Origin of the sequence: Paenibacillus sp. DS2015 (assembly GCF_050433705.1) — a bacterium.
Taxonomy (GTDB): Bacteria; Bacillota; Bacilli; order Paenibacillales; family Paenibacillaceae; genus Paenibacillus_AQ.
The window spans coordinates 173,015-230,685 of the sequence record NZ_JBNPWS010000001.1; the positions used below are offsets into that span (position 1 = coordinate 173,015).

The window sequence follows — 57,671 nt, forward strand, 5'->3', positions numbered from 1 at the left end:
AAATCCACGCCACCTTTATCGTCGTTAGTCGCGATAGATAACTCCATTCCTCCGTACCCGTCATCGTCAATATTACGCGTCTCAACTATTCGCATACTTCCGCCTCCTCTTCGTTATCATCGCACGAGCATCCACAACATCGGCAACAACCGCAATCTAACGTATCAGTACCGTAATCCTCTTCGTCATCCTCCGTTTCGTCATACGGTTCCCATCCGCATTTAGGACACGGATGATCTCCGTATTCGTCCGCTAGTACGCGGATTGTTTTATGACAATTGGGACATGTGTAACTTGCGGTATCGTGCGTCATTATTTCACCGTCCTATACGGAAGGACTACGACGTCAATTCCGTTCTCTTCATCGCGTAGAACAATCGGCGACATCGCGCCAGTTAATCCGATAATCACACGCTGGCTTCCGGCATCCTTAAATACGTTGAGTGCAGATAACATGTATTCCGCGTTAAACGATACCGTTTCGTCGGGTCCGGATACATCCGCGTTAATATTACAAGCGAGCGTTACCGACTGTTCCTCGTTATTTACGGAGAGCGTTACGGATGAATCTACGTATGCTAACTTCGTGATATACGATTTATCTCCGGCTACTTTCGAAGCTTCAACCGCTAGTTTAACGCGGGCAATCGCCGCCTTTATGTCATCGCGTTTATAATCCGTAATTAACGTAATCTGCGTAGGCAAGTTATCCGGAATGATCCGCGATGTATCCGGAAATACTCCGTCAATTGGAACGCCGGTTACCGCATGAGACGTAAATGGCGTGGTGTAATTATGCGCGTCCTTAATCCGTAACATGCGATGGCGATCCGTAGCTACGATTGATCCGTCTGCAGCGTAATGGATACCTTCGAGTATCGGTGAGCCTCCGCCATTCTTCGCGCTAAACTTGCGTCCGTGCTTCGTGATAACTTCGAGTTTCTTCGCTTGGCTAATTTGCATATTCCGCCTCCTTATTTTTAAACCATTCGTCAGCAGGAACCCCTTCGCCCCACACTCGCATAACCTCGATATCGGTCCCGTTCTTAACGTCGCCCCATCCGTACGATTCCGTCATGAGTCTGCGGATTTGTTCGATATCATCGCGGGTAAAGTCTTCGGGAATCTCGAATAGCAACTCGTCATGTACCGATCCCCACATGTTCCAATCCTCGCGCGTTTTACAATAGTGGTCCGCCTCGATCATCGTAACCTTCGTTTGTATCGACGAGGATCCTTGTACGCGAGCATTCGTACCTTGGCGCATGGCCCGGTTAATCTTAGCGTTGTGCCTACGGTACTCTTCGTATTTAGGGTCGTTCCATTTGCCGTACGGGATTTCTTTACGCTTAAGTTTACCGTCAGGCAGGCGCCGTTTACGTTGTTGCTTATCCGCCCATACGAAGCCGTCTCGTGCAACGTCTGCCTCATTCGCTTTCAGCCACGCGGACAGCTTCGGCATCCCACCGAACAACTCTTCTTTAAACGCGGCCGCCTCCGGTTTCTTAAGCTTAAGCATATCCGCAAGTGAGAAATCGCTCATTCCGTATAATGTCGCGAGCCATACGACTTTCATCGCTTTTCGTTCCGGCGTGTCATCGCCGTTTGGAAGCTTGTTAACTTCTTGGTATGGGCGCTTGTAGTACATACTCGCCATATTTGCATAGGGATCGATTCCCTTTTCGAAAGCTTCGATTAGGACGGGTTCTCCGGATAAATACGCGGTGCACCGGATCTCCTGCGCCTTGAAATCCGCGCCTATCAATACTTTACCAGGCGGAGCTACGAACATTCGGCGCGCTTCCTTCGGCTGATTTTGGACATTAAATTGATTTGTGTTATCCTCTTCCTTGCCGGAACTGAATCGTCCCGTAACGGTTCCCATCGGATTAAACCGCGAGTGCCAGCGTCCAGTTGTCGGATTTTGCTTTAACGGAAGCGCATCGATGTACGTTCCGCTTAGTTTCGTAATCTTCCGATATTCAAGTAGATTACGGATAACTTCGAACTGCGTAGCTAACGGTTTTAACGTCTTCTTCGCGTCCATATTCGGAAGTTCCTTACCGATAGCTTTCGATAATACCAACTTCATCTGCGGAGTAGAGTTAAGGTTTAAGTCCTCGTCACCTTCGTGATATTCCGATAATGTTGCGATGAGATATTCGTGTAACTCCTTCGCTCGGGCGCCTAACGTCTCCCCGTATTCCTTCGCGAAATCCAAGTCGAGGATATATCCGTTAGCTTCTAAATCGACGATTACGTAGAGTAACGGGACCTCGACCGTCCGGTAATATTCGAGTAATGTCGGAAGCTTATCGAAGTATCTCCGCTGGAACTGGTACAACTTCCACGTTAAGTCCGTATCCTTTGCTGCGTATACTAACGCGATATCAATCGGAACCTCACGGAACTGCGCGTTCTTTCCGAATAGTTCCGCGAATGTATCTGATTCGACTCGTAGATACTTCGGCGCGAGGTCCTTTAACCGGAATGAATCTTCGTTTTCGTTTAACATGTGCATCGCGGTCATCGTATCCCATATAACGCCGCGTAAGTCCGAGTTGTGGCGCCGGAACATCGCGATATCGAATATGGCGTTATGCAGAACCTTGCCGATACTCTCCGACGCTAATACTGGCGCCAATTCGGTGAGCACGTAATCCCTCGAAAGTTGCTCAATTCCTACGTGATCGACCGGAATGTATACGTGTATGTCCGCTTTCGGTAATGTGAACGACATGCCTACGATTACGTCCGTGTACACGTCAACTCCGGTTGTCTCCGTATCGACCGCTATAGTATCCTCCGCGAGTAGCTGCTGTTTTAACGTTGCCAGCCGATCCTTCCCCGTAATCAATTCGTAATTTACGGGCATCTCATCGACCATTCTCCGCAGAGTATCGGCGCGCGTCATCTCTTTCAAATCCGCCCACATCCGCAGTGCTTCCGCTTTACTAAACCGCTTGCCAACGCCGGACGGATGTCTGCCTATTGCACCCGTCGCCATAGCGCCTTTTACGGCAAGTAATCGTTCGTGGTCGATATCGCTGTTCTTCATCGCGATTATACGTAACCATGCGTCCTCAACCGTTTCTGTAGCGTCTTTCTTCCGTTGTATCGCGTCCTTCACACGTTCCTTAACGTTGTTGTCCTCAACGGGAGGTGTGCGTATATTAAGCGTTAGTTTAACGTCTATTTGCGTTCACCTCCTGCGGTTATAACGTTGAATAGCGACTCTACTGGCGCGATTAATTCGAGACTCTCTGCGCGTGTCCACGTATCTACGCCGTCTTTACCTGTACCGCTTGGCTTGGCGAGGTGGTACGGAAGAGTTGACCCATCAGTCTCGCGATCGATCACCGTTATGATCCCAACGTTATCGCGAAGCCCGTGCGCGCTAGTTGTGCCGATATATTTAACGACATCGCCCGCCTTATACTCGCCGACCTTACGTCCGATTGCGTTCCAGCGCGCTTCCTCTGCGCTGACTTTTTCGAGTTGTTCCGGATCGGCGTAACCAATGTGTCCATCTGATTGACGTTCAATACGGTAATCCCCGTCTCTATCCGGCGACTCTTTTACTGTGCATGTATCCCCACTACTGAATCCGCTGAGTGGGTAATTTCCGCCTCCGCTAATCAACCGGACATTCTCGCCAACTTCGAATTTAGGCGCCGGCTTAGTCGCAGCTTCGTATTCTTCCTTCGTAATCTTACGGAGTGCGTCCGCGTCACAATAGCCGCCGAGTTTACCATCAGGATTCGTTAATTTCAATGTGCACATTCCGCCGCTTGGTGCAATCGCTACTGTAACGTAATTCCCGTTAATACCACTACGCGTGGAGTTATCGTCATTAGCGTCCACAACGACCGCATATCCGCCTTCCGCAAACTCTCCGATAGCTTTCGTACGTTCAGCGGCTTGTTTAGCGGAGGCGACTTCTGCGTCAGTTGCGCGGACTAACGCTTCCTCACGGAACCAATCGAAATCCCTTCCGTCGAGTTTATCGGCTTTATACGGAGACATAGTTCCGTCATCCACCGCTATTTTACGGATATCTCCGAGTTTAATAAATCCGCGAGTACCATTACTTATAACCTTCGCATACTCTCCGACTTTCAACCGTTCAGGCTTCGTAGGCTTCTGTGCGTTAAACTCCGCCTCAGTTGCCGGAACGCATTCGCTCGGTGTGAACCAATCACACCCTACGTATAAACCGTTATGCGCTGTACCAGCGTACGGAAGCTTTGATCTGTCGTCTTTGCGAATTCTCACGATTTCACCGAGTTTGAATCTGTGTCCGTGTACATTATCCGTAATCTTCGCGTAATCTCCAACAGTTAATCGTGACTCTGTACTCGGTTCGAGTACGACGTATTCGCGAAGGAACACACATTTACCGTTGTAACCTTCCAAGTCAACGTATACATCTCCGTCAGAATCGTTGTCTACAACGGTAATCTCCGCGCCTTTTTCGTAATCGTCTTCCAGCGCTACTCTAGCTACGATCTTAATACGCTCGCCTACGTTGGCCTTCCGTTTAACCTCGCGATACTTAGTAGGTGCAGATGGTACTTCCGTTACCTTCTCGTAGACTTCGTAACGATAGTCGGATAAATCGTACTCATCCCCGTCATCATCGGTAATTTGCGGATCACCACAAATATCTACTTCATCCACCTTATAGAACGCGCCATGTGTTACGTATAGTGAGTCGTTTCCGTCCTCGTCCAAAACCTTAACGATATCGCCCGCCTTCACATCGCGTTCCACCTTACGGTACTTAATGGTTACGCCATCTTCACCACGCACCTCTACGTCCACACTCGGAATTACCGCGTTCAATTTCGCCATTTATAAAAGACCTCCTCGTTTATCTATCGTCCCTTTACCGTCGTATTGGCGCACGTAAGCGTAGTTAAGCGCGCAGTCATCGGTATTCCCGCCATGTACGTAATCGCCGTCAAACGTGCGTCTAACCTCGTCACCTACGTAGATTTCCCCGCCACACTCGGCGCAATTTACGAATACTGGCGGACCATCATCCGGATATCTAAAACGGTCGAATTGCGTGTCCATTACGATACTGCCTCGGATGTTACTTCGCCTACCACTGCGTCGAGAACGTGTAGCTGACGATTAAGTCCGATGCTTAATTCCACCCAACGCTCCGACGCCTTCGCCTCGCTGCACCAGTACTCCGTTATCATGCGATTCTCGAACATGTAAACGCGAGGTACTTCGCCGTCCTTCGCCCAAACGCCGATTATTGTATCCGCCTCGGATCGATCATAAACGGTTCCATTACCTTTTGTTGCGTAAACTACGAGGTCGCCGCTGCGGTCATTACGTTGCCTAATCGTTTTGACCTGTATCTTCGTATACTCTCCGCTTATCGGATCCGTCGCGAGTATATCGTATGTTTCCGCCGTCCGCGCTTCGTGTACCGTCCATCCGTTCGCCAGTAGCGCTAATTGCGCCACGAGCTCCGAATACTTACCGGTTGTTTCCGTTATGTGTGCGATGCTACCACGTCTCCTCTTCGTTATATTTACGTCCCTAATGCGATTAATACGGTTACGGGCGGTTTATTACCGTTGCCGCCCGTTTGTGTCTGCGGTCGTTCTAACGTTGCTACGCTCATTTCAACACCTCCGTTATATTTCCGTTCCGTTAACGCGTCTCCGCGGTTAGAACGGAAGATCGTCGTCGCTAATATCGATTGGTGCGTCATCGTCCGTGATTGGAACGGAGTCGTCCGTTTGTTGCGTTGAGTTAGCGTTGTTACCGCTATTGGCTCCGATTGATAATCCGAGTCGTCCGATATCAAATCCGGCGATTACGAGATTTGTTTTCTGCTCCGCCTCGTCTGCTACGAATAAGCATGTTTCGAACGAGGATAGCTCAAACGGAGCCTCGGTTAGCTTAGCAAAGTTGGTGCGTTCTTCATCCGTTAAATCACGTTCCATTTTGATAATCGCGGACAGTGATACTACTGCGTTTTTACCTTCGCCTTTCTTAGCGAGTTTGAACGCGACTACATCGAGGTCGTCAATATTTTCCTCAATTACCGCTTTCAACGTAGCTTCCTGCGTCGGGGATACGTCTACTACGATGTCCTTGCCGGTCGTTAAGTCGAAGAAAGCGCGTAGATATCGTTTCTTTCCACGGAATAATCCGGCCTCATCCTTAATCGCTTTAACGTCCGCCTCACTAGCGCCACCTTCTTCCGCTTTCTTAGCGTCCGCATACAGTACGTCCGATGCACGATCCCACGCAGACGGGGATGAGTCGATATAACCGCGTGCATTACGTACGGCAGGATTCTTAGGTACAAACGTATTTACCTTCTTGTAAATTCCGTAACCGTAGTATTCCGCGACATCATTAACAGACTTTACTCCGACCTTAAGCGTTGTACCGGACTTAAACGATGTGATAGGGCTTTCCTTACCACCTCCATCGTTATTCGTTGCTTGCGCGGCTGCTTCGCCCATCTTCGTGAACATTGACAATTCGCAACACTCCTCGTTCATATTTCGGTACATAGTTTCCTACGTCCGCGGCGCGGCACTAACGTTTACTTCCCGTTTTTCGAGAGCATACACAGTCTACTTCACGGCGACCGGGAATCCCGATCCTTCAACGTTAGCACCGCGCAGCCGACGTAGGATGTACGAAGGCTTACATAATAGAAGCGTAACTCTCCGCGAATAACGTTAAATCGCGTTTCCAGCTCGTCAATTCTGCGTTTATATAACGAAGCTGTGTTTCAAGTTCGGCGATGCGCTTCGTAAAGAAGTTTATACGCGATTCCTTTTTAGCACGTACTAACGATAGGCGCATTGTTATAATTTCGGATTCGATTGGCGATCGCCTTTCAATAGCTAACTGTTCGCGTTTTAATAGATCAATCTCCATCTTACGTATTTCTTTTGCGAGAGTAAGCGCCACTGCTGGCGCAATTGGACGTTTAATTTCAGCTTCATATACTGTGATTATTACGTCATTTATAATGTCCGCGTGAAATATCTTTTTATCTACTGTGAAAACGCGGCTTGGATTTCCGTCCTCGCCTATACCATTGCATACATAATTTGCGCGTTCCATAAGTTGATTAACCCAATTCGTAGCGGACTTCACCTCTATACCGAAGCGCTCATTAACACGTCGTAGCGTATGCGCAGACACCCGCCATTTCAGATTGCTCATGCGATGCGCACCGCCTTTACTAGCGTATGTGAATCGTGATAACAGTCCGCAGAGTCCTCGTTTTCGTCGGGAGCTCCGTTGTAAATTGTGTCCATTTCGTGAATTAACGTTGAATTGCGTTGAAAATGCGGAACCTTTGCGTTAGACTTGCGTATAGGGTTATATGACATCGCGATTAACCTCCGGTTATTGGTTATTGTAAAAAATAATTGACAACGGTGAAACGTATGACATATAATGTAAATGGATAAGATTCCCTTACATGCGAGTCACCATTGACATATTTTAGCGTAATGCCTATTCGCTAAAATGAGTATAAAAATGTAATCAACGTGGTATACTATAAGTTAGACTGCGATTATATTTGGTACATTATCAACTATATCGTGGATGTCTCCAAATCGGGCGCCATCATATCGGCGACGTAAAGCAAGTAACTTGCGTTTAGCAGTTTTGTGACATATCCCTAAAGCATCAGATGTCGCTCTTAAGGAATCATGTCGCGGGAATTCCTCTACGATTAACCTCGTAGTATTACCGACCTTGACCGGGTCACTTACAAGGGATTCAATCAGCTCGAACTGATTGGGTCCCGCCATTCTATTAATTACAATATCTTCAATACATATATCAGATATAATATCGAACGTTTGCTCATCGTCTTCTGACTCAGACGACCTTTCTATTGAGTGGGTAACACTTCGTCTGTAACTACCTTCTCGTTCGCGTATAACATCAATTGCCCTACGCGTTAAGCATCCATTAATCCAAGTCATTAACTGCGCGTTCTTGCCCTCATCATAATCACGGTATGCAAACCACAACTCCTCATTTAACTGGCTCGTGAACTCATCTACTGGAACGCCACTTCGTTTGTGATACTTAATACTCATGTTGTGTATTCTCCGCTTGGTGTCCTCATATATTTTATTAAATTGTTGTTCATCTTCCATTTGGCTGCTCCTCTTCGTCTTATATTGTATTATTCGGATTCAATCCAACCGTTGGGGCATATTCGCATAAATATATTTCAAAAATGTTTAACTATGCGATTATACAATCTCTGTAACCGTTCCGCCGCCGCGTAGCCCTCTCGTATCTCGCCGTAATTCCGCCATTCATTTACGTCCTTATACGCTTCCGGCACGCTCGCCCTGCGTAACTCTAGTCCGCGCCCTAACTCGCTAATCAGACGCGATTCCCACGCAATTCCGGCGCTATCATTATCGCGGAACAACGTTAACTCCTCGATTGGTGATCGCAGTATTAAATCTCGCTTGGCTTCGTTAAACGCCGTCCCTCCGGTTGCTATCGCCGGTATCCCCGCAGACATTAATGTCATCGCGTCAACTTCCGCCTCTACGATCGCTGCTCGCGTAATCCTCTTCGAATATATAACGTTGATTCCGTAGATCATCTCGCGGATCGGACGCGCACCCTTTTCGTACCAGAACGCTTTACTATCGGTGCGGCGGTATTTAACGTTGCCGAGCGTGCCGTCCGGATTCATCCAAGGAATTGTAACTGCGCGGCGCTGGCGGTCGTATCCTACGTCGAGTAATCGCTGTACTCCTTCGCTGATACCACGCGTCCCAAGATACGGGGAACGGAATTTATAACCGTCGAGTATCGCGTTATCTATCGTAGTAATCCGCGGCTTGTCCGCTTTGAGTAGCTTCGGTAGTTTTAACGTAAACTCAGCGTTGCCGTCCGTTATAATACTGTACACGTGCGCCAGGTAATCGCATGTTTCTTCATACGTTTCGTCGCGGAGGAAGCTCAGTAACTTTACGAATCCGCCACGTTGATACTCCGGATCATCTGCGCCACTATCGCCCCAACATCCGTATGCGTCGTTGTCTTCGTCGAGGATGACATAGAATGCCGGATTCCTATCGTAGTAGAACGGTGATGATGCGATTAGTCGCGTAGTTGTCCATACCGCGTTAATCCACGGGAAGTCTTCGAGTTCAGCGCGTACATCGATATATAGCGGTTCTCCCCTTACATTAATCATAGACGTCACCTCACGGATTAAAGTTACCAGCGAATTGTGCCGATATATCAACGCTGTTTGGTTCGCGGACAATTCCGTAGTTAGGAAGATATATGATTTCGATACGCGTATCTTCTCCGCCCGATCTTGCTTTATTCACTCCAATTACCCCACGCCCTTCATTCGCCAATGTATCTACCGCAATTAAAACAGCTCCATCTTCAAGCAATGAGGAAGTTTTTTTAACTTCGGATCGACGAGGTAACGTTAACTCCCTCGTACCTGCTTCGTCTTTCTCACTGTCCACTTCGTCAGCCTGCGTTATAGCAATAGTAACAACGCCAAGGGATCCGGTCATTAATCGTAATTTCATCGAAGTATTTGACGCGTCACCTCCGGTAGTTTTCGAAGTGTTCTTCTCATAATCGAGGTAATAGAACGGGTCAACGATAACTACGTCCGCGCTATGCTCAACTATATTGTGTCTTAATGCGCCGATATTACGCTCCGTGAATCCTTCTTCGTCAGTGGCGCGAATAATAATGCGACCAGGAAGCGTCTCGTTTAAGTCTGCGATAAACTGGCGGAATGCTGGCATATACTCGTCCTGTAATTTAGCGGCTAGTATCGCGCGGTTATCGAATCCTGCATCGTAATTTATTCCGTCTATAACCGCGTTTACTACGCCCGTGCGAGCGCTAATGGAAGAGTAGGCACGCGCGAATAACTCAAACCATCCCATTTCTAACGCCCATATGAGAACTACCGCTCCCTGATAGGCGAACTCAATTGCCTCTTCTAACGCGATTATAGACTTGCCGCGACCCGATCTCGCGTATACGATATACATATTAGATGAGAAATAACCCCCGCCGATTGCTACGTTTAAAGAGTTGAACTTCGACTTCCACATCCGATGTGATTTACCTGCAGCTCGCGCCACATATTCTGCTATAAACCTGTCTCCACTCTTCGCGATGTCAATACCTGTAGATGTACGAACAATTGTTCTCATTGTAATATCTTCCATACGTTTTGTATATAGCGAAATGAAGTCGTCGATGCTTGTTCCCTTGCCGATATCCTCGTAAGCTGCGGCGATCTTGCCCGTTCCGTCGCTCAGAAATTCGCCTAACATCCGCTTACCGTAACTTTCCTTTAGTTTGCGCGATAGGTATTCGTAGCTATCGGAAATTTCCGGCATATAAGTAAAACTTGGACAATTCGTGACCATCGTCACATAACTCGGAGCGTTCCCTTTATTCTCCTCCGCATACTTACGAACATAGTCGTTGAATCCGCGTTCCGTCTCCGTCAGAAAGAGTTCGCGTGTAACGCCGTGTATGTCTAGCGCGGCTACGTTGTTGTCATCGATCACCTTCGATATTAGCTGTTCTACAACGGACATTATCGCATCCCCCTTTTCGATTCTCCTCGGAACTCTAACTCTTTACATTGTTCGCGTATACGGTCGGCTAATCTGCGGTCGAACAACGTTCCTACGTCTTTTAGCGCGATATTACTCGTATACACCGTCGGCAACTCCGCGCTCACACGTTTGTTAATAATCGTATGCAGATCGTCGCGGAACGGTTGCGTTGCGTCACGCGTTCCGATATCGTCCATTACGAGGAATGGTACGCTCATTGCGATACGTTGCGCCGTGTAATATCGGACACTGGCGGGCGCTGCGATTTCTTCCGGTACTCGGCTACGGTTGAACGCGTTGTAATCGCCTTGCCACGCGTTGACATCGAGGAAATACGCCGGACGTTCCTGCGGTTGTATACCGCGTTTCATGGATCCGATGTAATTCGTAGATATCCATTCCGCTAATATCGCGGCGGCTGTCGTAGTCTTACCGGTACCAGGCTCCGCGGAGTACAAGTATAACGATTTCACCTGCGTATCACCGTCAAATTGGCGCGCAAACGTTTTAACGTAAGTATCAATCGCGCGGTATACATCCGCTTGTCCTTCGCGTGCTGGCGAGGTTAATACCGTGAGTAGCCGATATGCGTCGGGAACGTTAGCCGCCGCCATACGTCCGCCTGTTCCGGTCATTCCGTGGATTGCGAGATATGCCGGACAAATCTTCGTACATTGTGCGCCGCCTGCTAGCGAACATGGTCCGCGGAGTATACATTTGTCTGCGTGATTTCCGTTAGCCAATCGCGTCACCTCCTTTGGGTTTATTGCATAGCATTTTCGTATTGCGAATTAATAAGGCAATCCTATATTTACAGTAATGACTTTCTCCCACTCAATTTCAGCCATTGCTTCTTTTGCCTTTTCTTCCGAATAGGAATCAGACCAAGCAGGGTTCTCGGATTCTAAACGAAAGTAAATTTTTTCTTCTAATTCTTCCTCATCATCAGAACGAAAATAAATTCTTTCATCTTCATGATAAACTTCATCAATTTCTGCTTTTCCCCATTTGCCCATATAGTACCCGAAATCATCTCCACCAAGGTCTCCATCTACCATTGGGACAATTGGTAAATCAGGATTTTCTTGAATCAGTTTAAGCAACTCATTGATATTGTTTTGTTTAATCTCAATTTCCGTCATCATTTTTATCTTCCTCTCTATCACATAGTTTGTGTCTAATGTAACACGCGTTCTGTAATTACGCGGATATAGTTGTTACGCCATATACGCGCAAGCTTCGGGTTATCCGCGGACATTTCCGCTAGTTCGAGGAACATCCGCGGGGGACATGCGGTGAAGTCCTTTACGTAAACTTGCGTTAACATTGCGTCACTCCTTCGTTTTTAATGATTCGGCGTACATTCGGAATATCGCGGTTACATATTTGTACATGCGTTCCTTACGCCCGTTCCTACGTGACAACTGCGATTGCTTGCGTTCGATATAACGTAGTCGATCCAGTAATGACTTCCGCATAGTATACTCCTTAAACGCAAGATAACCTCGCGCTGCCATCCCAGTGTGGGCGTGGCTGTCCATGGAATGGCGTATGAGGTACGCGCGGTTCCGTAACATTTTAAGCGGAGGTTTTCTTGCGTGGTTGTTTGAACGTTGATTCAGGCGGGCGCCTTCGTCGTGTTCGGTGGGACTTCGTAGGTACTGCGAGGTGTGGCGTTTGTTGCGGGGTTTATTGTGGATTTATTTTACGCCTTAGCGTTGTTGTAATTCATCTTTATGGACTTATACTACACCTTTGGGATATTCATGTCAACTGCAGCATGTATAAATAATTCACAATGGGGTATAATAAGTCCATAATACTGTAGGAGGAATCCACGTTGCCATTAATCCCTTCATATAAACCACTAGACATTACGCTCATTAGGCGCGATAAACTAAAGAAACACCTCCGCGATGAACTTAGTATATCGGGGACAACTCTTGCCAAAATGTCGAACCGTGATTTTGTTTCCCTATCCGTGATTGCTCGTATCTGCGAATATCTCAATTGCCGTATTGAAGACGTCGTAGAGTTTATTGAAGAGTAACGCCATCAAGCGCTTGCCTATTGCGCTCGAAACGTCACAACCACGCCTCTAACTCCGCATGGTCAATAGTCACCGTTTCCACACGTTCCTTCTCCGCCGCTATCCGCACCTTTTCCGCCTGTTCCGCATTCTTCCGCGCGATTATCCGCCCTTGCATATACGATATTACGAAGCCAGCCGTCAGTATCGGATAATCCCGCGTCGGCGTATGCGTCTCGAATGCTTCGGTAAATACGTCGCGCATCACGTTAGCGCCGTATCGATCGAGCTCGCGCTTAATCATTCCGCGTTCAACGTTCCAATTACGGAATGGTAGATACTCCGTAACTCCGAAGCGCTCACGGTTTAAGTCCGCGAACATGACGAGTACGGTCGCTGTCGTCCAATTATCCAGCGGTAATTTGCGCCAGTCCTTCGTATTGATCCGCTGTTTCGGAATCTTAGGCTCCGCTTTCTTACGCGGTTTCTTCGGCTCAGTTTCCGTCATAGTCTAACGCCTCCTTCGCGATCCGCGCCATTATTGAACGCGGTAACATCGGATTCTTACGGTCGTCCATGCGTTCTAGTGCGCTTCTTAATCGTTCATTCTCCTCCATGTATCCGACACACTCGCCGTTCATTTCCGCAACTAACAGATTCGCTTCCTTCGCGTCCGAACGCCATCGATCGCGCTCTTTACGTAACCGTTCATTCTCCGCCACTACTGGCGCGTACTCTTCGCAATAAAAGCAGTATGCTCCGTCAATATGGCACTGGTACGCGCTACTCATCTGCGACCAACTCTCGTAATGCGTTGTCGATGCGGGCAATTGTCGGAAGCATCGCATCACGCTCGGCGTAGTATTTAGCGTATCCAATTTCGTTTCCCATTCGCTGTAATAACGCATCTAACTTCGCTACTTCCGCCTCGGCTGTTTCCGCGCGATATTTATAATCGTTGAACGCTTCGTCTACGTCTACTACGTGCTCAATCAGCGAATCACACCGTTCCTCCGCAGCGACCGCTCTCCGTATAGCGTGCGGCCATCCTTCGCGTGACTCTAGTATGAAACGCTCATTTTCGGCACTAATAACAACGTAAGACATGTCGTCTCCACTTACGGTAATTACGCTTGGGTACATATCCGTTCCGCTGAATACTTCGCATTCACATCCATGCTCTCTCCGCCAAGGTCCTTCCGTAGCCGCGTCGCATATCGCCAAGTCAGCGATTAAGTCACGTTTGATTTCCATACGTTTTCCCTCCTGTATTCATATTATATTACGGACTGTAAAGTAGTGGAGGAACTTATCCGGTCAACTTACAGTCATTTTTCAGGCATCTTTTAGCTACTTGGATGCCAACCCATTCCGGCGATTACCGCGATACAAAGGATAAGTACAATTATTGCCCCAATAAAAGTAACTACCATCGTCTTAGGTGCGCGGTTATCCGGTATTCCTGAAGCAGAAATAATCCCGGTAAGACATGAACCGACCGTCATCGACCATACTATTGCCGCGAAAAACATTTCCCAATTCATTCCGCATCCTCCTCTTCGTTATCAACTTCGTTCTGCTTGCGATAATATTCGATGATGTCGTCTACACTTTTCAACTTTCGGATGCCCCTTCGTAATCAATTCGTAAAATTTCGTACACTATAATATAGTACGTGGGGTTTGCGGAATCACACGTAGGGGTCACGAATCACTCCGTTAACTTTGCGATGATGGCCGCGAGACATATCGCTTCGGGCGCTGATTCTGAAAATACGTGAGCGCCTCGTATAACCACGCACCACTCGATACCTGCTTCCACTTTTGCGGGGATTTCATCCGCTTTACATTGCGTCATAATCGCCCACGCTGCGGAAATGTCCGTCGTGTATCGCGGTATTGTTCCAAATCCTCCGAACTCATTCGGAATTGTATCGAGCGGCATTAGTTCGAGTACATCGTAAAATACCCACGCGTCGCGATCCCGTGGTTTCATTCCGTCCCACTTTGCGATGATTTCTTCGCGTTTCATTACCATGTACGATGCACCTCCGCTACGTGTTCGAATCCATCGTAGTCCTCAATCGTAACGTCCGCGTCATCCGGAACCTCTACGATTACCACGTTGCCGAACCTTCCGCTCGCTTTCGTTCCGAGTCGCTCTACTACCTCGATAATATCCGGATCAGTGCGTATCTCCATATCACTTCGGTCCCTTACGAAAAAGTAACGTCCAAAGAGCACGTCATCACGAGCGACTACGATTCTCGCGTTAGTATCTACGCAATTACCTTCTTCGTTGAGAATAGTAACCGTCCACCCCTTTGCAATCAATTCCTCGTAAGCTTCCTCTGATAATCCGAATCCTCCGTAGCACTTATTGACCGCTATCTTCACTATTCCGTCGCCTCCTCGATTTCACGTTTAAACTCGGCTATCGACTCATCCAACCTCGCCATGTCTCCGTTGATACTAGCGCTACACTCCCATATTTGATCCCGCGCTGCGGATTCATACAACGCCAGCAATTCGAGCGCGATCCGTTTCAACTCGTCCACTATTCGCCCACCTCCGTTATTTTACCGTCCCATTCCGCGAAACGGTCGAGCGCAGCTTGCTTACGTAGGATTGATTCCGCGCGTTTCCGGTTGTAATTCGCTGACCATTCGATATTAGCGTAGTATCCTCGGACGGCCTCGGTTGCTATCGCAATGAAATCCGGATTAGCCGCGTCATATACTACTCGCTTACTACTACCGTGATAGTAGCTCTCCGAGAATACGCGTTTAAATCCGAATCGTTTACGCGGAATATACAGCGTCACATCCGCGTATAAGTCGCAGAGTCCTACACATTCCTCAATCTTTACGCGATACTCCGTGCCGTCAGGCGCCGTTACGGGAAACTTGCGGATTGTTACGTTGCTCATTCGGATCGCGCCCCTTTCGCTGGAATTTCGATTGAATCCGCAAATGTCGGATTAACTTCGCGTATTACATCCGCCAGTGTCGTCGTATCCTCGAAAGAGTATGTGTACGTTACATCGGCGCCGTGATCTCCGCGGAAATCCTGCGTATGTTTAAGTACAATTACGTTTCCCATAATCGCCATCCTCTCGTTTAATTTGCGCCTAACTTGCGCCATGTTTAAGCGCCTTCACTCCGCCACCTACCGATAACCCTCGCTCACCCTTCCGACGTCACCACCACGCTGATATTCGGCAATTTGGCACCGTTACGCAGCGCGTCCGTTATTTCCGCGGTTGTATCACGTATTAGCGCGACCAACTCCGCTAAATCCGTTACTCCGCTATTGGCAACGGTGCGGATGCGTACATAATCCAATGAAGCCGCGAGTCCTGCCGAGTTTAACGAGAAATACTTCGGATCCTTCCACTCTTCGCGGAGTTCCGTTGAGACTCCGGAGTCCGCTTTATAATTCGGTGAGCGCGTAGGGTCAACGAGTTTACGCGTGAGGATTACGAAGTTATCGGCATCGGCGGTGAGTGCGTGATTAGGCGTGAGGTTTACGTTTATTTGCGTCATTATGCGTTCACCTCCGAGATTTTGATGCCGAGCGTAAATTGATCTCTGCGCATCATTTGCATCAGCGCTTCGTCTACCTTCTGCTCAATATTATCAAATTCGTCGTGACGGATTCTTAATAGGGGTATACCATGTGTGGCGGCGTAGTTATCCTTGCGGCGATCATGCTCTACTTGGATGTGGAATTTTTTGAGCGCATGGGCTTCGCCTTTTCCATGAAAATCCGTAGGTTTGAAGTGGCCGATACCGTCAAATTCGATTAGTAACATGTGACCGGAGCTCATTTTAACTACAAAATCATATGATAACAGCCCCCCACCAATTCCAATAAGGTTTTTCATTGAAACCTGAGTGCTAAACTCGCAATTAAGGGTACGAAGGTGTTCGCGGATACGACGTTCCCCTTTCGACATAAAACACACGGGGCACCTATTTCCGTTTGCTATATCCGCAACCGCGGCCTTCCACGAATGCCCACACCCCACCTCATCACATAGCCACCACACTTTAGTGTTTGATTTTGGGGTTACTTTATCAGGGGAAATGGGTCCGTTTAAGACGTAGTTCCATAATTTAGCTGCTTCTGGATATACACTTGCGAGATTATTTCCGGATTTGGCCTTTTCTAATGCCTTTTGGTTGTTAGATTTAGTAGAAGAACAGGCACTGCATACATCCTCTCCCATACTTCGCTTAGTCAAAATCCGATCATATGTCTGTCCCTTTATGTGTTTTTCACAGACGTCACAAATCTTCGTAAGTTTCACATTGCTCCTTAATGGTAAGTCGCTAACTTTAACAGATATGACCGTTCCCCTCGGCACTGATATTCGTCCTCCCATTCCTTTCCTGCGCGGTATTTCATACCCTAATACCTCGTAATACTTAGTGTTTTGTGAATTTAACTGCACGCCCACTTCCGTCTCTAGTATCACCTTAGTAACACCCTCCTTCGTAAATGTGTAAAATAGTGCAAATGATTTGACGCGGATAACAGTGATTAGTGATGGCGCGATAAAATTAAGTGTTGACATTGGCGGCAACTTGTGTTATTTTCTTTAATCTTTTAAGTACTTAAGACCTTAAGTACTATAAGACCTTAAGAACTAAGACCTTGATGTATTAATCACTATCGTTCTTAATACATCTACGCACCGGATATAGTGAAATCCGTTACGTGATAGTTAAACATTTAAGGATTCGCGTGTACTTAAAGATAAAAGAGAAGATATACGACTACAACTCGCCGCCAATTCCTCCGATCCGCCGTCCGCACCTTCCGTAATCCTCCGCCTCCTAGTTTTCTTCCGTAAATTTACGTCGATTTAGCGATTTTCTACGTTGATGGGTACATTTGTTACCCTCCGTTATGAAACGCGGTAAATCGACGGTAATTTTACGGTGATTCGTAAGGGAGCGAAAATTGGATACGGTGAGGATGCGGATGCGCTTCGTTTTGATTACGTTGCGGCTTCGTTGATGTTACGCTAACTTTTCGTAAGGTAAAATAGTGCAAACGATTATTTACGCCGAGAGCCTACGCTGTAAGTACGCGATCCCTTTCGGTGTAACACGCGTTACGGGAATAGCGGTTAACCTACCGACTATACGCTTCACAGACTCAACAACTTCGAAGTAGCCACCGTCGATATAGCGCTGATACGGAAGATTTTCCTGCGTTAGCATATCCTCATCGCGTAGTCTTGCATATAGCTTGTTGCGTCCGATCCCTAGCGCCTTGGATACCTCTGCCATAGACTGCGTTCCCTCTGTGTCAATGAACGTGTCATAGGCGGCTACTTTCGGAGCCTGTACGGATAACTGCGTCTCTGCGGCGATCCTAGCGTTGCGTTCGTCACGGAGTCGCGTTACCGTCTCGATTAGGAAGTCCGGATTGTCGAGTAGCGTGTCGGTTGCGTACATTCCGTTTTGGCGGATTGATGGGATGACGTCGTGCGTAATCCAACGTTTGAATGAGCGGGCTTCGGTTTTACGGCTTCCGAGGATTAGCGAGTATAGTCCAGTTTCGTTAACTACGTTTGCCTCGCCCTGACGACCTAGATTGAATCTAGCCCGTTCATCGTCATCCAACCGCTTAAGCGCATCCGTGGGGTTTGCTACTTCAAGCACCTCGCAAATGTCCTTCGCAACAAACCACGGTTGCCCCTCGATCATTACCGTTCTTACCTCCGTAGTTCCATACGCAAACACCTTCGTTAACTGTTCCACCGAGCATCGCTCCCTTAGTAGTTTTTTCTTGCTACTGTATTATTCGGATTGACTTCGGGCGTTGGGGCGTTCTCGCGTAAATTTATTTCACACAACGCAAAAAGCGCCCACCTCCGGAGAGATGAGCGCATGGTTTACGTACTACATTGACTACGCAATCACCTACGTGATATTATAAACCTTGCGTAGATTAGGGACGCACGGATATATTTCGACGCACAAGACGTGAATAACTTACGGAGTCCTTTCGTAAGCCTTCCGTATGCGCAACGAAAAATCCTTGCGAATGATTCCGGATATTACGTATAGGAAAAGCGAAAAATAACGTACTAAATATGCGGTCGTGGCGGAATTGGCAGACGCGCACGGTTCAGGTCCGTGTGGGTTAACCCCCGTGGAGGTTCGAGTCCTCTCGACCGCATCCTATTTATTAAAGAAGACGCCCCAGATCATAATCTGGGGCGTCTTCTTTAATAAGCTAATGTAATGCCTTCTGAACTCTTGTAACACCTTGCGAGAATGCGTGACCTGCTCCAACAGCACCGGCTACCGCGACCGTTTCCATAATCTCTGCATCAGTAGCACCTTTAGAACAGGCCTCCTGTACATGATAGAGTGTACACAATTCATTGTTGGTGAATATTATTCCCAACAATGATCTATCTCTATTCTACAGGACTAACCCTTGGCTCCGAAAATACCTGATAAGAATAACTTCGATCTAACTTTACCACTTTACGGTTCTGTCGACGAATCATGACCTGTTCACTGTTCCATGCTACGACAATCCCCTTCACATCATTACTCTCTAACCCATCGCGGACCACTCTAAGCTTGTCTCCATTAACACGGTAAGCATCCAATTGTTCATCTGTTATCATCTCTAGAATGGATCCTCCTTCTGTAAAATTATATTTTCAGCAAGCACACTGATCATGAATTAGATCCGAACGTATAGCTAGAACTCGTACTTTCTTTCATTTAAAAAAGACCTAAACAGGTACATTTAGGTCGACTCTTCATGTTCTAATATTAGAAAAATAGCGATCATATATTTCAAGTTTTACCGCTGTGCATGTTCTTTACTATCATTTGTTTCGAACCAGAAATCAAGCACAGTAGCAGACATTACTCGACTATTTAAGTACTCCACTTGTTGAGATGTAAACATCTCTTTCCATGAGAAGGCGAGTTCTTCACATAATCCCACAATGGTCAATAATTCAGACCATGCTACATAACGCTTATACCAGAAAAACTGAGGGTGCTCAAGCATATAGGGATATAAATCATCAAATTCGGTATGTTTACAATCTAAGGCACGTTCAAAATGATCCTTAGCTGCGGCCAACTTATCGATGAAGAATTGTTCTGTTACCGGTTCTCTCTCCATTGTGTTGCCTCCTCTCTCTTTCTTACTTTTATTATAAGCTAAAAATATGAAGCTGGAAAGTCAATATCCAAAAATGGGCATGACCCACACTACACATTAATCCGCAAAAGTTATCGTGCCATTCTCTAAAGATTCTATTCGTACAAGGGATTCCAGTCTGATTCCTTGTTCACGAATGGTACGCGCTCCCGCTTGAAAACATTTCTCCACTACAATACCAACACCCACTAATTCTGCCCCAGAACGCTCAATAATTTTGATCAGTCCACGAGCTGCGTCACCGTTAGCAATGATATCATCAATGAACAGCACGCGATCTTCACTATTCATAAATTGGCGTGATAACATAATATCCGTCACAATTCCTTTTGTAAAAGACGGAACACGTTCACAGAGGGCATCAGGGTCTGCGAGAAGCGTCTTTTTGCGTCGTGCAAACACTAATGGCACCCCCATCGCAAAAGCTGTAGCAAAGGCAACTGCAATGCCTGATGATTCAACGGTAACTACACGAGTCACGCCTGACTCAGCGAACAACGATGCAAATTCTTTACCCATTGTCATCGTTAATTGTGGATCCACTTGATGATTTAATAAGCCATCCAACTTCAACACTTGATCGGATACCACTACGCCTTCTTCTATAATTCTTTGTTTTAATATTTCCATTTATTTGACCTCCCAAGCCAATCCTTTGACGTTAAAGTACCATAAATAAAGCCTATTCATCAAGTACTCTGGACATGTTATAGTCATGTCCCACCCTTATTGAACATACCTTGTACTAATGTGAAGCATTAGTATCAAGGAGGAAAAGTATGAAGAACACCGTTCGGGTAATGCAAATTGCCTTTACTTACATAGGAACCATCGTTGGTGCAGGATTTGCAACTGGCCAGGAAATTCTGCAATTTTTCACCCGATATGGGAAGTGGGCTACACTAACCATCATACTCTCCACCTTTATTTTCATATGGCTGGGAACCAAGATGATGATCATTTCACGCCGAATCCGCGCCAAATCTTACGAGGATCTTAACAAACATTTATTTGGCGACAAACCAGGAGAATATATTAGCTTAATTATGCTTGTCCTCCTCCTTGGCGTGAATAGCATTATGCTTGCTGGTGCCGGCTCAGTATTCGTACAACATTTAAATATGCACTATCAGACTGGTCTCATCCTAACACTCGTTGGTACTTATTTACTGTTCAGCCGCGGCATCAATGCTATTCTACAAATGAATAGCCTTGTCGTCCCCATGATGCTCAGTTTGTCTCTACTTATTGTCTTTAGCACGATGAATATGCCAAATGCGGATCAATTCATAACTTTAAATTCCGATCATAGTTTAGCCATGACTTGGATGGCCCCTCTGTTGTACACTGCTTTCAACCTCATTATGGCCCAAGCTATACTTGTCCCACTTGGAAGCCATACAGAGAGCATAAGTGTGATTAAATGGGGAGGCGTCTTAGGTGGCCTTGGCGTTGGGTTTATGTTGATGGCTGCTCACTTTGCCATGTCGGCTCATATGCCTGGGATCATGCAGTACGAGATTCCAATGGGAAGCATTGCATTTCAACTAGGAAAAGTTGTGCAGTTAATCTATGTACTGCTCATATTCCTTGAAATATTCACAACTTTTGTGGCTGACATTTACGGCATCACATTACAGTTGCAGCAACGTTTGTCTGTTTCACCCAAACTCATTTGCGTCGCGATCATGCTTATCTGTTTTCTACTGAGCCAATTAGGATTTAGCTATCTACTATCCATCTTGTATCCACTCTTTGGTGTTCTCGGCCTTATATGGTCCATTAAGTTGATGATGATAAAGAGATAATCTGAGCTGCAGGTAGAATTCTATGAATATGTTCCAGTACATAGCGATGACAAGTCATCATCATAATTTGCCTAGAAGCAGATATTTCTTGAAGTATAGACAGAGCTGCAATCATTCTCTCCTCGTCAAAATTGACAAAAATATCATCAAACAGAATGGGTACAGTTGTCTTAGAGTCCATCGTACTAGTCAAAGCGAAGCGCATGGCCAAATACATCTGCTCGGCTGTACCACGACTCAATTTACCACTATCGATTAGGCCCGCATCTCGATGCTCCGCAAGGAGCTCCTTTTCACCCATTTTCATTACGATTCGTGTATATTTCCCACCCGTTAACCGTTCAAAATATGTCGATGCAAGCTTCAGTACCTGTGGCTGTTTCTCTTCTTCATAGATATGGCGAGTTCTTAAGATGAGCTCGGAACAGATGGACATAACGGCATATTCAATAGTAATGTTCTTTAACGTGGTTTTCTGTTCTTCTAATTGTTGTAGAATGGTGTCATGTAAGCATAGTTGCTCCAATCGATCACGTTCCTGAAGAAGTCTCCCGCGTCTCTGCTGTAGTTCATTCCACGAGGATTCCGCCTCATTCACCAGTGCCTCACCATGTCGACAAGCCTGCTCCAATTGTACACTGTCCATGGATTTCAGTAAGGTGATAACCTCCGCTCGACGTTCATCATCCATCCCACTAAACATAACAATCTCCCATTGAAGCATACTGCGTGTCAACTCATCCATTCGCTGATGAATTGCCCCTCGTCGTAGATAATCCTCACCGTTGTCACTTTCACTTATCTTAAGCAAATTCATCATAAGAGAAGACACTCGATGTAGTTCATCAACTACCTGAGCACATTGTTCTTCTATCGGCTCTAACTTGGACTGTAATTTATCACGTCCACGCATCATTTCCTGCTGTTCAAGCCACTCTTGTTTCTTCAGTTCTACCCATGCAATAGGGGATAAGGTTAAATGGTCGGCGCCCTCTGGTAGCAATCGGGTACAATCCGTCTCAAACTCAAGACAATCCTGCTCTAATTGGGCTTCTTTCCTTCGTACCTTGTCTAACTGACTTAATAATTCCATCCCGCGCTCAGCCAATCCAAACATATCTAGAACAGCCTCAGGAGATAAATGCTCTGCTAAAGATCTATCCCGTAGCCAACTCTCCCACTGCAATTGGAGTTGTTCAAATATTTGTTCTTCTTTCGACATCCGCTCTTCCACTCTAGTCAGTTCGAGAGATAGACTTTCTACCCGTTCATGACATATCTTCTGTTCTCCCAATAGCTCGTCCATCTTTCGATGCCATAATTGCCACATCTCCATCACTTGGCGCAATTCACGTATACCAATTTCCAATTCTCTTGCGTTAAAGGATTGTTTCACAGATGCATCAGTGGAGGCAGCACTCCAAGGTTGGGTTACAAGTTCCTGCATCAGTTTAACAATACGCTGCTCCTCGGCTGTTGTACCGGAGGTAGAAATATATTTCCCAGTACGCCCAGAACGTGGACTTCCCTTCTTCTTGGTTAATCTTTTCACCATGAAAAATATATCAACCACGAGCAGTAACGCTGCAACAGTCATAGCTCCTACAGTCGATCCATCCATCCATAAGATGATAGGTACCAACACCGTTAATACGCCACTTCCCCATAGTAACTGCGTGAATAGTTGCTGTATCCGAAGCTGGACAGTTATTTCACTCTCTTCGTGTCCTTGTGAGACAAGCTGTAATAGATGATTCTCACGCCAACGTTCCACTTCAGTCTGTAACTCATTCCAACGTCCAGTAACTTCATGTCTATTGTATTTAATCATCATCGTAAATTGGCTTCGTCCAATGTCCATCTGTTCTTTATAGGCATTTCGAGCATTGCGATATTCAGCATCTGCCACATCACGCCGTCTCTGTACTTGCTGTAGTTCGAGCCCTAAGCTCTCCATTCTACGATCATAGCCTGCAAATCCAGTCGCATACCGGCGTACGCTCTCACGTTCACCAATTGCGCCAGAGAAGCTCTCCAACTCAACACTAGTCCACTTTGGATTCATTTGACGTATAAGGTACGTTACACGTTCATCCAAAGCCTTAGCCTCAGCCTTTGTCTCATGGAGCTCTCTTGACTTAGCCTCATAAGATTCTACCCTACTACTAAGCCGTTCAATATCTAATCCTTGTTCCTCAAGCTGATTATTACCCTGTAAACCCATTAACTTCTCTATCAGTTCTTCACGAACTCTTGTTAATTGAAGTTGACTCACCTTTAGTGCATCGTGTTCTGTACTAAGAGATTGCCAACGATATATGCCTTCTTCAGGAAAGGAAACAACCCTAGGAAGTTTAGATCGTTCCGCCTCTGCTTCGGTCCAATCTATCCACATGGGACGGATTCCCTCCGCTTTCCTCAGTAACTGAAGCTGGTTAATGGGTTGATGACGAACAAGCTCCTGAGCTACTATTCGCTCTTCTATTTGTTCTAGCGCTATAGCATTCTCATTATATTGTTGAAGTGCAGAACGACTCTCCGCGATCTGTTTCTCAAGTTTCTCCATAGATTGCAGCACTTTAGCACTCTCTTGCACACGACCCTTAGGCTTATATAACTTCTCCATATCCTGCATTAGCTTTCGTTCTGCTCTGACAATCTCACTGCCACCACCAATGCCTGCATGGAATAAATAACTGCTCATTTCTTCCGATTGTAGCGTACGAATCTCCTGCAATTCAGTTAACGATATGGCGAACAATTGCGTGAACATTTCCCGGGACATACCGCCAAGAAGCATACGCTCCATATCCTGTTGTGTTAGCTGCTGTACGGACCCATCTGGATCCGTTCTCGTGATGGATACCTTCTCGCCTCTGTTCGCCTGCGTCCCCCCTCCATCTACAGGTGTCGTAAACCTAGAGATCGTCCATTTACAGTGATCTCCATCGCTTGCTGTCAATACACCGCCGTGAACACCACCTGAGAGAGGTTCATATCTTTCTGTTGGATAGGATCGACTCGGAATACCGAATAACATGGCACGAACGAATTGAAGTATTGTACTCTTACCCGCTTCATTAGGTCCAAATAATACGGTGATCGGTGCATAAGTCGTTAGATCCTGTTCCTTCATACGTCCGAACCCATGAATCTGAAGTCGTTCAATTCTCATGATTTACTGCCTCCATCAGAAGCCTTGTCAAGTAATAAGACTGCACCAAGTTCACCCGCACGATGCAACCAATCCAGCCTTTCCTGCTCCGTACTGTCATTTAATATTCTGCGTATCTCCCTATTTCCCATGAGTGGAGTCAGCGCCTTATGAAGAATATCTTCAGCAGAATCCACCTGTACAGCTTCGTCGACCAGACGTAACATTTCACCAAGAAAACTATCTTCCTGCATAAGCACATCATAATTAATCTCTATACCAGATTGTAAAGAAAAGCCCTCAATCCAGACCAGACCTCCGAATTGCTTATGCTCTGCTCTTGTGGTCTCCTTGCGCCTCAGTTCTTCCTCAAGCTCATCGGCTAGGTATCCATGTTCAAGAGCACGGTGAATTTGACCTCTACCTGTGATCGTGAATCGTACGATGCTCATGTGTTGTGGTCTAAGCGTCCTAATTAGCTCTATGCGCTCCTCCACCTTAATCCTCCAAGCATCCTCACTCTCGATTCCATCAATCGCTATTTCTTCTCGAAACCAGCGAACACGATCTAATTCATGAAAAGTCATGTTCAGAGAAGAATCATCCTTCACTTCCACCACATAACAACCCTTAGCTCCAATCTCCTTAATACTTCTTCCTTGAATATTTCCTGGGTACACGATATGTGGAGACTCCTGAATAATCGCCCTTTGATGAATATGCCCAAGAGCCCAGTAATCGTATCCTAATGCGCTCAATTCATGACGAGTACAGGGTGAGTAGGTCTCATGTTCCGGATCGCCATCCAGATTAGCATGATGAATCGCAATATGGAACAAGGAAGATTCCTTGTCCCTAATAAAGCGTAAAGCTGTATTCTCTGTCACTTTAGACGTTGGATAGGATATCCCACTCACTACAGCTACTTCTTGTTGATCGCTACGCCTTTTGGCTATGAAATGTTCTACTTCAGGACCGAATACGTGCACATGATCACCATGTTTACTATGAAGCCTTAGACCATCTAATGGATCATGATTTCCATGAATTAGATAGATATGGATACCCTGATTCCCTAACTGGTCAAATGCAGCTTGAAGCGATAACTGCGCTCGTAATGAGCGATCAGCTGCATCAAATACATCTCCACTAACAACTATAAAATCTACCTGTTCTGTAATGGCTACCTCCACTAATTGAGTCAGTCCGCCAAAAGTTGATTCTCGTAAATGATGGCGGATACTATCGGACAATCCCTTCATTCCAGTAAACAGACTATCAAGATGAAGGTCCGCGGTATGTATGAACCGAAAGGGGACCATTAGCCTTCACTCTTCCCGTTTTCAAAATGCAGATATTCTTTTTTGAATTGATTCACGATATGCGATAAAGAATATTCACTCTTTGCTTTCTCAAAAGCAGAACGAGCTAATTCATATCTGTAAGAAGGATCATTTATCATCTTTTCTAATGCCTCACTAAGGGCTACATAATCTTCTGGAGCAACGAGTAATCCGTTAACACCATCCACAATTTGCTCAGGAATCCCACCAACCTTGGTTCCAACAAGTGCTAAACAACTAAGTGCCGCTTCTGCAAACACCGAACCAAACGCCTCCGCTCTTGAAGGCAACACAAATATGTCAAAAAACGGCATAAATTCTTCTGGATGCAGTGTATATCCATAAAATATCGTTTCATTGTATATCCCCAGCTCCTGCGCTAGCGCTTCTAATTCTGTACGGAATGGACCGTCACCAATAATATGCAATACATAATCATGGCCCCGAGCCTTGAGTTCAGCACAGGCTTTAAGTAGAATATCAATTCCTTTAGCAGGAACAAGCCGACAGACGGTAACTAGCTGTGTCACTTCATTCTCATGCGGAACTGGCTTAAATCTTTTCTCGTCAAAGCCATTCGGGATTACCCCAATTTCCTCAGGAACACTCACGTAAGATGATAAATAGCCAGCAAAAGATTGTGACACTGTGAGCAAACGTTCACTTTTCAATTCTAACTCACGATAAAGAGACACTAAAAATTGGTGCTCAGGGCCATTCTCCTGAATGAGTCCATTTAGAATCAATTCACGCTCATAACTGGAGTGAATGGTTTGAATGAGAGGCGTTTCAGGGAATATTTTCTTTAGAGCAAGTCCCGCAATCGGATGATGGGCATGAATAAGATCGTAGGATTTCTGAATCCGCATTCTACTCCACCATAGATAATCTCTATAAGTCTGAACATATTTTTGCACTATAGGACTGTCTTGATAAAGGGTCCAATCAAACGTGTCGAACACTATCTCCTCGCGCCCCTTATTTCGAAGTCGCTTAGGAATCCAGAATAGTTCCATCTCCCAACGATCAGAACTGAAACGCTCCTGCATATAAGGGATCATGGAGGACACACCACCGGGTTGTTCAGGTGGAAAGAAAAGTGCTTGTAACAATTTCATGAATAGTCCCCTCTTTCTATGAAGTCTTTCCTTTTTACGAATCTTTGAGATTATGATATATTAGAACATATGTTTCAAGCAAGAAAAGTTAGCCTACTATTTTACAATTAACCTCTTTGAAGAGCGAGGAATGACAATGTCGGGAATTGCCGCCGCATGTAGTTTATACATAGTACTCATCATGACCTTTATGTGTCTCATTATGTACAGCAATCAGCGCAAAAAGGCTTACCTCAATATGATTATAGCTTTTCTCTTTATTATGACATACGAAGGACTGAACATCCATTTTACACTTTTTCAAAATATGGGATCTGTGAGTTATTACCTATGGGCACCTAGGCTACAAGTTTTTTCTTTTCTATTACTGAACGTCTCCGTCTATCAGCTCTACCGTCGTATGCGAGTTAAAGGTCATATGCTTCTTGGGTTGATGATATTACTACTTATTATTCCACTCTTTTTAAAAACAGTGCTTCCCTTTGATACGTCATCTTGGCAGATGATATATTTAGATTTTTACCAATCTGCCATTATTATCATGGGCCTCATCATTATTTATCCTCGCATACGGCAACGAGGGAAATATCTCCTAGGAACCATGATTTATTTACTCTGGATTATTACGAATATTACCATCCGTTATATGGACAATGACGCTGCATGGCTTCAGATTCCTCATTTATTTCTACCTCTTATCTACTACACAGTGATTTTCCTCATTTTATTTGAGAGGATCATTGAACAGATGCAATCGATTTACCGTTCATCCATTACAGATGGATTAACGAACCTATATAATCGACGTTTCTTTATGAAGAATGTTAATCGTTATGTAGAGCAAGGTGTGAAAGTTTCTGTTATCTTTTGTGATATCGATAATTTCAAGAAGTTGAACGATACCCAAGGACATGCTAGAGCTGACGAAGTGTTGAAGCAGGTATCGGCTATTATTGAGGAAGAGGTATCTGAGTTAGGACTTAGTGGTAGATATGGTGGGGAAGAACTTGTTGCAGCTTTGGTCGACAAAAGAGCGAAGGTCAGTCAAGTAGCAGAAAGTATTCGCGCTCGGGTTGAAGGCGAAACCATTGTAACCATTAGTGTTGGCCACAGCAGTTTACGTAAGAATATCACAGCTGATGAACTCATTACTCAAGCAGACCAAGCGATGTATCGCTCCAAAACAACGGGGAAGAATAAAGTGTCGTCCTTTCATGCCCCTTCGTCTAAGAAAGACGACTCCATCAGTACTTGAACAACAACTATACTGACGACAGATGACCGCTACGCGGACAGATTATCCTAACGATCGCTGTTGACCCAGATTTGGCATCGTATCACATACCATTAAACACGAAAAAATGGCGTGCGAAGACTGTTGCCAGTTCGCACTCCATTTTCCATATCAATGTTAATCTTAAACCTCAAAATCAAATCCTTCTAGCTGGAAATATAAGCACTAAGACAAGCAATACTTAGTAAGTGCTGCATGGACACCATTATCATTATTAGATAATGTTGTTTCATCGGCAGCTGCCTTGACTTCAAGCGGTGAATTCTCCATCGCGATTCCTTTGCCAGCATAGGTAAGCATCGTTATGTCGTTGAAGTAATTACCGATCGCCAGAATTTCCTCTTGTTGTATGCCTCGTTTAGAAGCCAGCATTTTCAAAGCATTCCCTTTGGAGGAATCTGGGTGCATAAGATCAATAAAGTACTCGCCACTCCGGAGCATATTGAAATCATGGCTCCAGGTGCTTAGTTCTTTATGAGCGTCATCTATCACCTTAGATTCTCCAAACATTGTAAACTTCACAATAGGAGCTTCGAAATCAGCCCATGCAGGTAAATTCAGTGGTAATGTTAAGTAGTTCTCATACATACTTCGAACTTCAACCGGCAATCCTTCCACACTATCAACATACATTTCAAAGGCTGTGCTTACGTCAAAATGAATACCTTGACTCCGACAAAAATGGATATAAGGATCAAGCCCAATAGGATTCATTGGAAATTGGTGTACAATTTCTCTTGTCGTTACTTTGGCAGTGGCTGCTCCATTATGACTAATCACGTAACCCTCTAGACCCAAATTTTCCATAAAAGGAATCGAATTTTGCGGTCCGCGACCTGTACATAATATTATTTCAGCACCGCGACTAGCTACCTCTTTGACAGTCTCCATCGTCTGCTTGCTAATCTCATGATCATCGTTTAGAAGTGTTCCATCTATATCTAATGCAATCAATTTATAATTCATATGCTCTCCATCCATCCCTTGTCACCTATTTATCTATATATTTTTCCCTAACAAAGACAGTTCCTCATCTGTTAATTCACGGTATGTCCCAATCTCAAGTTCGGGATCTAGCATCAGTTCGCCCATCTGAACACGCTTGAGGTAGACTACTTGCTTACCCACAGCTTCAAACATGCGCTTCACTTGATGAAATTTTCCTTCATGAATGGTTAGCGATATATAGGACAGTATATTTGAATCCTGTGTCTCCTTGCGCACAACAACCAATTCTCCAGGAAGCGCTACATAACCGTCGTCAAGAGTAACTCCCGTGGCGAACAACTCGATATCTTGGGGAACTACATCCCCAGCTACGATGGCCTCATATATCTTCGGAACGTGTTTACGAGGAGATAATAGCTCATGAGCCAGTTTGCCGTCATTCGTAAGTAACAATAAACCTTCGGTATCTTTATCTAAACGTCCTACAGGAAAAGGCTCAAACGCAGCATCATCGATGCTCAGTAGATCCAGTACCGTAGGTTCACGCTTATCCTCTGTTGCCGATATGACACCTGGCGGCTTATGCATCATAAGATAAATAAATTGTCTATACTGTATTCTCTCGCCATCCACTTCAATTAAATCTGCATATGGATCGACGTGTAATCCACTATCCTTAGTGATACTTCCATTGACTGTAATGATGCCCTGCTTGGCCATTCTTCGAATATCACTACGCGAACCGCGGCCAAGATGAGCCAGTATTTTATCAAGCCTTTGCGTCTTTCTGATTCCACCGCTCATACGGATGTCCACCTCCAACCCACTGGGTATTCATTCTTAAGTATCCCATTCTGCCATTTCCCCCAGCCTGCGGAATATCCATCTATACAGATCAGAGCATATCCCTTCGTTGTAGCTCCTGTTGTACAGATCACACGTTCCTCGCCTATCTCGAGTGTTTCACCCTTTAAATACTTTACAGCCTCACCTGTCTTAGATGATAAATCAATGACCCGAACACACTCCGAAGCATGGAGCGCTGTAGCTAAAGGATGTCCCGGTATAAATCTACCATTCTTCATGAAGCCCATATTCCAACCCGGTCGAATCACTTTTAACTTATCTAAAGCTCCATGAGGTAAAGACGATTGATAAATATGTTGACCATAGACAATGGTATAACCTTCAAGCACAACAGATAAGTGTTCCTTCATGAATTGATGATAGGCTGTAAGGACCTCTGCTTCAGAAGAAGCCTCGCTCCCGCGTTTAAGTGCTCCTCGATCTTGTCTCGTACCCTTCTTACTCTGCTTAAGGATAGATGGCTCAACCACATGCTCAGGTTTAGATTCGTATAGAGCATGGCCTTCAGCAGTAGGTTCTCCATCATGTTGTAGCACTGCCATGAAATGTCCTTCTCCTTGAATCTTGTGGGGCCATAATCGAGCTGTACCTTCTACTTCATCCCAGATTTCATCACTGATGGACTGTTGAGCTTGCATCTGATCTCTTGTCCAAGCTGTTTCACCAGTAGCAAAGTATTTTGTCGTCCCCCCCACTGGAATCACATGAAATTCAGGATGTCCATTTAGGAACTCGGCTATCATACCTTCATTCTCCTCAGGTGAAAAAGTACATGTTGAGTATACAATTCTTCCTCCCGATCTTAACATAGATGCCGCAGCACGTAGAATATCACGCTGCATTCCAGCATATTTCTCGGGCGATTCTTCTGTCCACTGCTTGACCATATCTTCGTCCTTACGGAACATGCCCTCACCAGAGCAAGGTGCATCGATCAATATCTTATGGAAAAATAGAGGAAACTTATCTCTAATGTGATCAGGATGTTCATTGAGTACAATGGCATTACGCACACCGTACAACTCCAAATTTTTGGCAAGTGCCTTGGTTCGTTCTGAATTCAGATCGTTACTTACTAGCACCCCTTGTCCTTGTAGCTTGGCAGCAATCTGTGTCGATTTCCCGCCTGGTGCAGCACATAAGTCTAAGACTAACTCTCCAGGCTGAACATCTAAAAGCTCTACCGGTGCCATGGCACTCGGTTCCTGAATGTAATAGAGCCCTGCATGATAATAGGGATGTAATCCAGGTCTTGCACCTGCTTCAGTATAAAAACCACTCGGACACCATGGAATCGACTGCAGTTTAAAAGGTGTCAACTTGAGCATGTCCACCACCGATATTTTCAAAGTGTTAACACGAATTCCCCCAATAGGGGTCTGATCATAAGATTGTAAAAAGTCATCGTACTCGTCTTTCAGAATGGATTGCATCCGTTCCTTAAACGTTAAAGGTAACTGTAGAGCCATATCATAAATCATCCCGTTCCTTTGTAATTATGACACCCATGGTTCATTCATTATACAATGTAACAGCTATGGAACAACCCGCTATCACCTCATAGCGGGTTGTTCCATAGCTTATAGCCCTCTTCTTCTTTTACACACGCTCATTCAGACATTAACATTCAATGCTTGCCCTCTGCATGTGGTACTTTTCCATTTCGTCTACGTTCAGGTCCCCGTCGCTGAGGTATATTAGGCTTAATTGTCTCTGCTGCGGCATTGACCGCAAGCTGAAGCTCAGGATCAACAATGATAATCGTAAGATCATAGTAAGGAAATGGAGATATTTGAAATTCCTCTAACTTTTTAGCATAGGAGCGTACCTGCTCTACCAATACCCCAAGCTCAATCCCAAGTGTCACCGGTGGATAATGTTCTAATTGGTCGGCTGCACTATGTAGCATTTTGATTCCACCAATTAAGTTGCTATTGCGAAAATGGTACAAACCTACCGCTACTTGTAGCAACCCTTTGTATAGAGGATCACGCTCTCGTTGCAGCCATAATTCTTCTAATACTTCGTGACATTCGAAGAAGTCCTGATCTCGGTTGAAGTAAACAAGATATGCAAGGTACAATTCCTCATATTTCATCGGTATTCTCACTCTTTTTGGCCACAACGACCATTTGTTTCACTTCATTGAGAAGCAATTTCATGTCATCCATATTCTGATCTTGCCATATTTGATTAAAGCGATCTTGAAATGCAATGGCTTCGTTAACCAAATGATAGAAATATAACTGGTGAATCCATGACAATACCTGTGTCATCACGTTCGAATCTTCCTCAAATTTCTTTTGAGCCTCCAGTATTTCTTCACGTATACTAGACATTTCACTATCAAGTACAGATGCCGCTTCTCCTGCTGTTTTTAATCGCTTACGAATGTTATCAGGTAGGCTCTCGCGATACTTGTAACTTAGCGAATGCTCTATCGTCGCCCAGAAATTCATAGCTAGTGTACGAACTTGGATTTCTGCTAACACAACTTTTTGTCCAAGAGCCGTCTGAACAGGATATTCTATAATCATATGGAAACTTCGATAGCCACTTTCCTTATAGTTCGTAATATAGTCCTTCTCATATAGCACCTTCAAATCTTTACGATGTCGAATATACTCTGCTACACGTCTTATATCCTCTACGAATTGGCACATAATTCGAATTCCTGCTATATCCTCGATCCCCGTCTCCAGCTGATCCATGGGAATGTTAAGGCGCTTCGCCTTCTCAAGAATACTGGATATTTTCTTAACACGACCTGTTACAAATTCAATAGGAGCATATTCCTCTCTCTTCTTTAACTCCGTACGCATCGTTTTAAATTTTACCTTTAGTTCTTCTACAGTCTGCTCGTAGGGGAACAAAAACATGCCCCAATCCCTATTATCTATTCCCATGTTTCCCGTACCTCCTGCCCTTTCACCCTCAGTGATGATCAGCTCCAACTGCCTCTGATATATGACTGAATCCATCACTGTGAAGTAGTTGTCGCAACTCACGGTGCAATCTCCGATTCACTTCTGGTCCTTCGTAGATAAACGCTGTATAGATTTCAACCAGACTTGCGCCTGCTCGAATTTTGTCATATGCATCTTGAGCTGTAAATATTCCACCCGATCCTATAATAGGTAATTTACCGCCATTTTGACGATAAATCCGAGATATGACTTCGGTAGACCTTTTCGTAAGTGGTCTTCCACTTAAGCCTCCACTTTCCTTCGCATTCGCATGTTTCAGGCCCTCACGGGTAATTGTCGTATTACTCGCTATGATACCTGAGACACCACTAGAACTGAGAACCTCTACCATGGATTCCAGCTCCACATCACTAACATCCGGTGCAATCTTTACTAATATATGCTTATTATTTCCATGTTTGACAGCTTGCACTCTCATCTCGTCCATAATATGACTTAACAGAGAGGCAAGTTCATTGCCATACTGCAGATTACGCAAGTCGGGGGTATTCGGTGAACTGATATTTACCACAAAGAAATCACCATATGGATATAATGTGCGAAGGCATTCCTGATAATCCTTATGTGCTTCCTCATTAGAAGTAATCTTGTTCTTACCAATATTAACAGCTACAGGTATTTGTCTTTGTTTAAGCAGGGATAACCTATGAGCCATGGCCTCAGCACCCTCATTATTGAATCCCATTCGATTCACTAGTGCCTCGTCAGGCGGAAGTCTAAATAATCGTGGTTGTTCATTTCCTTGTTGCCCCTTGGGTGTCACGGTTCCTACTTCCATGAAGCCAAATCCAATGGAAGAGAAGCCTTTCACTGCACTCGCATTTTTGTCCAGTCCAGCTGCTAAACCTATAGGCGTTGGAAAATGTATATCGAACAAGTCCGTAGCAAGATCAGGCGTCTCTTCTACACCCCATAAACTACGCAAGAGCGGTGTTGCCATTGGCAAAGATCCTGCAACTTTCAACCCATCTAATACTAAATGATGTGCCTTTTCTGGATCCATTTTAAAAAGTAAAGGTTTTGCCACATTTTGATACAGCACGCACTTCTCCCCCTCGATGCACTTAAGTTTCTCTATCCTATAGTTTAGCCTTTTCTAGATCAAAAGGAAAGTAATTCAAACCCATACAACTATCGTTCTACGTTACTTCTGATCTCTGGCTATTTACAGAGAAACCCATTACAATAGGGGTAGCTATTGAAAATGATAGAGAGAGGGTTGAACGTTATGCCAGCCAAACGCAAACCACCAACACTTCAACAAAAGAAAGATGAAGTGAACAAGAAAGCTGTTATGTGGGTCGGTGTTAGTGTATTTCTACTCATTCTGGTCGTAGTTCTTTTATTAATTTTGACCAATTAATTTAGCCAGTGATATGTTTTTTGGGGGTTGGTCTGATTCTGTCTATGTTTTGTTGCATAACGCTCCGCTGGAACAAGCAGGTCTTCAGGCAGAACCCCTTTACTGATATGTACTTTCGTCCCTTTAGGAATCAAATCGAATAACTCCTCTACATCCTTACGGGCCATACGTATACATCCGTTCGATTCATCCTTTCCAATACTCTCTGGATGATCCGTACCATGAATCGCATAATTACTAGCAGATAATTGCATTCCTCTACTACCAAACTCTCCACTGTCACTTCCATTAGGATTCATCACTTTATCCGTAATAACAAAATCACTCTCTGGCGTTTTATCCCCACCAAGTCCCACCTTATAATTACGAAGAATGACATTTCCGCTTACGACTGCTAATCGATAATTGTCTTTATCCACGATAATTTTTAGAGGTTCATTGAAGTATGGACTGTCACCCCGTTCTGCAGATAGCGAAGACAATTGGCCATTAACACCATCACGCACTGAGCTATTTCGCCCCTTGTTGCCCCCACTAGAATCGATCGACTCCGCTATTTTCGCGAAATTCTGCTTCATCATCGCCGTTGTACCTGAGATCCAATTGTTTGGAAAAACCTTTGTTAATTCATTTAAATCACTTGGTACACGTTTATACATTTTAGTAAAAGCTTTAATTCCACTGGAAAGTACAACAGTATCCTCTTGTTTCTTAATCCAAACACTTGCGTCAGCCTGAAGAGAAGACGTATCTGCGGGTTTACAGTCACATTCTTTAGGATCATAAGGCCGATAGGTCACTTCCTTGGCTTCATTCTTCTCCAATGTAAAGGCTACCGGCATATCATGTTTCCACAGGAGCCATTTATCTTGCCGCTTCATTCCTAGCACAACCATATTCATTGGCAATGGATGACTCAGAATGTTAGACAAAGTACGTGCGCGTTCTTGTGAGGACCCTGCTGCTTGTGCAGTAAAAGATGGTGTAGACTTCGGTTCTTCAGACGCTGAAGGCTTGTCCTCTGCTCCCTTCGGTAGCGACTCACCCACAACTACCTCCTCCACCTGTTCTTGACCGGAAGGTAGCGCACTTTGTAAAGATCCAGGTGCTTGTTTAGCAGGTATAAATATAAGAAATATCATAACAATACACATAAGCAAAGCTCGAATTTTACGTGACCGTTGCTCACCATTCTGTGATACTTGCAACAACCTAGTCTGATACTCCTCCCAGAGATCATCGGGTACTTTACTATGTTCGAATGCTTCATATACATCACTGGATTGATTGAAGCAGTAATTTGCTTTACCTTGTTCACCATTACTTTCATAATCCTTGCCTAATAAATACCACCCCATCTTATTCTCTGGATGTAGTTGTACATATTTTTTTAGGTACTGCGAGTTCTTCACATTGAACCCCCCACAATTTATTATTCACTCCTTTATATATCGGCAATTACCTAGCAAAAAGAAATCCTTCGCTAGTAATAGATTTCATCCATAGTTCTAAAGAATATGGTTCAAAAGAACTAAACAAAACAAAAACAAAACAAACAAAAAAACCGCCAGCGATGTGTTGGCGGAAATTTCATTATGAGGACTTACCTCTATAAATTAAGAAGTTAAAGTAAATTAACCTTCTTTATTAAAAGGTGTATCTGCTACTTTAATTGAATCTGTAGGACAACCATCACAAGCATCTTGTAGATCATCAAACAAATCTTCTGGAATATCTGTTACACCATGATTACCATCACTCTCATAGATAACCTCAGCCAGACCCTCATCATCATAATCGTAAATATCTGGAGCAGTTGCTCCACATGCTCCACAAGCGATGCATGTATCTTTTTCAACCCATGTATATTTAGCCATAGTTTCTCTTCCTCCTGTGTACCCATTCATTCCTACTCTATCTACTTTACGTCATTAACCCTAAGTTTAATACAAACATCAATAATTTTCAAATCATTTTCAGCATAATCACCTAAAATATATGAATTTTTTAAAGTTCCTCTTTCTTATCTCGTACAAAGTCCATTTGGAGCGAGGTTCCTCTTATTTTGTGATTTCTTAATAAGGTAGATGGGTCATCTCCAAGCATCCCTGCGGTAAGAATAGCGTTCTCTCCAAATTTATTACGAATGAGATCCATCGTCTTGGTCAATGATTCTTTCTTAGGCTGCTGTTCATAATTAAAAATATCTAATTGGATAGCTGATTCTTCCTTGAGCATAAGCTGTTGAAGCGTTATTCCGAGTAGCCTAACCGGACTGTCCTGCGTCCAATGTTCATTATAGAGTTGGCAAGATTCCTGATATATATCCACGGTATTATCTGTTGACGTGTGCAAGACATGGGATCTTGTGATTGTCTTCATGTCAGGCGTTCGAATCGTAATTTGTATCCCCCCCGCAACGAGTTGCTGTTTGCGCAATCTACGTGCGACCTGATCACTTAAATTCAGCAGTACACGATAGACATCTTCTTTATTATGAATATCATGTGGAAGCGTCGTTGTGTGCCCTATGGACTTACTCTGTTCACGTTCCTCCACCACCACAGAGTGATCGATACCATTTGCTGCTTGCTTCATCCAGTTCCCTACTACACCGAAACTTCGTGTCAAGAGCTCTACATCTGTTTGTGCTAGTTGACCAATGGTGTGAATATTGAGTTTCCGCAGTTTTTCTGCTGTTTTGTTCCCAATACCGAACAGATCTCCACACGGCTTGTCCCAAAGGATATTCGGCACATCACGAATACGGAGTATGGTAATACCATTGGGCTTCTTCATATCCGAAGCCATCTTCGCTAGAAGTTTATTAGGAGCAATACCGATGGAGCAAGGCAACGACAATTCTTCATATATTCGTGTCTGAATCTTCTTCGCAATCTCTTGCGGTGTACCAAACTGCCTAGAACCCGTAATATCTAAGTAACATTCATCGATTGATGTTACTTCCATGAGAGGTGAATAGCCATATGCAATTTTCATAAAAGCATTGGAGTATTCACGATAAGCATCAAAATTAGGCGTAATAAGAATCAGATCTGGATATTTCTTCAGGGCTTGTTGGACACGCATTCCTGTAGATATCCCCTTACTCCTAGCAGCATAGGAACACGTCACGATAATTCCTTTACGAAGTTCAATACTCCCTGCAACCGCAGTCGGTTTCCCTCGGTATTTATCTGGTTCTTCCGCCTCGTGAACGGAGCAGTAGAACGCATTCATATCGACATGAAGTATAACCCTGCCACTAGCTGGATAATATTCATCGATGTTTCTCAATCTAAATCCCTTCTTACTTCATATAATAATATTACCGTCAGCATAACCGCCTCCTTACTCAAGGTCAAGAAAAAGGCTAACGTGAAAATATTTGGCTCCTTGATACTTTCCTGCGGGAAAGTGCTATAATAATAAATTATAGTCGTATTCAAACAACTGAATAATTGACTTTTGAACAACCTCTTATTAGAAAAATAATTTATCAGACTTCCAAAAGGAGGACTACTATGTCTAGGTCCATTTCCATCTTCGATACAACTTTACGTGATGGTACCCAAGGAGAAGGCGTCAGCTTATCAGCAGATGACAAATTAAAAATTGCCCAAAAGCTTGACGACCTCGGTGTACATTATATTGAAGGTGGTATCCCAGGAAGCAACAGCAAAGATATTGAATTTTTTAAACGAGTTCAAAAGCTGGGGCTACAAGCTAAAATCACCGCATTTGGAAATACCCGTCGTAAGAACACAGAAGCAGAACATGATAGTACTTTAAAAAGCATACTTGAATCAGGAGCACAAGCGGCTACTCTGGTTGGAAAGTCATGGGATTTTCATGTGCATACTGCACTGCAAACCACATTGGATGAGAACTTGTCTATGATTTTTGATTCGATTGCTTACCTAAAGAGACACGGACTTGAAGTCATCTTTGATGCCGAACATTTCTTTGATGGCTACAAGAAGAATTCAGATTATGCTGTATCCGTTCTTAGAGAAGCTAAAGCTGCGGGAGCAGACTGGATTGTCATGTGTGATACTAATGGCGGCACACTTCCTCACGAAGTTCACGGTATTATTACTTCACTTCAGTCACAGTTACCCGGAGCTAATCTCGGCATTCACACCCATAACGATTGTGAACTTGCTGTCGCAAATACGTTAAGCGCTGTTCAAGCAGGTGCCAGACAAATCCAAGGTACAATGAATGGTTATGGTGAACGTTGTGGTAATGCTAATCTCTGCTCTATTATCCCCACATTACAACTCAAAATGGACTATGAATGCATAGGAGATGACTCTCTTAAGCAACTATCTAACACTGCAAGATATGTTAGTGAAATTGCCAATGTGCATATGCCGATCAACCAACCTTATGTAGGTAATGCGGCTTTTGCACACAAAGGTGGTATCCATGTATCAGCGATCCTTAGAGATTCTCGTACCTATGAACATATTGTTCCCGAACTTGTGGGTAACAAACAACGAGTCCTAGTATCTGAATTAGCGGGCCAGAGTAATATTCTGTCCAAGGCACAGGAAATGGGTCTAGAATTCGACCCCAAGAACGAACAATCCCGTAAAGTCATTGATAAGATAAAAGATCTAGAACATCAAGGATACCAATTCGAAGCAGCAGACGCTTCTTTAGAGCTCTTACTACGTGAAGCTAATGGAGAAATATCCGAGCTATTCAGTTTCGAATCCTTCAAAATGCTCGTTGAAAAAAGCGCAGGCAAGCCTGTAGTTTCTGAAGCATTTGTGAAATTAAAAATTGACGGCCAAAGCGTATACACAGCTGCAGAAGGAAATGGACCCGTCAATGCACTCGATAATGCTCTACGGAAAGCTCTTGTTCAATCCTTTCCAGTGCTCCAAGAAATGCATCTATCTGACTACAAGGTCCGCGTCCTAGATGAGCAAGAAGCAACAGCAGCTAAAGTGCGTGTTCTTATTGAATCTAAGAATTTAGATAGTACATGGAATACTGTTGGTGTATCAGGGAACGTCATTGAAGCCAGCTGGGAAGCGTTAGTAGACAGTATGCGATATGCACTCTTAGGTCAGTATGGGCAGAGTGAGAAGACTCCCAACAATACCGAGGGACAACATGGTCTTGTCAATCATTAAATGAATGTCGAGTTACGATATCGACTAAAGTTACTACCAGTGATCAAAATAACGAGACAGGCTGCGGATTGTTATTGCAGCCTGTTTTTCATGACATCGTGATCTATCACCTTCAATTCGACTCCCATGGCTAATCAATTCATCGGTAGCTATCAGCAAAACGTCGATGTCATTAATGGATATCAACGTCTTGTGTCGAATTAAGATTTAATTAGCCGTTTCACTTTCTTCTCTAATTCCTTTGCAGTTACCGTGCCTAGAATAACTTCCTGAATGACACCGTGTTTGTCGATCAGCACATTCGTAGGGAACACCATTCCTTTATATTGATCATATACCGTACCTTTTAAATCAAGCATGACCGGAAAGTTAAGTTGATATTTCTCTACGAATTTATTGGCGTTCTTTTTATTATCATATTTGGTAACATTAACACCATATATAATTAAGTCTTCTTTGTACTCATCCGCTATATTCTTTAGCTCAGGTGCCTCCTCTTTACATGGATCACACCATGAGGCCCAAAAGTTCAACAGAATAGCTTTCTCTTGTTCACCACCTGCTTCATAGGTATTTCCATCCAGTCCAGCCAATGAGAATGGCGGCGCTAACTTACCGGCTTCTGCTCCTATCTCTGTAGGTAGTGCCTGACTTTGCTGGAATACAGTTTGAACCCCACCTGTACCTGAAACTTGGTAAATCGCTACACCTACCAGAATTAATGCACCTAGCCATATATATAGGTTACGCTTCATATTCAATTTAGTCCTTTACTTAGAAGATTTTATTTATTATTGTACCCCCTTTTTCAAGTAACTTACAAACAACTTTAGAATTTCTATAATATAAAAAAGGACCCCTGCATGAATGCAGGAGCCAAAGAAGAGAGAGGGGGGAATACAAATGGCAGATCTTTCAGGACAACATAGTGAAATTGTATTAAATTCGCTCCCAGCTGAGAAGCTTACAGAGCATACATTTCTCCATCTGCCACAAGAAATCTGCGGGGTGTTGCTCGGCACCACTACAGCGGGCGGCATACAAATTGAGCAATTCATCCCAATCCGCAACGTAGCGCCTGACCCGCTGCATTCCTTCCTGCTTAATCCAGCCGAATGGGTGCCTCATGCTCTAAATACGAAACAATTGATTGGAATCGTCCACTCTCACCCTAAGTCTAACCCAACACCTTCTACTGAAGATCTAGATCGCCTTCACTTGTATGCTGGAATGTTAAAAACGTATCTCATCTGCACGCCAGAACCGATAACCTCTACCCTAATTATTCACGCCTATCATATCGTAAGAAATATGGATACTGGCACTTCACGTTACTATCTGCATCAGGCGCCCTTAACAATTGCTCAGATAGGCATATAAATCACCCAATGTTTGTACTTGCCGTAACGAAATATCGTGGAGATATGATTGCCACAGGTTCGCTGTCATCTTTGCATCCTCAAGTGCATGGTGTCGTCCTCTAATAGGAATGTCACGATCCATCAATAACTCATCAAGACTAAAGCCACTGCGATCTGGTTCCAGCCAACGAGCAATCATCATCGTATCAATCACTCGATGCCCCAAGTTAACCTTAGACGTCTTCCAAAGTGCTGCATTCAGGAATGCCTTATCGTGAGTACTAGCATGAGCAATTAGCACTCGTCCCCCAACAAATGACATGAAATCATGCAGACCCTCCATTAGTGCTGGAGCAGAATTAGTCATAACCTGTGTGATGCCCGTAAGTTCAGTAATCATCTCTGGAACTGGCCTTTTACAATTCACAAGGGAGTAGTACTGTTCATCTTCAACAATGTGCCTGCCGACCATTCTTACCGCCCCAAAAGATAGAATCTCGTCACCATGTTGATGAGCGAATCCTGTTGTTTCCAAATCAAACACTACCATCTCTAATTCATCTAACGGAACATGAAGAACTTCAGGACGTCGCTGTTCTCTCATTAGTGAACGAATAAAAGCCATATGCTGCGCGGTAGGGGATCCCATGACAGAAGCTAATGCAGACGGCATTCCTCCCTGCCTAAGCGTGCTCCAGAATCCATTATTACCCCGCACCGGTTCTTTCATGTCTATCTCCTTTCCGTAAAGCGAAGCGACCTCTGAAGAGCTCTATGAGTTCTTCTCACCACGATCAGGCTATCTCTAAGTTCATACATTAGCGATTTGTTCTTCAATTCTTTATCAGATAGATAACCACTACTTGTTAACATGCCGTCTTTTACGGTAAAGTTCGTACTCGCTCTAAGTTCCAATGCCATTCTAAAGGCTTCTAGACAACTCTCAAAGAGCATATTACTAGCCTCAAGTGCCATTAACCTCTCAAGCCTTTTTAACGTCGAAGTTTCCTTCACTCCTTGCTGTAAAGCCATAAATCTCACAAAATTAACAATCGGGATATATACGCCATATTTCACGTCGAAACCACCCGCATGTTCCCCAAAACGTTCGGTTACAACTTGACCAAGCAAATTAATCGTTGCTTTATGCCGAACTGTATTTCTTAGCACCGCTACAGGCAGTTCAGGATTCCCTCCGAACCAACGATAAAATAATCGTCTGAAACCTTCTGACAAGTCATGATCACCTGTAATATGGCGCATATCGGAAGCTATAATAAGGTACCGCACAGGCTCCCAACTTAGATCACTACACCAATCTGTCAGCGTATCCCCCCAGTCCCCAAGTGTCTTTCTCCATTGAGATTCTGAACACATCACTTTACCAGGACACTTCTCATAACCCATCTGCTCCAGCATATCGCTGAGCCTAGCACCAAAAGCCTCAAAATATCTTTCCTTACCCTCATTCGGTTCATCACTTATAATTAATCCATTATCTTGATCACTCCACAGCGTCGACTCTTGGCGCCCCGAGCTCCCAAACACTATAAATGAATAAGAAACGGGAGGAGGGCCGTAGCCCGCCTCCATTTCTTGTTCACAGAAGTATACAACTCTGGCTGCTATAAGATCATGCATTTGGTTAACAAGTGATAGCCACTCAGAGATTGGTAACTCCCGCTTTTGCTGCTGTAAGAGAGTCTGAGCCATAATGCGCCTTTTCCTTAAGTCCTCCAGCGAACAAGCATCTGCAATTCCTTGTAAATCTAAATCGCATTCCGTTAAACTCAGCGGTTTCATCCCAGCTGCCCCTCTCTCAAGCCTTCTCCTTGTTCTTTCAAATGAGTTTATTAAGGATTAGCTCAAAGTTGAGTTATTTGCACGAGACTTAGCCTCTGCATCAGTAACCAATTTCATTTGTTCTGGGTAACCATAAGAACCATGTTCACTAATATCAAGGCCCATCATTTCTTCCTCTTCTGTAACACGCAAGCCCATTACAGCCTTCATAATTCCAAGGATAATAGCAGATATAACTGCGACGAATATGAATGTCCCTACTACACCAAGAGCTTGAACTCCTAATTGATGGAACCCACCACCATAGAACAATCCTGCTTGACCTACTCCTGTTGTCTCAACCAATTCCGGTGTTGCAAACAACCCTGTAGAAAGTGCTCCCCAGATCCCAGCAATACCATGTACAGAGACTGCGTAGATCGGATCATCCAACCCAGCACGCTCTAACCATTGAGCACAGAAGAATGCGATAATTCCAGCCACAGCACCAATCAAGATGGCTGCCCAAGCGTCTACGAATGCACACGAACCTGTAATGGCTACAAGTGCAGCAAGCACACCATTCAACATACTTGGAATATCACCTTTACCAAATACGATCCAGGAGATTGCAAGTGCAGCAATGGCTCCAGCAGCTGCGGCAACATTCGTTGTCACAGATACATAACCGAAGAACCCACCAATACCTGACAACGTGCTTCCTGGGTTAAATCCGAACCAACCAATCCAGAGAATGAATACACCGAGTACAGACAACACTTGGTTATGTCCCGGAATACTGTTCGGCTTACCCTCCTTGCTGTATTTACCAATACGAGGCTTCAACATGAATGTCACTACTAAAGCTGCTGTGGCACCTGTAAGATGGACTACAGTAGACCCCGCAAAGTCTTGCATTTCAAGTTCTGCAAGCCATCCACCGCCCCACACCCAGTGGGCAACAACTGGATAAATAACAATCATGAACAATGTTCCAAAAATAATGTATACACTCAGCTTAGCGCGTTCAGCCATACCTCCGCACGCAATGGCTAGCGATACAGCTGCAAACGATAATTGAAATAAAAATTTAATCGTTAGAGGTACATCAGACCCGGCTAGGGAACTGAATGATTCCGCCATCCCATCACCTGAAAGGAAGAATCCTGTTTGGCCAATGATTCCATTACCATTACCGAATCCTAAACCAAATCCGACTGCCCAGAAGGTTATAACCGCAATACCTAACGTCAATACAGTCTTTCCTGCTACGTGACCTGCATTCTTCATCCGAACCGATCCTGCTTCTAATAATGCAAACCCTGCTTGCATAAAAAACACAAGTATAACGGCTAAGAAGACGAATACTGAGTTAATACCCGCTTGTAATTCAGCATTAGTAGCTCCAGAATCTGCAAAAACCGTAATCGGAAACGCCAATAATGTTAGCATTGCTAACATGACACCCAGCCACTTCTTTCTCATAATCCCCACTCCTCTTAATGTTATGTTTGTTTACATTACGTGAAACTCTTGATGTCATTATAAGCGGAATCCATGATTTTTGACAAGACAATTTTAACAAAAACAATAAATAATTTATTCATGTCATATTTCATACCACCTTACTATAGGTTATAAGGGTAACGTTTGACTGTACGGTTCAGGTTCATGTATCATTATTTATATTGGATTTAACGAAACTTAAGACTCTTTAATTCTATTCTTATTAGTGAGGTGATATATATTAGAGATATAACGCTTTATCGTATTGGAGAACTAGCCAAAGCCGCAAATATAAGTGAAAGAACCATTGATTATTACACTAAATTAGAGCTTATCGTTCCTGAGAGACGTACACAAAAGAACTATCGTTTATACAACCATGAAACTTTGGCCCGTCTATCACGTATCAATAAGTTAAAACAAGAGAAATATACATTGGAAGAAATCAGGAAATCATTCGATAAGTGGACTAGCGTTCCCGATGAAACACATGTAACTGATAAACTAACTCACCTAGAGATTCACCTGTTGCAATTAGAGCGGGAGGTTAGGGAACTCAGTCCTTTAATTGAACAAATGAAGCCCGTTCAAGCTAAGCGCATATTAATGAACTTACTTCCACAAAGTGCTGCTTGTATGGAAGCTCTCAAGCTTCTTCTCGATCATGGACCTATCATGTAATCCAATGTCATATGACAGCAAGGGTTAATTCAAACCTAAATCTAACAGGGGGTATGTAAATGTATTTCGACAACATGTTTATTCTCATTATTATCGCGTTTATATTTTCACTTTGGGCTCAATTTCGAGTTAAAGGAACTTTCAATAAATGGGCTAAAGTACCGAGTACTACAGGTCTAACAGGATATGATGCCGCACGACGTATGCTAGATGCTAATGGACTACATGATGTTCCCATCGAACCTGTAAGAGGTTCTCTCACTGACCATTATGATCCTATTCATAGAATCGTACGTTTATCGGAACCCGTATACTATGAGAACTCTATCTCAGCGATTTCAGTAGCCTGCCATGAAATTGGTCATGCTATCCAACACAAAGAACACTACCCTATGTTGAAGTTACGACATCGGATGTTCCCAGTTGTGAACTTCGCTTCAGGGATTGCACCTTTTCTACTTATCGCAGGGATGTTATTCTCATTCACTAATCTTATCGGTCTCGGCATTATATTCTTCTCCGCTGCTGTAGCATTTCAGTTAGTTACACTTCCTGTTGAATTCAATGCTAGTAATCGTGCTCGTGAAGTGATGATTCAAGAAGGTTATATCTCCAATGATGAGGAACGTGGGGTCGCCAAAGTATTAAATGCTGCCGCCCTTACTTATGTAGCCGCTGCATTGATCTCACTCCTTGAATTAGTTCGTTATATTATGATATTTACAAGCAGTCGTGATTAATAAATAATAAGATCGCCTTTCAGTCCAACAAAATGCACCCCTTAGATAGACATCGAATAAACTCTCAAGTTTAAGCGATGACAATCTAGGGGTGCATTTTTCATGGTAATTATCAGGGATCTAGTAGGAATCGTCACACTCAGTGAACCGGAACTACGATTCCAATACCATTCAGCTTCGCCCTTCGATGGATAGACTAACTTGATGGTGGCCCAGTAAAAAAAACTAACGCCAATTAAGCATCGACGTTAGTTTTTAGCCTAGCACTTTAACAAGCTCACTAATTTGAGTCTGGACGATACGTGCCGGTTGCAGATTTCTGATTATTCTTATATTGTAATTCAAAATAACCAAGAAGAAAATTACGGAAGGCTTGTGCAACTAGCGGTAGTTTCTCGTCTGACCTGTGAATTAGACCGATCGTACGCGTTATTCTCGGCTCCGATATTCTGACCTTTGCAGGTTGCATTGGATTGCTCTGAAAGAATGCCATTTCAGGAAGCAGACTAACACCCATACCCGCAGCCACTAAGCCACGAATCGTATCTGTCTCTTCACCTTCAAAAGCAATTTGAGGTGTAAATCCAGCTTCCAAACATGCTTCCCATACAATCGGTCGCAAGGAATAGCCCTCACTAAACAGAATGAATTTATCTTCTTTCAACTGCGACAGAGTGATACTTTCTTCCTTAGCAAGAGGATGACTAGGATGCACAATCGCGAACAATTCTTCAGTAAGAACTACATCCCCCTCCACTTGATCATGACCATCTGGAAAAGGAGAGATGAAAGCTAGATCCACCTCAGCAGATATAACATCTCGGATCAACGAAGGGAACATCCCCTGTTTGAAACGAAATCTCACATTAGGATAACGATTTCTAAACTCAGCAACAACAGAAGGAATCAGATGAATACCCAGACTATGAGGGAAGCCAATCCGAATTTCCCCTCGTTCGGGGTCTAGAAACTCGTGTATTTCCGCTACTGCCTTATCTAAATCCTTCATAAGCGTTTCTACCCGCTTACAGAAAAGTTGACCCACAGGCGTTAACTGCAGATTTCTTCCCTTCTGCATGAACAAATTTACACCCAGCTCTTCTTCCAATTGGTGAATCTGCCTACTTACCGCAGACTGCGCCACATGAAGTTCTTCCGCAGCTTGTGTAACATGTTCCTTCTGCGCCACTTTCATGAAGTAGTGCAACTGTCTTAATTCCACGCCACTGATCTCTCCAATCTATGAACTACATTTTCAAATGTCTAATGTTTTTTTAGCAAACGGATAATTAAGCCATACACGAAGAAACCACCAACTAATCCACCAAAATGAGCCGCCCAATTCACACTTGGCGTTACTATACTAAATACAATTCCAAACATCAGCATAGCATATAACGTTTTACGCGAAGATTCGTCAATCAAATTCCGTTGTAATAACGCTACATACAAGAATGCTCCATATACCCCGTAAATAGCACCTGAGGCTCCTACTGACCATGTATGAGGCGCCTCTATACTGCTATAATAAGCCATCGTAATGATGTTGCCTATTATTCCACTCATAAAATACAAAATAATGTACCTCCATGAGCCCAATAGTCGTTCTAACGGAGGTGCGAACACTAATAAGGCAAAGCAATTAAACAAGAGGTGATCAAACCCTGAATGTAGGAACATTGAGGCCACATAACGCCATAACTCTCCACTATAGGCTGAATCATTAGTAAGTCCACCAAATTGTACTAAATTTGAAAACGTTAACCCACCTTTAATGGAAATCACGATGAACATGACAATATTGATTAGAATCATTAAAGCTGTGACAGGATAAAACCGCAAATAACTTTTCCAATTCTCATACCTAACAAAAATCATAGCATTCTTCCTTTGCTTGTGGATATCAAAAATTAGCAATGTTTTTATATTAAGACTATAATATCTGTAGTAGTAATTACCAACTACAATCAAAAATAATAAGGAGGAACATCATCACATGGCACAATTACGTACAGGTATTGCCACCTTTAAAGGCAGCCCACTAACTTTGGTAGGACCCGCATTGAAAGTCGGAGATGCTGCTCCCGATTTCACAGTAAGTAAAAATTTAGTTGAAGAAGTTTCACTGAAAGATTATGCAGGCAAAATCAAATTGATTAGCGTAGTCCCCTCCCTTGATACGGGTGTATGTGATACCCAAACACGTCGTTTCAATGAAGAAGCAGCCGACCTAGGCGATGACGTTGTCATTCTTACGATCAGCATGGATCTTCCCTTCGCACAAGCTCGCTGGTGCGGTGCTGCTGGTGTAGAACGTGTAATCACGTTATCTGACCATAAGAATGCTGCCTTCGGCGAGGCTTACGGTGTACTTATACAAGAGTTCCGTCTGGATATGCGTTCAATCTTCGTCATAGACAAAAATGATAAAATTACTTATGTTGAGTACCTCTCAGAAATGACAGAGCACCCAAATTATGAGCAAGCTGTAACTGCTGTTAAAGATCTTCTATAAAAATTTGCAAGGTTAAAGTACTGTAACCCTAGAAAGTAGAGAGGGATTTACACTCTCTGCCTGCTATAAAAAAGCGAGAGAAGAGCTATGCTTTCTCTCGCTTTTTTTAAATACTAAGGCACAATATAATACTAAAGATACCCTCTACCATTTATTCAGTAACCGCTTACCGATATTATTCTCATTCTGAACCTTTGTATTTAGCAAGCTTCTTATCCAATGATGCGAATAAATGAATGATGAATCGGTAGTTAGATCCGAGATCCCCTAATGATCCCCTAGAAGCTGAATAGATGTCCACTGCACTTTTCATAGGGCCAACAGATAGAACAGAAACTGTAATATCAGCAGTTCGACCAAATGACGTTCTCTTCTCTAGCGTAATTTCCCCTACGGATTGAACTTCATGTAGCACTTTATAACCTGGGATTTTTTTGAGCGTTGAAGACACTTCCTCCCAAGCCTTGTCTTTCGATAAATTGTAATAGCGCGTTTTCATTTTAGGATCTTTTGCTCGGTCGCCTGTTCCTTCTTGACTTCGTATGATCCCCACTAGAACTCTCTTTAACGACAAGACCTTTCCTCCTTTGAAATAACCATCAATACTACATAGTTTAACATTGATAGGCACAGAACAAAAGAGTTATATAGATTGAAATATAGTTTGCGTCTTTAAAAGTTCAATAGATTATTAAGAAATCAAGAATATGAGCGTTTGTCTCAAATTTGATTTATTCAATTTATGTAAATGTTGTTATACACTATGATCAGAATTAAAAAAGCACACCACCTCGGTAAATTCCGAAGATGATATGCTTTATAATAATAAATGACATAAAACCCGCTATGCCGTCCGACTAAATTGTCTTCTGAACCTGCATTAGCAGGTGGGTGATCGCAGAAGTGTTCTTGAAGTCCCCACGTCATATAGACAGGGCGTTTCAGCGACGCTCCTTATAAATCTCCCTAGACATCATCATTGGTTCAAAATAACGACTAACCGAAACGAACACCGCAGGAATTGTTTTTATTATAATACTTAAAGCTACAAAAGTAAACTCCTAATGAATAGGTTTTCATTTACCATTTTATTTAATTTTTTCCATATGACTATTTCTGCTCGATGCCCACTTCAACTACTTTTTCATCTAGCGCAGCTTGCTTCTCCTCTTCCAACAGCTTTAAGCGTTCCGCTTGATCCTGCATCTTAAGGAATGACCCATAGAAATTAAAGAAAGACCAGAGTGCTATTAAGCTGACAATGAAGAAAAATACTAAGGCCGGATAACTAAATCCAATATAAAGTAATAGTCCACTTCCAAGCACTGTAGCAATCATCCGGAATGGACGAATGAGAGTCAGAAGAATAGCATTCTTAATAATCAATAATATTCCCATATGATAATGAACAACCATCGAGAAGAAATTAAACATCGACACAAATAAAATAATTAGCAACAACAACATAACTCCACCAACAAGCTGCAGGTTCTTGAATTCAGTCATATACACTTTGTAATCGACCCACATAATTATGAATAAGAGTGTGTAGAAAATACCCCCGACCATGCTTTGTTTATAATTATCTCTGTAACCTCTAAAGAATGTTTTGAAAACCGGAACATCTGAATCTCCCATTACCCATTTGCGAACAACTGCAAATAGAGCTGAGATCGCAGGAAATAATGTAAACGGTGCTAGAATTCCCATCGTCCAGTTGATAATTAGATGGTCATTGGCATTAGCTTCCACATTAATTAACATTATTTTCATAAATAAAGCAACCAAGAATGGCGAGGAAAATAATAGCCATAGAATATTAGAATATGCAATTCGTGTAATCCACTCTGTTATTCGATAAATGCCTCCCATTGTCCCTTTAAATTCCAAAAGTTCTCCCCCTCTGTCTTTACTTTTATGTTTACTCATAATAATATACCGTATTTACAGCACACAAAGCCAGCATCTAATTGGATTCGATTCAACTAGTAACACAGTAACCGAACATTTGACTATTTCAAAGGAGATATTTCACAGCTCCAAACGAACAGTAGTAGCTAAATCTTCATTTCCCTTAACGCTCTATAGCAAAAAAGAAGACGAATTAAAATACAGTTCGTCTTCTTTCATTATATATGACACTGATTTAGTTATCGTAAGTGCTGTCAGGGCGTTTCGCAGGACGAGTGCTGCTTGCACTGCTGCTACTAGGACGTGGTTTTGGACGACTAGAAGAACTAGAACTTGAACCAGCTCCACCATCTTTACTGTAGCTGCTCTTGTTACCACCATATCCACCACGATTGCTACTACCAGTAGAGCTATCACGGTTTCCGCGATATCCACCACTACCACTACCACCAGTAGATCCGCTACGGGAACCATAGCTACCACTGCCAGATGGTTTACGTCCACTACGAATATCCGGCTTGCGGCGTTTTGCACGCATTGGATCTTCTGGAGTCAGTTGGATTTCAGAATCCTTCTTCTCTCCTGTAAGTAGCTTCATCGCTGCAGTCAACAGTTGAACAGAGTCATACTGTTCCAACAATTGAATAGCGATACCTTTGTATTCATTCAATTCGCCACTTTCAACGGTTTCAAGCAATCTTTCAGCTGTGATACGTTGTTTACCTTCAATCGCTTCAGCCATTGTTGGAAGAGCCTTACGAGTAATCTTGTGACGAGTAACACGTTCGATAAAGTGGAAATGATCCATTTCACGAGGCGTTACGAAAGACCATGCTGTACCTTCTTTACCAGCACGACCTGTACGACCAATACGGTGTACATAACTTTCTGGGTCTTGAGGTAAATCAAAGTTAATTACATGTGTTACACCAGAAACATCAAGCCCACGTGCAGCAACGTCTGTTGCTACCAATACATCAATACTTCCATCACGGAATTTACGCATTACAGCATCACGTTGGTTCTGTGACAAATCTCCATGAAGACCGTCTGCTGAATATCCACGTTTTTGTAACGCTTCAGATAATTCATCTACCCGACGTTTTGTACGTCCAAAAACGATAGCAAGATCAGGAGACTCCATATCGATTAAGCGACTAAGCGCTTCGAATTTTTGGCGTTCAGGAACTTCGATATAAGCTTGATCAATAAGCGGTGCACTTATGTGCTTAGGAATAACAGATATATGTTCAGGATTGTTCAAGAATTGTTGAGCAAGCTTCTGAATGTTGGCTGGCATTGTAGCGGAGAAAAGCATCGTTTGGCGTTCTGCTGGAACCAATTTCAAGATGGATTGGATATCATCCATGAAACCCATATCTAGCATTTCATCTGCTTCATCTAGTACAACAGTTTGAACATCATTCAAACGAATGGTTTTACGGTTAATATGGTCAAGTAGACGACCTGGCGTACCAATGATAATCTGAGGTTTGTTCTTTAGGGAACGGATTTGACGACTAATGTCTTGTCCTCCGTAAATAGCTAATGAGCGAATGCCTTTAAAGCGGGCGATTTTGCCAATTTCCTCAGCTACCTGAATAGCAAGTTCACGAGTTGGCGTCATGATAAGAGCCATAATTCTTTCTTCTTCCTTGCTGATTTTGGAAATCAACGGAATACCGAATGCTGCTGTTTTACCTGTACCTGTTTGTGCTTGACCAATTAAATCTCTACCTGCCATTGCAATTGGAATGGCTTGATCTTGGATGGGCGTGGATTCTTCAAATCCTAGCTCCGTGATCGCTTGAAGAATTTTGGGCTCCAAGTCGAATTCTGCGAATGTTTTCAAATATATTCATACTCCTTCTATATAGTGGATTATCCCACATACTGTAATGTGGACATTCCACAATCTTGTCTGTATTCTTAAGTAGCGGTAAACATTATATAGGGTAGCCAATTATGCTAAAAATATTGCAATATGGACACTATAGCGTTTATCCGGATCGTGACAGCTTCCAGATGACTAATCGGTTATTATTCAGCCGAAATAATGCAAAAATAATACTATTGTACAACCCTACTCAAGAACATCTAACATATTATATCACAAAACAAGTTGAAATTACCAGCAAGTTACCAAACTTCAAAAATTCTTTATCTGACTTAAACTACTCATAAACAACAAGAGGTGAAGATTTAATGAAAAGCGCTTGGAATTGTTTTGGAATTATTCTAGGAGCCGTAGCTATTGCATGTGGTTTTAATTTATTTCTCATTCCACACCATCTGCTAAGTGGTGGCGTCTCTGGAATATCCATGTTAATCGGTTATTTTTCTGATTTCAGTGTGAGCCTGATGTACTTTGCTCTCAATTTACCTATTTTGATTCTAGGCTGGTTTAAACTTGGCAAAAGATTTATCGGCTACAGTATGTTATCTGTCATCATGACTACTTGGTTGATCACAGTCATCCCCGTGAAACTTATAGTCACTGATTTACTGTTAGCTTGCGTATTTGGAGGCGTTCTAGTCGGAATTGGTGTTGGAATTTCCTTCCGCGTAGGCGGATCGTCTGGTGGTTTTGATATTGTAGGTTCAATAATTACTAAGTATCGTGATTTCCCTGTAGGAAATGTGCTGGTTGGTATGAACGCAATCGTTGTCTTAGCCGTAGGATATTTATCAGATGATTGGAATATCGCTTTAGCTTCCATGGCATCCATATACATTAGTGGTAAAGTATTGGATCTCATACACATTAGTCATGTTAAGGTGACTGTCTTTATTGTTACTAGTAAAACAGAACAACTTCTAGTCCAATTACTCGAAATCCCTCGTGGTGTCACCAAAATCAAAACGGAAGGTGCTTTCTCACATGAGGAAAAGGACATGCTAATGACAGTTACAACAAGATATGACCTAGCCGAACTTAGGCGAATTATCAAGAATACAGACCCTCATGCCTTTGTCAATATTGTTGAAACGGTCGGTGTTATGGGTTCATTTCGCAAAAGATAATTTCCTATCTGACCGTGTAAATAATCACATAATTGTGATATATTAGTGGTGCGCGGTTCCTTACATCCGTTGCCAGTAGATACAGATTCCCTTTATTTCTCAAAGATTTTTCCGATTCACTGCTCAAGAATTTTTGATGGTAAAAATTCGAAGGAGGAAGGGTGATTTTTGTGGAAATGGAACCGGTAAAACTGTCTCAAATCGTCATGATGTGGTTTCCCGATATGATGCCCTTTCTGAAGCAAATTGAATTAAATTCTCTCATTATGCTTCGGGATGGCCTGAGTATTTTGGAAGCACAGGATGCCATGGAGATTATCCAATTCAGCATCTGCGAACATCAGAACTTAGCGCACCTGCAATAACAGGATTCACTAGAATTCCAATGCCGTCTTCTCTCTTCAATTAGAGGAAGGCGGCATTTTGCATCTATGTAGATTTAAAGTTAGTTCTTCAATTCTTTCTATTTATACAGGATTGTTTAATCTTCTCTTCTAGAGGTTAAAAGACCAAAGGAGATGACACCTAAAAGTGGTTACAAACCTGTATTTTTTGCCCATACAGGCTTCTATATAATCTTAGAGAGAGCACACTAAAGGGAGAGAGAATTCTATGAACATCTTATGGGTATTTATGCTGATGCTACTGGGAAATACAGAAGTTCCTCTGGATGGCACTAACCATGTGTCCACGATGGTCCAAACTTCGATTAACTCAGCTATCAACACTATGCAACAAGGCGAAGTGGTGGATGCCTCCAAACCACCTATGAAAGTCGATCCACAGTTAACTGCACCTAAAGTCAGGGGGATTTATGTCACTGCGCACAGCGCCGGTGGTTCTCGAATGACTGAATTACTTGATCTAATCGATTCAACCGATCTTAACTCTATGGTGATTGATCTCAAGGATGATTCGGGATACATAACGTATAAAACAGAGAATGCTGCACTTCAAAAGATAGGCCAATCCCAGCCATTCATAGGTGATATTCATTTATTAATGAAGCGTCTGCAAAAACATGATGTGTATCCCATTGCACGAATCGTGGTATTCAAGGATACCATCCTAGCTACCAAGCAACCCAAGCTTTCTTTTGTTAATAAAGATGGAAGCTTGTGGAAAAATGGAAATGGTGATGCATTTGTGAGCCCTTACAGCAAAGAGGTATGGGACTACAACCTTGAACTTGCTAAAGAGGCAGCTGCACTTGGATTCAAAGAAATACAGTTCGATTATGTTCGTTTCCCAGAAGGATTCGATACTCGAGCTGATACTTTAACCTATGTTAAGGATGATAAATCACGAGTAGACATCGTAGCTGAATTTGTACAGTATGCACGTAAAGAATTAGCTCCGCTCGGTGTTCGTGTATCTGTTGATATTTTTGGCTATGCGGCTTCCGTTCCAGCAGCTGAAGGAATCGGGCAAGATATGGTGAAAATATCCGAGAACGTAGATGTCATTGCACCTATGGTATATCCGAGTCATTACTCCACAGGATGGTTTGGAGCGAAAGACCCTGACAAAGAGCCATATGTAACGATCAAAGGTTCCATGGTGGATACTCATAAAAAGCTAGATCCACTGGGTGACCAAAAGCCTATTATTCGTCCTTGGATTCAGGATTTCACGGCTAGTTGGTTGGGGAGTGGTCATTACACCAAATATGGTAAGAAAGAAGTCGGAGAGCAAATTCGCGCTTTAAAAGATATGCAGGTAGATGAATTCCTTCTTTGGAACGCATCGAACCGTTATAGTAAAGGTGTTAATTACACACCTTAATTTAGATCAAGCCAAAGGCCCGGAGATCTCCGGGCCTTTGGCTTGTCCAGACTGCTGAAGAAGCTGTATAATGTAATACTTATGTTAAATATTAATCCTACTATGTAATTAAGAGGCGTAGACTATGAAACCAACCCAAACCCTTCAACAAAAAATGAAACAATTTTTCGTCATCCTGATTCCGATTCTCGTTACACAGATCACCTTATCTGCCATGACTTTTTTTGACACCAACATGTCTGGAAGATCCAGCTCCATTGACTTGGCGGCTGTTGCTATAGGCTCTAGCCTTTGGGTTCCTATTCAAGTGGGACTTAGCGGGATATTAATGGGAATTACCCCTATTATTTCGCAGTTAATCGGGAGTGGACAGAAGGAAAAAGTAGCCTATCACGTTATTCAAGCTTTATGGCTCTCTCTTCTTCTCGCACTCGGTGTCATTGCCTTGGGTGGAGCTCTTCTTCCGTCGATCCTACATAGCATGAAGTTGGAATCAGATGTACAGCACATTACCCACTACTTCTTAACTTGGCTATCCATTGGCATCATTCCTCTATTCGGGTATACCGTACTCCGTAGCTTAATCGATGCCCTTGGTCAGACACGCATTTCTATGACCATTACACTTATATCGCTACCGATTAACGTAGGACTTAACTATTTATTAATCTATGGTAACTTCGGATTCCCTAAACTTGGAGGCATCGGCGCTGGTGTAGCCTCTGGGATTACGTACTGGTGCATATTTATCATTGCATTATTATTCGTCCTTAAGCGTCAGCCTTTTGCTAGCTTGCGTATATTTCGCACCTTTCACAAACTCTCACCAAGAACTTGGAAAGAGCAGTTAAAGATCGGGGTCCCGATTGGATTTTCTATTTTTTTTGAGACTGCTGTCTTCGCTGCGGTGACACTTATGATGATCCAATTCGATACGGTCACTATAGCAGCTCATCAGGCAGCCATGAATTTTGCAACGACATTATATATGATTCCACTCAGTATTTGTACAACCCTAACCATCTTAGTAGGTTTTGAGAAAGGGGCTGGGCGGTTAAAAGATGCTCGGCAATATGCGATCCTTGGAATATGTACTGCAGTGATTCTTTCTCTTGTTACGGCACTGATCCTTATTGTTGCAAGTAAGCAGGTTGCAGGATTATATTCTCAGGAAAGCCATGTCATTGAGCTTATACAACATTTCTTAATTTACGCGATTTTTTTCCAAATATCCGATGCCGTTGCCACACCTACACAAGGCGCGCTACGTGGATACAAAGACGTAAACCCTGCTTTTATCATTACATTTATCTCGTATTGGGTTATAGGTCTTCCACTAGGGTATGTACTAGATAGAAATTCATTGCTTGGGGCTGACTCTTACTGGATCGGTCTGATTGTCGGACTAGCTATAGGTGCTACGTTACTCTTGTGGCGATTAATACGGGTGCAACGCCGTTTCCCACTCTAAATCTAAAATTAGCTTACTCGTACACAACAAAGAGGGTGTCCCTAGCCATTTTTATGGCTTGTAGGACACCCTCTTATTCATTAAAAGTATAACTATTGAGAAAGACGTGCAGCTAATTCGTACAAATCCATATTAAAGTCCTTTTTGCTATTGACCACTTTGTCGATATCCGTGAGCACTAGTTGTCCCTTGATCATACCACAAGCCTTATCGGATTCACCTGAAATAAGCATTCTAACAGCAAAATCACCAAGTTGGCTTGCAAGATTACGATCCGCTGGCGTTGGCGTTCCACCACGTTGAATATGACCGAGTACAGTAACACGTGGTTCCAATGTTGAACAACGTTCAACCAGGCCTTTGGCAACCTCTTCACCGTTACCTGCTCCCTCAGCTACAATCACGATACTATGACGTTTACCATGTGCGAAGTTCTGTTTCATTCTCTCCGCAATTTCATCCATATCGAATGGCACTTCTGGAACTAGGATCGTTTCGGCACCGGAAGCCAGACCCGCATATAGCGCGATATCTCCGCAATGTCTTCCCATTACTTCTACTATAGAAGAACGTTCATGAGATGACATCGTATCCCGCAGTTTGTTAATAGCATCAACAACAATACTTACAGCTGTATCAAAACCGATCGTAAAATCAGTATACGAAATATCATTATCAATCGTTCCTGGCAATGCCATCGTGTTGATCCCTAATTTACTCAATTTATTGGCTCCATGGTATGAACCATCTCCACCAATGACCACTAGTCCATCAATATCACGTTTACGAAGAATATCTGCCCCTTTTTGCTGACCTTCAGGCGTCATAAATTCTTTGCATCGTGCAGACTGTAGTACCGTTCCTCCACGCTGGATAATATCCCCTACACTACGTAGGTCCATTGAGAAAATATCATCATTCAGAAGACCCTGATATCCTCTTTGGACACCGAATACCTCTAAACCGTGAAATAAACCACTCCGTACAACAGCACG

65 protein-coding genes, 1 tRNA gene, 1 other RNA gene and 1 pseudogene (2 of these 68 running past the window's edge) are annotated in these 57,671 nt (G+C 43.5%); 14 read left to right on the forward strand and 54 right to left on the reverse strand.

Annotation, left to right across the window (positions count from 1 at the left end; all coding sequences use genetic code 11):
• The 15 genes from J2T13_RS00925 to J2T13_RS00995 form a co-directional block, all read right to left on the reverse strand.
• A protein-coding gene (locus J2T13_RS00925) for a hypothetical protein (protein ID WP_429367456.1) crosses the window boundary here: on the reverse strand, positions 1–95 show its 5' portion. Its footprint begins 160 nt before the window's first position; 95 of the gene's 255 nt are visible here — the first part of the coding sequence; it begins with the start codon at positions 93–95; its stop codon lies beyond the left edge, outside the window.
• On the reverse strand, positions 86–313 hold the full coding sequence (locus J2T13_RS00930; protein WP_429367457.1) for a hypothetical protein: 228 nt from the start codon (positions 311–313) through the stop codon (positions 86–88). The genes J2T13_RS00925 and J2T13_RS00930 overlap by 10 nt, the downstream gene beginning before the upstream one ends.
• Positions 313–963 carry a hypothetical protein gene (locus tag J2T13_RS00935; RefSeq protein ID WP_429367459.1) on the reverse strand — a complete coding sequence of 217 codons (651 nt, stop codon included), beginning with the start codon at positions 961–963 and terminating at the stop codon, positions 313–315. The genes J2T13_RS00930 and J2T13_RS00935 overlap by 1 nt, the downstream gene beginning before the upstream one ends.
• Positions 953–3,130, reverse strand: a complete 2,178-nt coding sequence (locus J2T13_RS00940) for a DNA polymerase (RefSeq protein ID WP_429367461.1) — start codon at positions 3,128–3,130, stop codon at positions 953–955. The genes J2T13_RS00935 and J2T13_RS00940 overlap by 11 nt, the downstream gene beginning before the upstream one ends.
• 62 nt (positions 3,131–3,192) lie before the next feature.
• Positions 3,193–4,854, reverse strand: coding sequence for a hypothetical protein (locus tag J2T13_RS00945; protein ID WP_429367463.1), 1,662 nt, complete (start codon positions 4,852–4,854; stop codon positions 3,193–3,195).
• Between the two features lie 224 nt (positions 4,855–5,078).
• Complete coding sequence (locus tag J2T13_RS00950; protein WP_429367465.1) at positions 5,079–5,225, reverse strand: hypothetical protein; 147 nt, start codon at positions 5,223–5,225, stop codon at positions 5,079–5,081.
• Positions 5,226–5,690: 465 nt separating this feature from the next.
• A complete protein-coding gene (locus J2T13_RS00955; RefSeq protein ID WP_429367784.1) occupies positions 5,691–6,509 on the reverse strand; it encodes a hypothetical protein in 819 nt (272 codons plus the stop codon).
• A 175-nt stretch (positions 6,510–6,684) separates the two neighbouring features.
• The gene (locus tag J2T13_RS00960; protein ID WP_429367467.1) at positions 6,685–7,212 is read right to left on the reverse strand and encodes a hypothetical protein; all 528 of its coding nucleotides are present in this window, start codon (positions 7,210–7,212) and stop codon (positions 6,685–6,687) included.
• 347 nt (positions 7,213–7,559) lie between these two features.
• Positions 7,560–8,165 (reverse strand): hypothetical protein, encoded by a 606-nt coding sequence (locus J2T13_RS00965; protein ID WP_429367468.1) that lies wholly within the window; start codon positions 8,163–8,165, stop codon positions 7,560–7,562.
• Positions 8,166–8,242: 77 nt separating this feature from the next.
• Positions 8,243–9,229, reverse strand: coding sequence for a toprim domain-containing protein (locus J2T13_RS00970; RefSeq protein WP_429367470.1), 987 nt, complete (start codon positions 9,227–9,229; stop codon positions 8,243–8,245).
• Positions 9,230–9,239: 10 nt separating this feature from the next.
• Entirely contained in the window at positions 9,240–10,616 is a 1,377-nt protein-coding gene (locus tag J2T13_RS00975; protein ID WP_429367472.1) for a DnaB-like helicase C-terminal domain-containing protein, read from the reverse strand.
• Positions 10,616–11,389 carry an ATP-binding protein gene (locus J2T13_RS00980; RefSeq protein WP_429367474.1) on the reverse strand — a complete coding sequence of 258 codons (774 nt, stop codon included), beginning with the start codon at positions 11,387–11,389 and terminating at the stop codon, positions 10,616–10,618. Before J2T13_RS00980 ends, J2T13_RS00975 begins: the two co-directional genes overlap by 1 nt.
• Positions 11,390–11,428: 39 nt before the next feature.
• Positions 11,429–11,782 (reverse strand): hypothetical protein, encoded by a 354-nt coding sequence (locus J2T13_RS00985; protein ID WP_429367476.1) that lies wholly within the window; start codon positions 11,780–11,782, stop codon positions 11,429–11,431.
• A gap of 32 nt (positions 11,783–11,814) precedes the next feature.
• Entirely contained in the window at positions 11,815–11,964 is a 150-nt protein-coding gene (locus J2T13_RS00990; RefSeq protein WP_429367478.1) for a hypothetical protein, read from the reverse strand.
• Between the two features lie 4 nt (positions 11,965–11,968).
• Positions 11,969–12,115: a hypothetical protein gene (locus tag J2T13_RS00995; protein ID WP_429367480.1), complete on the reverse strand. Its 147-nt coding sequence runs from the start codon at positions 12,113–12,115 to the stop codon at positions 11,969–11,971.
• Positions 12,116–12,477: 362 nt separating this feature from the next.
• Between J2T13_RS00995 and J2T13_RS01000 the strand changes: the two genes are divergently transcribed.
• Positions 12,478–12,687, forward strand: coding sequence for a helix-turn-helix domain-containing protein (locus J2T13_RS01000; protein ID WP_429367482.1), 210 nt, complete (start codon positions 12,478–12,480; stop codon positions 12,685–12,687).
• A 34-nt stretch (positions 12,688–12,721) separates the two neighbouring features.
• On the opposite strand, the gene J2T13_RS01005 is transcribed toward J2T13_RS01000, so the two are convergent.
• The 12 genes from J2T13_RS01005 to J2T13_RS01060 form a co-directional block, all read right to left on the reverse strand.
• Entirely contained in the window at positions 12,722–13,174 is a 453-nt protein-coding gene (locus tag J2T13_RS01005; protein ID WP_429367484.1) for a hypothetical protein, read from the reverse strand.
• Positions 13,161–13,457, reverse strand: coding sequence for a hypothetical protein (locus J2T13_RS01010; protein WP_429367486.1), 297 nt, complete (start codon positions 13,455–13,457; stop codon positions 13,161–13,163). Before J2T13_RS01010 ends, J2T13_RS01005 begins: the two co-directional genes overlap by 14 nt.
• The gene (locus J2T13_RS01015) at positions 13,450–13,920 is read right to left on the reverse strand and encodes a hypothetical protein (RefSeq protein WP_429367487.1); all 471 of its coding nucleotides are present in this window, start codon (positions 13,918–13,920) and stop codon (positions 13,450–13,452) included. The genes J2T13_RS01010 and J2T13_RS01015 overlap by 8 nt, the downstream gene beginning before the upstream one ends.
• Positions 13,921–14,012: 92 nt before the next feature.
• Positions 14,013–14,210, reverse strand: coding sequence for a hypothetical protein (locus tag J2T13_RS01020; RefSeq protein WP_429367489.1), 198 nt, complete (start codon positions 14,208–14,210; stop codon positions 14,013–14,015).
• Between the two features lie 166 nt (positions 14,211–14,376).
• On the reverse strand, positions 14,377–14,703 hold the full coding sequence (locus tag J2T13_RS01025) for a BC1872 family protein (protein WP_429367491.1): 327 nt from the start codon (positions 14,701–14,703) through the stop codon (positions 14,377–14,379).
• Complete coding sequence (locus J2T13_RS01030) at positions 14,697–15,062, reverse strand: hypothetical protein (RefSeq protein WP_429367493.1); 366 nt, start codon at positions 15,060–15,062, stop codon at positions 14,697–14,699. Before J2T13_RS01030 ends, J2T13_RS01025 begins: the two co-directional genes overlap by 7 nt.
• The gene (locus J2T13_RS01035; protein ID WP_429367495.1) at positions 15,062–15,214 is read right to left on the reverse strand and encodes a hypothetical protein; all 153 of its coding nucleotides are present in this window, start codon (positions 15,212–15,214) and stop codon (positions 15,062–15,064) included. The genes J2T13_RS01030 and J2T13_RS01035 overlap by 1 nt, the downstream gene beginning before the upstream one ends.
• 8 nt (positions 15,215–15,222) lie before the next feature.
• Positions 15,223–15,594: a hypothetical protein gene (locus J2T13_RS01040; RefSeq protein ID WP_429367496.1), complete on the reverse strand. Its 372-nt coding sequence runs from the start codon at positions 15,592–15,594 to the stop codon at positions 15,223–15,225.
• Positions 15,591–15,767 (reverse strand): hypothetical protein, encoded by a 177-nt coding sequence (locus J2T13_RS01045; RefSeq protein WP_429367498.1) that lies wholly within the window; start codon positions 15,765–15,767, stop codon positions 15,591–15,593. The genes J2T13_RS01040 and J2T13_RS01045 overlap by 4 nt, the downstream gene beginning before the upstream one ends.
• Before the next feature lie 83 nt (positions 15,768–15,850).
• Complete coding sequence (locus J2T13_RS01050) at positions 15,851–16,210, reverse strand: hypothetical protein (RefSeq protein ID WP_429367500.1); 360 nt, start codon at positions 16,208–16,210, stop codon at positions 15,851–15,853.
• Positions 16,210–17,145, reverse strand: coding sequence for a zinc-ribbon domain-containing protein (locus tag J2T13_RS01055; protein ID WP_429367502.1), 936 nt, complete (start codon positions 17,143–17,145; stop codon positions 16,210–16,212). The genes J2T13_RS01050 and J2T13_RS01055 overlap by 1 nt, the downstream gene beginning before the upstream one ends.
• Before the next feature lie 589 nt (positions 17,146–17,734).
• The gene (locus tag J2T13_RS01060; protein WP_429367504.1) at positions 17,735–18,439 is read right to left on the reverse strand and encodes a BRO family protein; all 705 of its coding nucleotides are present in this window, start codon (positions 18,437–18,439) and stop codon (positions 17,735–17,737) included.
• A 337-nt stretch (positions 18,440–18,776) separates the two neighbouring features.
• On the opposite strand from J2T13_RS01060, the gene J2T13_RS01065 reads away from it, so the two are divergent.
• A tRNA-Leu gene (locus tag J2T13_RS01065) sits at positions 18,777–18,860 on the forward strand.
• A gap of 57 nt (positions 18,861–18,917) precedes the next feature.
• Here the strand turns inward: J2T13_RS01065 and J2T13_RS01070 are convergent.
• The 4 genes and pseudogenes from J2T13_RS01070 to J2T13_RS01085 all read right to left on the reverse strand — a co-directional run.
• Positions 18,918–19,091, reverse strand: a pseudogene (locus J2T13_RS01070) (carboxymuconolactone decarboxylase family protein); the annotation flags it as partial.
• Positions 19,092–19,104: 13 nt separating this feature from the next.
• Entirely contained in the window at positions 19,105–19,320 is a 216-nt protein-coding gene (locus J2T13_RS01075; RefSeq protein WP_429367506.1) for a hypothetical protein, read from the reverse strand.
• Positions 19,321–19,502: 182 nt separating this feature from the next.
• Entirely contained in the window at positions 19,503–19,832 is a 330-nt protein-coding gene (locus tag J2T13_RS01080) for a hypothetical protein (protein ID WP_429367508.1), read from the reverse strand.
• A gap of 96 nt (positions 19,833–19,928) precedes the next feature.
• The gene (locus tag J2T13_RS01085; RefSeq protein ID WP_429367510.1) at positions 19,929–20,501 is read right to left on the reverse strand and encodes a xanthine phosphoribosyltransferase; all 573 of its coding nucleotides are present in this window, start codon (positions 20,499–20,501) and stop codon (positions 19,929–19,931) included.
• 149 nt (positions 20,502–20,650) lie between these two features.
• Here J2T13_RS01085 and J2T13_RS01090 point away from each other — a divergent pair, with 149 nt between their 5' ends.
• Positions 20,651–21,679, forward strand: coding sequence for a YkvI family membrane protein (locus J2T13_RS01090; protein ID WP_429367512.1), 1,029 nt, complete (start codon positions 20,651–20,653; stop codon positions 21,677–21,679).
• Here J2T13_RS01090 and J2T13_RS01095 read toward each other — a convergent pair.
• From J2T13_RS01095 to J2T13_RS01105, 3 genes are read right to left on the reverse strand one after another with little or no spacing between them, the layout of a single operon-like run.
• Entirely contained in the window at positions 21,654–24,854 is a 3,201-nt protein-coding gene (locus tag J2T13_RS01095) for an AAA family ATPase (protein WP_429367514.1), read from the reverse strand. The genes J2T13_RS01090 and J2T13_RS01095 overlap by 26 nt on opposite strands.
• Positions 24,851–26,155, reverse strand: a complete 1,305-nt coding sequence (locus J2T13_RS01100) for a metallophosphoesterase family protein (protein WP_429367516.1) — start codon at positions 26,153–26,155, stop codon at positions 24,851–24,853. Before J2T13_RS01100 ends, J2T13_RS01095 begins: the two co-directional genes overlap by 4 nt.
• Positions 26,155–27,294, reverse strand: a complete 1,140-nt coding sequence (locus tag J2T13_RS01105) for a glycosyltransferase family 4 protein (protein ID WP_429367518.1) — start codon at positions 27,292–27,294, stop codon at positions 26,155–26,157. Before J2T13_RS01105 ends, J2T13_RS01100 begins: the two co-directional genes overlap by 1 nt.
• 202 nt (positions 27,295–27,496) lie before the next feature.
• Here J2T13_RS01105 and J2T13_RS01110 point away from each other — a divergent pair, with 202 nt between their 5' ends.
• Positions 27,497–28,549 (forward strand): GGDEF domain-containing protein, encoded by a 1,053-nt coding sequence (locus J2T13_RS01110; RefSeq protein WP_429367520.1) that lies wholly within the window; start codon positions 27,497–27,499, stop codon positions 28,547–28,549.
• Positions 28,550–28,753: 204 nt separating this feature from the next.
• Here the strand turns inward: J2T13_RS01110 and J2T13_RS01115 are convergent, their stop codons facing one another.
• The 6 genes from J2T13_RS01115 to J2T13_RS01140 all read right to left on the reverse strand — a co-directional run bounded on the left by J2T13_RS01115 (position 28,754) and on the right by J2T13_RS01140 (position 34,432).
• A complete protein-coding gene (locus tag J2T13_RS01115; protein WP_429367785.1) occupies positions 28,754–29,554 on the reverse strand; it encodes a Cof-type HAD-IIB family hydrolase in 801 nt (266 codons plus the stop codon).
• A 33-nt stretch (positions 29,555–29,587) separates the two neighbouring features.
• Complete coding sequence (locus J2T13_RS01120; RefSeq protein ID WP_429367522.1) at positions 29,588–30,340, reverse strand: pseudouridine synthase; 753 nt, start codon at positions 30,338–30,340, stop codon at positions 29,588–29,590.
• Positions 30,337–31,872 (reverse strand): RsmB/NOP family class I SAM-dependent RNA methyltransferase, encoded by a 1,536-nt coding sequence (locus J2T13_RS01125; protein ID WP_429367524.1) that lies wholly within the window; start codon positions 31,870–31,872, stop codon positions 30,337–30,339. The genes J2T13_RS01120 and J2T13_RS01125 overlap by 4 nt, the downstream gene beginning before the upstream one ends.
• A gap of 158 nt (positions 31,873–32,030) precedes the next feature.
• Complete coding sequence (locus J2T13_RS01130) at positions 32,031–32,501, reverse strand: DUF309 domain-containing protein (protein ID WP_429367526.1); 471 nt, start codon at positions 32,499–32,501, stop codon at positions 32,031–32,033.
• Positions 32,491–33,303 carry a GTP pyrophosphokinase gene (locus tag J2T13_RS01135; protein WP_429367787.1) on the reverse strand — a complete coding sequence of 271 codons (813 nt, stop codon included), beginning with the start codon at positions 33,301–33,303 and terminating at the stop codon, positions 32,491–32,493. The genes J2T13_RS01130 and J2T13_RS01135 overlap by 11 nt, the downstream gene beginning before the upstream one ends.
• A gap of 34 nt (positions 33,304–33,337) precedes the next feature.
• On the reverse strand, positions 33,338–34,432 hold the full coding sequence (locus J2T13_RS01140) for a quinone-dependent dihydroorotate dehydrogenase (protein ID WP_429367528.1): 1,095 nt from the start codon (positions 34,430–34,432) through the stop codon (positions 33,338–33,340).
• Positions 34,433–34,594: 162 nt separating this feature from the next.
• On the opposite strand from J2T13_RS01140, the gene J2T13_RS01145 reads away from it, so the two are divergent.
• Positions 34,595–34,753 (forward strand): hypothetical protein, encoded by a 159-nt coding sequence (locus J2T13_RS01145; protein ID WP_429367801.1) that lies wholly within the window; start codon positions 34,595–34,597, stop codon positions 34,751–34,753.
• On the opposite strand, the gene J2T13_RS01150 is transcribed toward J2T13_RS01145, so the two are convergent.
• From J2T13_RS01150 to J2T13_RS01160, 3 genes are all read right to left on the reverse strand, one after another.
• Entirely contained in the window at positions 34,750–36,165 is a 1,416-nt protein-coding gene (locus J2T13_RS01150; RefSeq protein ID WP_429367530.1) for a L,D-transpeptidase, read from the reverse strand. The two genes, J2T13_RS01145 and J2T13_RS01150, sit on opposite strands and share 4 nt — an antisense overlap.
• Positions 36,166–36,387: 222 nt before the next feature.
• Positions 36,388–36,630: a ferredoxin gene (locus J2T13_RS01155; RefSeq protein WP_429367532.1), complete on the reverse strand. Its 243-nt coding sequence runs from the start codon at positions 36,628–36,630 to the stop codon at positions 36,388–36,390.
• A gap of 130 nt (positions 36,631–36,760) precedes the next feature.
• A complete protein-coding gene (locus J2T13_RS01160; protein WP_429367534.1) occupies positions 36,761–38,050 on the reverse strand; it encodes a DNA polymerase IV in 1,290 nt (429 codons plus the stop codon).
• Positions 38,051–38,277: 227 nt separating this feature from the next.
• Here J2T13_RS01160 and cimA point away from each other — a divergent pair, with 227 nt between their 5' ends.
• On the forward strand, positions 38,278–39,900 hold the full coding sequence (gene cimA, locus J2T13_RS01165; RefSeq protein ID WP_429367536.1) for a citramalate synthase: 1,623 nt from the start codon (positions 38,278–38,280) through the stop codon (positions 39,898–39,900).
• A 200-nt stretch (positions 39,901–40,100) separates the two neighbouring features.
• On the opposite strand, the gene J2T13_RS01170 is transcribed toward cimA, so the two are convergent.
• On the reverse strand, positions 40,101–40,655 hold the full coding sequence (locus J2T13_RS01170; protein WP_429367538.1) for a TlpA family protein disulfide reductase: 555 nt from the start codon (positions 40,653–40,655) through the stop codon (positions 40,101–40,103).
• A gap of 148 nt (positions 40,656–40,803) precedes the next feature.
• Between J2T13_RS01170 and J2T13_RS01175 the strand changes: the two genes are divergently transcribed.
• Positions 40,804–41,280 carry a Mov34/MPN/PAD-1 family protein gene (locus J2T13_RS01175; protein ID WP_429367539.1) on the forward strand — a complete coding sequence of 159 codons (477 nt, stop codon included), beginning with the start codon at positions 40,804–40,806 and terminating at the stop codon, positions 41,278–41,280.
• On the opposite strand, the gene J2T13_RS01180 is transcribed toward J2T13_RS01175, so the two are convergent.
• Genes J2T13_RS01180 through J2T13_RS01190 form a run of 3 tightly spaced genes read right to left on the reverse strand, consistent with a single transcriptional unit; the run spans position 41,254 to position 44,528 of the window.
• Positions 41,254–41,991, reverse strand: coding sequence for an exonuclease domain-containing protein (locus J2T13_RS01180; RefSeq protein ID WP_429367541.1), 738 nt, complete (start codon positions 41,989–41,991; stop codon positions 41,254–41,256). The two genes, J2T13_RS01175 and J2T13_RS01180, sit on opposite strands and share 27 nt — an antisense overlap.
• A 2-nt stretch (positions 41,992–41,993) precedes the next feature.
• Positions 41,994–43,064, reverse strand: a complete 1,071-nt coding sequence (locus J2T13_RS01185; protein ID WP_429367543.1) for a DUF294 nucleotidyltransferase-like domain-containing protein — start codon at positions 43,062–43,064, stop codon at positions 41,994–41,996.
• Positions 43,065–43,121: 57 nt separating this feature from the next.
• Positions 43,122–44,528 carry an ammonium transporter gene (locus J2T13_RS01190; protein ID WP_429367545.1) on the reverse strand — a complete coding sequence of 469 codons (1,407 nt, stop codon included), beginning with the start codon at positions 44,526–44,528 and terminating at the stop codon, positions 43,122–43,124.
• Between the two features lie 252 nt (positions 44,529–44,780).
• Here J2T13_RS01190 and J2T13_RS01195 point away from each other — a divergent pair, with 252 nt between their 5' ends.
• Together J2T13_RS01195 and J2T13_RS01200 are read left to right on the forward strand one after the other, a co-directional pair.
• Entirely contained in the window at positions 44,781–45,230 is a 450-nt protein-coding gene (locus J2T13_RS01195) for a MerR family transcriptional regulator (protein WP_429367547.1), read from the forward strand.
• Between the two features lie 59 nt (positions 45,231–45,289).
• Positions 45,290–45,970 (forward strand): zinc metallopeptidase, encoded by a 681-nt coding sequence (locus tag J2T13_RS01200; protein WP_429367549.1) that lies wholly within the window; start codon positions 45,290–45,292, stop codon positions 45,968–45,970.
• A 280-nt stretch (positions 45,971–46,250) separates the two neighbouring features.
• Here the strand turns inward: J2T13_RS01200 and J2T13_RS01205 are convergent, their stop codons facing one another.
• Positions 46,251–47,192 (reverse strand): LysR family transcriptional regulator, encoded by a 942-nt coding sequence (locus tag J2T13_RS01205; RefSeq protein WP_429367551.1) that lies wholly within the window; start codon positions 47,190–47,192, stop codon positions 46,251–46,253.
• A gap of 41 nt (positions 47,193–47,233) precedes the next feature.
• The gene (locus J2T13_RS01210; RefSeq protein ID WP_429367553.1) at positions 47,234–47,848 is read right to left on the reverse strand and encodes a rhomboid family intramembrane serine protease; all 615 of its coding nucleotides are present in this window, start codon (positions 47,846–47,848) and stop codon (positions 47,234–47,236) included.
• A gap of 118 nt (positions 47,849–47,966) precedes the next feature.
• Between J2T13_RS01210 and tpx the strand changes: the two genes are divergently transcribed.
• Positions 47,967–48,485 (forward strand): thiol peroxidase, encoded by a 519-nt coding sequence (gene tpx, locus J2T13_RS01215; protein ID WP_429367555.1) that lies wholly within the window; start codon positions 47,967–47,969, stop codon positions 48,483–48,485.
• 181 nt (positions 48,486–48,666) lie between these two features.
• Here tpx and J2T13_RS01220 read toward each other — a convergent pair whose 3' ends face one another.
• The 4 genes from J2T13_RS01220 to J2T13_RS01235 form a co-directional block, all read right to left on the reverse strand.
• A complete protein-coding gene (locus J2T13_RS01220) occupies positions 48,667–49,059 on the reverse strand; it encodes a DUF1499 domain-containing protein (RefSeq protein WP_429367557.1) in 393 nt (130 codons plus the stop codon).
• 260 nt (positions 49,060–49,319) lie between these two features.
• Positions 49,320–49,509: non-coding RNA, 6S RNA (gene ssrS / locus J2T13_RS01225), on the reverse strand.
• Between the two features lie 86 nt (positions 49,510–49,595).
• Positions 49,596–50,375 (reverse strand): YesL family protein, encoded by a 780-nt coding sequence (locus J2T13_RS01230; protein ID WP_429367559.1) that lies wholly within the window; start codon positions 50,373–50,375, stop codon positions 49,596–49,598.
• Between the two features lie 256 nt (positions 50,376–50,631).
• A complete protein-coding gene (locus tag J2T13_RS01235) occupies positions 50,632–52,248 on the reverse strand; it encodes a DEAD/DEAH box helicase (RefSeq protein ID WP_429367561.1) in 1,617 nt (538 codons plus the stop codon).
• Between the two features lie 353 nt (positions 52,249–52,601).
• Between J2T13_RS01235 and J2T13_RS01240 the strand changes: the two genes are divergently transcribed.
• The 4 genes from J2T13_RS01240 to J2T13_RS01255 all read left to right on the forward strand — a co-directional run bounded on the left by J2T13_RS01240 (position 52,602) and on the right by J2T13_RS01255 (position 56,676).
• Positions 52,602–53,420, forward strand: coding sequence for a YitT family protein (locus J2T13_RS01240; protein ID WP_429367563.1), 819 nt, complete (start codon positions 52,602–52,604; stop codon positions 53,418–53,420).
• Positions 53,421–53,596: 176 nt separating this feature from the next.
• On the forward strand, positions 53,597–53,785 hold the full coding sequence (locus J2T13_RS01245; RefSeq protein ID WP_429367564.1) for a hypothetical protein: 189 nt from the start codon (positions 53,597–53,599) through the stop codon (positions 53,783–53,785).
• Between the two features lie 247 nt (positions 53,786–54,032).
• Entirely contained in the window at positions 54,033–55,205 is a 1,173-nt protein-coding gene (locus J2T13_RS01250) for a putative glycoside hydrolase (protein ID WP_429367566.1), read from the forward strand.
• Between the two features lie 124 nt (positions 55,206–55,329).
• The gene (locus J2T13_RS01255) at positions 55,330–56,676 is read left to right on the forward strand and encodes an MATE family efflux transporter (protein WP_429367568.1); all 1,347 of its coding nucleotides are present in this window, start codon (positions 55,330–55,332) and stop codon (positions 56,674–56,676) included.
• Positions 56,677–56,768: 92 nt separating this feature from the next.
• On the opposite strand, the gene pfkA is transcribed toward J2T13_RS01255, so the two are convergent.
• A protein-coding gene (gene pfkA / locus J2T13_RS01260) for a 6-phosphofructokinase (RefSeq protein WP_429367789.1) crosses the window boundary here: on the reverse strand, positions 56,769–57,671 show its 3' portion. The gene runs 69 nt beyond the window's last position; 903 of the gene's 972 nt are visible here — the last part of the coding sequence; its start codon lies off the right edge, out of view — the gene reads right to left on this strand; its stop codon occupies positions 56,769–56,771.

Coding starts and splice junctions, on each gene's coding strand:
- J2T13_RS01180 (WP_429367541.1), bottom strand. CDS start 41,991: ATGAAAGAACCGGTGCGGGGTAATAATGGATTCTGGAGCACGCTTAGG.
- J2T13_RS01045 (WP_429367498.1), bottom strand. CDS start 15,767: ATGGGAAACGTAATTGTACTTAAACATACGCAGGATTTCCGCGGAGAT.
- J2T13_RS01005 (WP_429367484.1), bottom strand. CDS start 13,174: ATGACGGAAACTGAGCCGAAGAAACCGCGTAAGAAAGCGGAGCCTAAG.
- tpx (WP_429367555.1), top strand. CDS start 47,967: ATGGCACAATTACGTACAGGTATTGCCACCTTTAAAGGCAGCCCACTA.
- J2T13_RS00985 (WP_429367476.1), bottom strand. CDS start 11,782: ATGATGACGGAAATTGAGATTAAACAAAACAATATCAATGAGTTGCTT.
- J2T13_RS01170 (WP_429367538.1), bottom strand. CDS start 40,655: ATGAAGCGTAACCTATATATATGGCTAGGTGCATTAATTCTGGTAGGT.
- J2T13_RS01075 (WP_429367506.1), bottom strand. CDS start 19,320: ATGATAACAGATGAACAATTGGATGCTTACCGTGTTAATGGAGACAAG.
- J2T13_RS00930 (WP_429367457.1), bottom strand. CDS start 313: ATGACGCACGATACCGCAAGTTACACATGTCCCAATTGTCATAAAACA.
- J2T13_RS01025 (WP_429367491.1), bottom strand. CDS start 14,703: ATGGTAATGAAACGCGAAGAAATCATCGCAAAGTGGGACGGAATGAAA.
- J2T13_RS01240 (WP_429367563.1), top strand. CDS start 52,602: ATGAAAAGCGCTTGGAATTGTTTTGGAATTATTCTAGGAGCCGTAGCT.
- J2T13_RS00935 (WP_429367459.1), bottom strand. CDS start 963: ATGCAAATTAGCCAAGCGAAGAAACTCGAAGTTATCACGAAGCACGGA.
- J2T13_RS01155 (WP_429367532.1), bottom strand. CDS start 36,630: ATGGCTAAATATACATGGGTTGAAAAAGATACATGCATCGCTTGTGGA.
- J2T13_RS01120 (WP_429367522.1), bottom strand. CDS start 30,340: ATGAGCGGTGGAATCAGAAAGACGCAAAGGCTTGATAAAATACTGGCT.
- J2T13_RS01210 (WP_429367553.1), bottom strand. CDS start 47,848: ATGATTTTTGTTAGGTATGAGAATTGGAAAAGTTATTTGCGGTTTTAT.
- J2T13_RS01050 (WP_429367500.1), bottom strand. CDS start 16,210: ATGACGCAAATAAACGTAAACCTCACGCCTAATCACGCACTCACCGCC.
- J2T13_RS01015 (WP_429367487.1), bottom strand. CDS start 13,920: ATGGAAATCAAACGTGACTTAATCGCTGACTTGGCGATATGCGACGCG.
- J2T13_RS01200 (WP_429367549.1), top strand. CDS start 45,290: ATGTATTTCGACAACATGTTTATTCTCATTATTATCGCGTTTATATTT.
- J2T13_RS00990 (WP_429367478.1), bottom strand. CDS start 11,964: ATGTTAACGCAAGTTTACGTAAAGGACTTCACCGCATGTCCCCCGCGG.
- J2T13_RS01245 (WP_429367564.1), top strand. CDS start 53,597: ATGGAACCGGTAAAACTGTCTCAAATCGTCATGATGTGGTTTCCCGAT.
- cimA (WP_429367536.1), top strand. CDS start 38,278: ATGTCTAGGTCCATTTCCATCTTCGATACAACTTTACGTGATGGTACC.
- J2T13_RS00995 (WP_429367480.1), bottom strand. CDS start 12,115: ATGCGGAAGTCATTACTGGATCGACTACGTTATATCGAACGCAAGCAA.
- J2T13_RS00965 (WP_429367468.1), bottom strand. CDS start 8,165: ATGGAAGATGAACAACAATTTAATAAAATATATGAGGACACCAAGCGG.
- J2T13_RS01175 (WP_429367539.1), top strand. CDS start 40,804: ATGGCAGATCTTTCAGGACAACATAGTGAAATTGTATTAAATTCGCTC.
- J2T13_RS01125 (WP_429367524.1), bottom strand. CDS start 31,872: ATGGCTCTACAGTTACCTTTAACGTTTAAGGAACGGATGCAATCCATT.
- J2T13_RS00950 (WP_429367465.1), bottom strand. CDS start 5,225: ATGTTCGAGAATCGCATGATAACGGAGTACTGGTGCAGCGAGGCGAAG.
- J2T13_RS00960 (WP_429367467.1), bottom strand. CDS start 7,212: ATGAGCAATCTGAAATGGCGGGTGTCTGCGCATACGCTACGACGTGTT.
- J2T13_RS01130 (WP_429367526.1), bottom strand. CDS start 32,501: ATGAAATATGAGGAATTGTACCTTGCATATCTTGTTTACTTCAACCGA.
- J2T13_RS01115 (WP_429367785.1), bottom strand. CDS start 29,554: ATGAATTATAAATTGATTGCATTAGATATAGATGGAACACTTCTAAAC.
- J2T13_RS01145 (WP_429367801.1), top strand. CDS start 34,595: ATGATAGAGAGAGGGTTGAACGTTATGCCAGCCAAACGCAAACCACCA.
- J2T13_RS01085 (WP_429367510.1), bottom strand. CDS start 20,501: ATGGAAATATTAAAACAAAGAATTATAGAAGAAGGCGTAGTGGTATCC.
- J2T13_RS00955 (WP_429367784.1), bottom strand. CDS start 6,509: ATGTTCACGAAGATGGGCGAAGCAGCCGCGCAAGCAACGAATAACGAT.
- J2T13_RS01105 (WP_429367518.1), bottom strand. CDS start 27,294: ATGAAATTGTTACAAGCACTTTTCTTTCCACCTGAACAACCCGGTGGT.
- J2T13_RS01185 (WP_429367543.1), bottom strand. CDS start 43,064: ATGAAACCGCTGAGTTTAACGGAATGCGATTTAGATTTACAAGGAATT.
- J2T13_RS00945 (WP_429367463.1), bottom strand. CDS start 4,854: ATGGCGAAATTGAACGCGGTAATTCCGAGTGTGGACGTAGAGGTGCGT.
- J2T13_RS01080 (WP_429367508.1), bottom strand. CDS start 19,832: ATGGAGAGAGAACCGGTAACAGAACAATTCTTCATCGATAAGTTGGCC.
- J2T13_RS01090 (WP_429367512.1), top strand. CDS start 20,651: ATGAAGAACACCGTTCGGGTAATGCAAATTGCCTTTACTTACATAGGA.
- J2T13_RS01255 (WP_429367568.1), top strand. CDS start 55,330: ATGAAACCAACCCAAACCCTTCAACAAAAAATGAAACAATTTTTCGTC.
- J2T13_RS01010 (WP_429367486.1), bottom strand. CDS start 13,457: ATGAGTAGCGCGTACCAGTGCCATATTGACGGAGCATACTGCTTTTAT.
- J2T13_RS00975 (WP_429367472.1), bottom strand. CDS start 10,616: ATGTCCGTTGTAGAACAGCTAATATCGAAGGTGATCGATGACAACAAC.
- J2T13_RS01095 (WP_429367514.1), bottom strand. CDS start 24,854: ATGAGAATTGAACGACTTCAGATTCATGGGTTCGGACGTATGAAGGAA.
- J2T13_RS01020 (WP_429367489.1), bottom strand. CDS start 14,210: ATGAATTGGGAAATGTTTTTCGCGGCAATAGTATGGTCGATGACGGTC.
- J2T13_RS01250 (WP_429367566.1), top strand. CDS start 54,033: ATGAACATCTTATGGGTATTTATGCTGATGCTACTGGGAAATACAGAA.
- J2T13_RS01190 (WP_429367545.1), bottom strand. CDS start 44,528: ATGAGAAAGAAGTGGCTGGGTGTCATGTTAGCAATGCTAACATTATTG.
- J2T13_RS01100 (WP_429367516.1), bottom strand. CDS start 26,155: ATGGTCCCCTTTCGGTTCATACATACCGCGGACCTTCATCTTGATAGT.
- J2T13_RS01110 (WP_429367520.1), top strand. CDS start 27,497: ATGTACAGCAATCAGCGCAAAAAGGCTTACCTCAATATGATTATAGCT.
- J2T13_RS01040 (WP_429367496.1), bottom strand. CDS start 15,594: ATGAGCAACGTAACAATCCGCAAGTTTCCCGTAACGGCGCCTGACGGC.
- J2T13_RS00970 (WP_429367470.1), bottom strand. CDS start 9,229: ATGATTAATGTAAGGGGAGAACCGCTATATATCGATGTACGCGCTGAA.